Annotated in this window: 41 protein-coding genes and 1 pseudogene (1 of these 42 running past the window's edge); 27 read left to right on the forward strand and 15 right to left on the reverse strand. The window is 48.0% G+C overall.

Annotated elements, in window-relative coordinates:
- Positions 1-475 precede the first annotated feature (475 nt).
- From OXN25_00605 to groL, 8 genes and pseudogenes are all read left to right on the forward strand, one after another.
- Entirely contained in the window at positions 476-1,522 is a 1,047-nt protein-coding gene (locus OXN25_00605) for a WD40 repeat domain-containing protein (GenBank protein MDE0423346.1), read from the forward strand.
- A gap of 53 nt (positions 1,523-1,575) precedes the next feature.
- The gene (locus OXN25_00610; protein ID MDE0423347.1) at positions 1,576-2,307 is read left to right on the forward strand and encodes a hypothetical protein; all 732 of its coding nucleotides are present in this window, start codon (positions 1,576-1,578) and stop codon (positions 2,305-2,307) included.
- A 160-nt stretch (positions 2,308-2,467) separates the two neighbouring features.
- Complete coding sequence (locus tag OXN25_00615) at positions 2,468-2,713, forward strand: type II toxin-antitoxin system HicB family antitoxin (protein ID MDE0423348.1); 246 nt, start codon at positions 2,468-2,470, stop codon at positions 2,711-2,713.
- Between the two features lie 159 nt (positions 2,714-2,872).
- Positions 2,873-3,832 carry a type I restriction endonuclease gene (locus OXN25_00620; protein MDE0423349.1) on the forward strand — a complete coding sequence of 320 codons (960 nt, stop codon included), beginning with the start codon at positions 2,873-2,875 and terminating at the stop codon, positions 3,830-3,832.
- 139 nt (positions 3,833-3,971) lie between these two features.
- Positions 3,972-4,172 (forward strand): annotated as a pseudogene (locus OXN25_00625) (hypothetical protein).
- 118 nt (positions 4,173-4,290) lie between these two features.
- The gene (locus OXN25_00630) at positions 4,291-4,641 is read left to right on the forward strand and encodes a type II toxin-antitoxin system PemK/MazF family toxin (protein ID MDE0423350.1); all 351 of its coding nucleotides are present in this window, start codon (positions 4,291-4,293) and stop codon (positions 4,639-4,641) included.
- A 59-nt stretch (positions 4,642-4,700) separates the two neighbouring features.
- Positions 4,701-5,429, forward strand: a complete 729-nt coding sequence (locus OXN25_00635) for a hypothetical protein (GenBank protein MDE0423351.1) — start codon at positions 4,701-4,703, stop codon at positions 5,427-5,429.
- A 231-nt stretch (positions 5,430-5,660) separates the two neighbouring features.
- On the forward strand, positions 5,661-7,295 hold the full coding sequence (groL, locus tag OXN25_00640; GenBank protein ID MDE0423352.1) for a chaperonin GroEL: 1,635 nt from the start codon (positions 5,661-5,663) through the stop codon (positions 7,293-7,295).
- Positions 7,296-7,333: 38 nt separating this feature from the next.
- On the opposite strand, the gene OXN25_00645 is transcribed toward groL, so the two are convergent.
- Together OXN25_00645 and OXN25_00650 are read right to left on the reverse strand one after the other, a co-directional pair.
- Complete coding sequence (locus OXN25_00645; GenBank protein ID MDE0423353.1) at positions 7,334-7,861, reverse strand: hypothetical protein; 528 nt, start codon at positions 7,859-7,861, stop codon at positions 7,334-7,336.
- 26 nt (positions 7,862-7,887) lie between these two features.
- The gene (locus OXN25_00650) at positions 7,888-8,262 is read right to left on the reverse strand and encodes a hypothetical protein (protein MDE0423354.1); all 375 of its coding nucleotides are present in this window, start codon (positions 8,260-8,262) and stop codon (positions 7,888-7,890) included.
- Between the two features lie 236 nt (positions 8,263-8,498).
- Here OXN25_00650 and OXN25_00655 point away from each other — a divergent pair, with 236 nt between their 5' ends.
- The 4 genes from OXN25_00655 (at position 8,499) to OXN25_00670 (ending at position 16,583) form a co-directional block, all read left to right on the forward strand.
- Positions 8,499-10,886 carry a hypothetical protein gene (locus OXN25_00655; GenBank protein MDE0423355.1) on the forward strand — a complete coding sequence of 796 codons (2,388 nt, stop codon included), beginning with the start codon at positions 8,499-8,501 and terminating at the stop codon, positions 10,884-10,886.
- Between the two features lie 32 nt (positions 10,887-10,918).
- On the forward strand, positions 10,919-11,596 hold the full coding sequence (locus OXN25_00660; GenBank protein MDE0423356.1) for a DUF4159 domain-containing protein: 678 nt from the start codon (positions 10,919-10,921) through the stop codon (positions 11,594-11,596).
- A 143-nt stretch (positions 11,597-11,739) separates the two neighbouring features.
- Entirely contained in the window at positions 11,740-15,330 is a 3,591-nt protein-coding gene (locus OXN25_00665) for a hypothetical protein (GenBank protein MDE0423357.1), read from the forward strand.
- Positions 15,331-15,563: 233 nt separating this feature from the next.
- Positions 15,564-16,583, forward strand: coding sequence for a hypothetical protein (locus OXN25_00670; GenBank protein MDE0423358.1), 1,020 nt, complete (start codon positions 15,564-15,566; stop codon positions 16,581-16,583).
- Between the two features lie 5 nt (positions 16,584-16,588).
- Here OXN25_00670 and OXN25_00675 read toward each other — a convergent pair whose 3' ends face one another.
- On the reverse strand, positions 16,589-16,732 hold the full coding sequence (locus OXN25_00675; protein MDE0423359.1) for a hypothetical protein: 144 nt from the start codon (positions 16,730-16,732) through the stop codon (positions 16,589-16,591).
- 45 nt (positions 16,733-16,777) lie between these two features.
- Between OXN25_00675 and OXN25_00680 the strand changes: the two genes are divergently transcribed.
- Positions 16,778-17,548, forward strand: a complete 771-nt coding sequence (locus OXN25_00680) for a slipin family protein (GenBank protein ID MDE0423360.1) — start codon at positions 16,778-16,780, stop codon at positions 17,546-17,548.
- 63 nt (positions 17,549-17,611) lie between these two features.
- Here the strand turns inward: OXN25_00680 and OXN25_00685 are convergent, their stop codons facing one another.
- The 7 genes from OXN25_00685 to OXN25_00715 form a co-directional block, all read right to left on the reverse strand.
- Positions 17,612-18,175, reverse strand: coding sequence for a hypothetical protein (locus tag OXN25_00685; protein ID MDE0423361.1), 564 nt, complete (start codon positions 18,173-18,175; stop codon positions 17,612-17,614).
- A 79-nt stretch (positions 18,176-18,254) separates the two neighbouring features.
- Entirely contained in the window at positions 18,255-19,955 is a 1,701-nt protein-coding gene (locus OXN25_00690; GenBank protein MDE0423362.1) for a WD40 repeat domain-containing protein, read from the reverse strand.
- 158 nt (positions 19,956-20,113) lie between these two features.
- Positions 20,114-22,933, reverse strand: a complete 2,820-nt coding sequence (locus OXN25_00695) for a sigma-70 family RNA polymerase sigma factor (GenBank protein MDE0423363.1) — start codon at positions 22,931-22,933, stop codon at positions 20,114-20,116.
- Between the two features lie 189 nt (positions 22,934-23,122).
- Positions 23,123-27,100 carry a leucine-rich repeat domain-containing protein gene (locus tag OXN25_00700; protein ID MDE0423364.1) on the reverse strand — a complete coding sequence of 1,326 codons (3,978 nt, stop codon included), beginning with the start codon at positions 27,098-27,100 and terminating at the stop codon, positions 23,123-23,125.
- Positions 27,101-27,638: 538 nt separating this feature from the next.
- Positions 27,639-29,192, reverse strand: a complete 1,554-nt coding sequence (locus OXN25_00705) for an AAA family ATPase (protein MDE0423365.1) — start codon at positions 29,190-29,192, stop codon at positions 27,639-27,641.
- Between the two features lie 261 nt (positions 29,193-29,453).
- Positions 29,454-30,509 carry a KamA family radical SAM protein gene (locus OXN25_00710; GenBank protein MDE0423366.1) on the reverse strand — a complete coding sequence of 352 codons (1,056 nt, stop codon included), beginning with the start codon at positions 30,507-30,509 and terminating at the stop codon, positions 29,454-29,456.
- A 62-nt stretch (positions 30,510-30,571) separates the two neighbouring features.
- Positions 30,572-31,102 carry a peptidylprolyl isomerase gene (locus tag OXN25_00715; protein ID MDE0423367.1) on the reverse strand — a complete coding sequence of 177 codons (531 nt, stop codon included), beginning with the start codon at positions 31,100-31,102 and terminating at the stop codon, positions 30,572-30,574.
- Between the two features lie 308 nt (positions 31,103-31,410).
- Here OXN25_00715 and disA point away from each other — a divergent pair, with 308 nt between their 5' ends.
- The 11 genes from disA (at position 31,411) to OXN25_00770 (ending at position 47,415) form a co-directional block, all read left to right on the forward strand.
- Positions 31,411-32,502: a DNA integrity scanning diadenylate cyclase DisA gene (gene disA, locus OXN25_00720; GenBank protein ID MDE0423368.1), complete on the forward strand. Its 1,092-nt coding sequence runs from the start codon at positions 31,411-31,413 to the stop codon at positions 32,500-32,502.
- Between the two features lie 274 nt (positions 32,503-32,776).
- A complete protein-coding gene (locus tag OXN25_00725; protein ID MDE0423369.1) occupies positions 32,777-34,105 on the forward strand; it encodes a hypothetical protein in 1,329 nt (442 codons plus the stop codon).
- Positions 34,106-34,138: 33 nt separating this feature from the next.
- Positions 34,139-35,545, forward strand: coding sequence for a hypothetical protein (locus OXN25_00730; protein MDE0423370.1), 1,407 nt, complete (start codon positions 34,139-34,141; stop codon positions 35,543-35,545).
- Between the two features lie 123 nt (positions 35,546-35,668).
- Positions 35,669-36,082: a thioesterase family protein gene (locus OXN25_00735; GenBank protein MDE0423371.1), complete on the forward strand. Its 414-nt coding sequence runs from the start codon at positions 35,669-35,671 to the stop codon at positions 36,080-36,082.
- 140 nt (positions 36,083-36,222) lie between these two features.
- Complete coding sequence (locus OXN25_00740) at positions 36,223-36,912, forward strand: ABC transporter ATP-binding protein (GenBank protein ID MDE0423372.1); 690 nt, start codon at positions 36,223-36,225, stop codon at positions 36,910-36,912.
- An 11-nt stretch (positions 36,913-36,923) separates the two neighbouring features.
- Entirely contained in the window at positions 36,924-40,391 is a 3,468-nt protein-coding gene (locus OXN25_00745) for an FtsX-like permease family protein (protein MDE0423373.1), read from the forward strand.
- A 15-nt stretch (positions 40,392-40,406) separates the two neighbouring features.
- On the forward strand, positions 40,407-41,003 hold the full coding sequence (locus tag OXN25_00750; protein ID MDE0423374.1) for a hypothetical protein: 597 nt from the start codon (positions 40,407-40,409) through the stop codon (positions 41,001-41,003).
- Between the two features lie 494 nt (positions 41,004-41,497).
- Positions 41,498-42,391: a phosphoribosylaminoimidazolesuccinocarboxamide synthase gene (locus tag OXN25_00755; GenBank protein ID MDE0423375.1), complete on the forward strand. Its 894-nt coding sequence runs from the start codon at positions 41,498-41,500 to the stop codon at positions 42,389-42,391.
- 91 nt (positions 42,392-42,482) lie between these two features.
- Positions 42,483-43,670: a CaiB/BaiF CoA-transferase family protein gene (locus tag OXN25_00760; GenBank protein MDE0423376.1), complete on the forward strand. Its 1,188-nt coding sequence runs from the start codon at positions 42,483-42,485 to the stop codon at positions 43,668-43,670.
- A gap of 230 nt (positions 43,671-43,900) precedes the next feature.
- Positions 43,901-46,156, forward strand: coding sequence for a prolyl oligopeptidase family serine peptidase (locus tag OXN25_00765; GenBank protein ID MDE0423377.1), 2,256 nt, complete (start codon positions 43,901-43,903; stop codon positions 46,154-46,156).
- A 206-nt stretch (positions 46,157-46,362) separates the two neighbouring features.
- Positions 46,363-47,415, forward strand: a complete 1,053-nt coding sequence (locus OXN25_00770; GenBank protein MDE0423378.1) for a methyltransferase domain-containing protein — start codon at positions 46,363-46,365, stop codon at positions 47,413-47,415.
- Positions 47,416-47,486: 71 nt separating this feature from the next.
- On the opposite strand, the gene OXN25_00775 is transcribed toward OXN25_00770, so the two are convergent.
- The gene (locus OXN25_00775; GenBank protein MDE0423379.1) at positions 47,487-48,572 is read right to left on the reverse strand and encodes a Gfo/Idh/MocA family oxidoreductase; all 1,086 of its coding nucleotides are present in this window, start codon (positions 48,570-48,572) and stop codon (positions 47,487-47,489) included.
- Between the two features lie 96 nt (positions 48,573-48,668).
- Entirely contained in the window at positions 48,669-49,754 is a 1,086-nt protein-coding gene (locus OXN25_00780; protein ID MDE0423380.1) for a Gfo/Idh/MocA family oxidoreductase, read from the reverse strand.
- A gap of 423 nt (positions 49,755-50,177) precedes the next feature.
- Here OXN25_00780 and dndC point away from each other — a divergent pair, with 423 nt between their 5' ends.
- The 3 genes from dndC to OXN25_00795 all read left to right on the forward strand — a co-directional run bounded on the left by dndC (position 50,178) and on the right by OXN25_00795 (position 54,888).
- Entirely contained in the window at positions 50,178-51,584 is a 1,407-nt protein-coding gene (gene dndC, locus OXN25_00785; GenBank protein MDE0423381.1) for a DNA phosphorothioation system sulfurtransferase DndC, read from the forward strand.
- Positions 51,581-53,608: a DNA sulfur modification protein DndD gene (dndD, locus tag OXN25_00790; protein ID MDE0423382.1), complete on the forward strand. Its 2,028-nt coding sequence runs from the start codon at positions 51,581-51,583 to the stop codon at positions 53,606-53,608. Before dndC ends, dndD begins: the two co-directional genes overlap by 4 nt.
- Positions 53,609-53,901: 293 nt before the next feature.
- Positions 53,902-54,888: a DUF3644 domain-containing protein gene (locus OXN25_00795; GenBank protein MDE0423383.1), complete on the forward strand. Its 987-nt coding sequence runs from the start codon at positions 53,902-53,904 to the stop codon at positions 54,886-54,888.
- Positions 54,889-54,929: 41 nt separating this feature from the next.
- Here the strand turns inward: OXN25_00795 and OXN25_00800 are convergent, their stop codons facing one another.
- From OXN25_00800 to OXN25_00810, 3 genes are all read right to left on the reverse strand, one after another.
- The gene (locus OXN25_00800; GenBank protein MDE0423384.1) at positions 54,930-55,886 is read right to left on the reverse strand and encodes an HNH endonuclease; all 957 of its coding nucleotides are present in this window, start codon (positions 55,884-55,886) and stop codon (positions 54,930-54,932) included.
- 383 nt (positions 55,887-56,269) lie between these two features.
- Positions 56,270-57,529, reverse strand: coding sequence for a DGQHR domain-containing protein (locus OXN25_00805; GenBank protein ID MDE0423385.1), 1,260 nt, complete (start codon positions 57,527-57,529; stop codon positions 56,270-56,272).
- Positions 57,529-57,671: the 3' end of a hypothetical protein gene (locus OXN25_00810; GenBank protein ID MDE0423386.1), read on the reverse strand. Its footprint extends 358 nt past the window's final position; only the last 143 of its 501 coding nucleotides appear in the window; its start codon lies off the right edge, out of view; the stop codon is at positions 57,529-57,531. The genes OXN25_00805 and OXN25_00810 overlap by 1 nt, the downstream gene beginning before the upstream one ends.

Genomic DNA, 57,671 nt, shown 5'->3' on the forward strand with positions numbered 1-57,671 from the left:
ACTCTTTCAACCAATTTTTCAAATCCCAAAACTACTTATTGCGTTTATTTTTAGGTTTCACCATAGTTCTTCTGTAGAAGGAAATTCCAGTTCGCGACTTCCCAACCAAAATGGTTAAAAATCGTGAAAACTAAATGACCCTAACTGATGGAGTAGAAGACTTGCTTTTTCAGGAATTATGTTATGATTGAGTATAAAAATTATATCAGACTGTTGATTTTGATCTAAGAAATTGGTTTCTTTCACGGAATAGCCATTAATACCATGAGGGAAACTTATAACTCACAGAAAAACATCTCTTTGGAAACACTCATAATAGAACTCGTCAAACGCGGATACAACCTCGAGAGGCTGAGAAAAACAAGGCAACCGCAGTAATCGTCAAGATCAAATAATAACGTGCTGCGAGAATCGCCTCCGCGATGAGCAGTCAGAATGTAATTTTTTGTTGAACATAACATACAGGAGATAATCAATGCTGAAGAAGGTAGTAAATTTAATTACCATCCTTACCATCCTTGCCACCACTACCTGTACAAGCGAGGATACTTGGAATTGGGAAGATGATATCAATATAGATGATATCCAAAAAGACAGCTGGATTTTACCCCAAAATCCAGCTGTCAGGGGACATAGAGATTCAATAAGGGAAATTCGGTATTCCCCTGATGGAAATATGCTTGCTGTAGCAAGAGGCTATGGCATTACACTATACAGTATAGAGCCCAGAAAAGAGCTCTTTGTACTCTCTGATCACACAAATTGGGTTCAATCCATATCTTTCAGTTCAACTGGAGAAACACTCGCAAGTGCAAGCTGGGATAAGACAATCCGCCTTTGGGATACTCACACAGGTACTCTCAAATACACACTCGCCCAACCTAAAGATTGGACATGGAGCGTATCTTTCAGTCCAACTGGAGAAACACTAGCGAGCGGAAGCTGGGGCACCATCTACCTCTGGAATACCAATACAGGGAAGCTGAAAAAAACATTTACTAACCCAGATAAGTGGGGAGAGATAAAATCTATATCTTTCAGTCCAGATGGTAACACGCTTGCAACTTCAAGTGAAGACAAATACCTTGATCTCTGGAATGCTAACACAGGAAAACTCAAAAAAACATTACCATCTACTAACGAGTTCGGAGAAATAAATTGCATATCTTTCAGCCCAGATGGTCCCATACTTGTAAGTGCCAGTGAAAAAACAATCCAATTGTGGAATGTTAACACAGGAACACTCGACAAAATACTTATTGGACATAAGGGTTGGGTCGAATCCATATCTTTCAGTCCAGATGGTAACACCTTTGCCAGTGCCAGTAGAGATGGAGATGTCCGCCTTTGGGATACCCGCACAGGGACTCTCAAGTACACACTCACCGCATATCGTGAAAATCAGCATGGAAAGTTTCCGGACTCTAAATGGACCGTAGCCTTCAGTCCGGATGGAAAGACACTCGCGAGTGGAAGTGATTTTGGAACAATTTACTTCTGGAGACACAGCGGAAGGTTTTAATTGGCTTCATAATGGAATTATTAGGATAGGAGACTTGGAAAAGGGAAGACTTTATGACCTCACAATACAAAATGAAACTTCCATTTACTACCACAAAAGAAATCCTTGACTGGGAGGCTCTCTACCTTGCAGGTCTATCGGAAAAGTATCAACGCCTAGAGCCGGTCATTATAGATCTGAAAAAAAAAGTAAAGGAACGCCAGACCCGCCAGACCCCCGGTGGCTACCTACTGAAAGCCGAATTGCGGAGCATGGCAGAGTGGAAATTTCACTATCTTCCGAGTAAGATAGATAAGAACCTCCCGGCGTGTATTGAGGAGGTCACCACCGCGGCGTTCCGTCTTAATGACGATTGGGAGAAACTCAAAAAGTTAATAGGGTTATATGGTGTAGGACAGTCCGTCGCGTCTGTGATCCTACACTTCTATGACAAAAAGAAATACCCTATCCTCGACCATCACGCACTTCGCTCTGTTGGGATAAAGGAAGAATGCGTCTATGGTCCCGAGTATCCATTCTGGCAGGAATATGTAGACTTCTGCCGTGCGGAAGCCGAGTGCTATAACGTTTCGATGCGAACGCTCGATCGGGCGTTATGGAAATATTCAGCGAGTGGCGCAGCGGCAGCACTCAAAGTCATAGCAGACGAAACCCTGTTTTTAGAACTCGAACGCAGGGGGATAACCTCTCAAAAGTACCTAAGAATACCTAAAACATTGCGAAGGGCGACGAGTGCCGTCGTCATGACTTCGGCATCTGACATCTTCGTAAGTCGATGCTCTTGATGTCCCGTTGCTAATAAAAAGTCGTCACAAATCGTGTAAACTGCTACAATAGTTAGGTCCATGGGGTGCTCCTTTTATGTTTTCAGATAAAAACACTATAAAGGATATTCCATGGATTTACAACTAGCAACTTGGATTAATGTTATGAGGTGAGTAACTCATGGAATACGTCGTTATTTTTGAAAAGAGCGAGAACAGTTATGGTGCTTCTGTCCCCGATCTCCCCGGATGCATCGCTGTGGGTGGAATAATGAAAGAAGTTAAAGAATTAATCGCTGAGGCTATCGAATTTCATATTGAAGGGTTAAGGGAAAATGGAGAGAGAGTTCCACAGCCATCAGCAAAGTTACCACTTCTTCAGAGTGCTTTGGGTGTTTCTGCTGCGTTCATTGAAGCACGGGTTTAACACTTATGTCAAACAGGACAGACCCCAATTTGCTCAATGAATGTTGAAGTTTTATGAGAAATTGAGGTGCTGTTTTAAGTGATTTGATCGGAAGCAGAGAGATTTTGCATGAATGATTTGAGAAACACTATTGCGCATATTCTTGAACACGAGCAACGCTTGGCAGATGCTAATGAAGCGACCATGCAACAATACGTGGTCTTACCGATTTTAAGGGCTTTAGGGTGGGACGATGCCAATTTAGCGTCTATGGAGGTCCTGCCGGAATATAAAGTTGAAAACAAAAGAGCCGATTACACCTTACAGGTTAAACGCGAACAAAACCCAATTGTTGTCATCGAGTGCAAGCGATGGGGTCAGTCAATCGAAAAATACGAAGGACAAATTTGCTTTTACGCCTATAGCAAAGATATTCCGCTTGCGATAATTACAAACGGCAAAATCTGGCGGTTTTACCTTTCTGGATGGAAAGCTTCAAGTTTGAGTGACAGGATTTTTTGTGAGATTGATATTGAGAATCGGGAGACTGCTGTTACCGATTTGGAGAAATATCTCTTGAAGGCAAATGTAATATCAGATGAAGCAGAACTGAACGCTGAGATAGCATTGGAAGAAAAAGAGAAAACTGATTTTTCCAAGCCTGTCCCGATTCCTCCTAAACCTAACCCTGCTAATGACATAACTGATCCGAAACCGATAGAACGAGAGGCAACTGTTGCTGGAGAATGGACGATAGATCGGATTAAAAATTCTCTACCTGAAGAAGTAAAGCGATACTACGAAGCAAACTATTCTGAAGACAGGCGCAATATATTTTACGGAAGGGTTACAGAAACACAGAATTTAATTCAAGCAAAAGGATGGATATTGGATGTAAAATTCACGACAAGATATTGTGGTTTTATGAATAAAAAACGGGTGGTTTTTGGTGTCAGAATTACTTATTCCCCTCCCAGATTCTTTGCCAAAGTAACCAAAGAAGAGGCCGGCAGTTTTTCAAATCACTATGAATACAGATATGATTCCGGACAGAAAAGTGCCTTTTATACTATTCCTGAAAATGTATCCGAACTTCTCCCTGTGCTTGAATTTGCCTATAATAAACATCGCGGGAAGTAATTCCGATTAGTCCTATTGTAATTATGTGCCTATCCAACCCGCCACGGACATTCCATTTTCAATTATCATCAAATATATGTTATACTTATTAAGAATTACTATATTTTGGAGATTGTAAGGATACCAACAAGGAGTTAATATGCTAACCGAGATACAGACCGCTCAAGATATATGGCCACAACTGGCTCCTATCATTTTTGTCCCACGCACAGAAAGCGATTATCAGCGACTCTCTGGTTTACGTGATGACTTAATAAGCCTTATCGGTGAAAATGAAAATCACCCATTGGTTTCATTAATGGAAATCGTTGAGGCACTCATTGAGAAATATGAGTCGGAGCAAGAATCGTTGGAGCGTGAAGATTGGTATCGTCTCTCTATGCAGACCCTTACACGTGCGTATGGAGATGACGAACCTGAATACACGACAGACATGTTGAAATGGATAAACCCAGATTATGCGGGAAAGTAGTATCGTTCTTGTTCCGTTATTACAAGCTGACGAAGAATTAAAGTATAGGCCCGCAATTGTTCTACGAGAAATGCCACTGCCTTATCGAGATCTCTTTGTTTGTGGTGTAAGCACGAGGTTGAACCAGTACGTTCAAGGGCTTGATGATATTATCTCACCAACTGATGCTGATTTTATATCAAGTGGATTACATTCAGAATCTCTAATTCGACTTAGTTTTTTAGGTGTAATCCCGCGTCGATTGGTGCGTGGAATACTTGGTAACATTTCTGAGGAGCGGCACGAACGCCTGTTGCGAAGTTTGATTGATTATTTAGTGGGCAGCGAAAATTTATAGACATTGATCTATAACCCTGTTATACTATCTACCACAGATTAACATAGGAGGAATCGGTTATGAAACTGGTTAAGTTGTCAGTCCTGATTGCCTTGTTTTGTGCTATGAGTCTTTTTTCAGCAGAAGTCGCAACCGCATTAGACGAGTGGATATATGTTGACTTAGAAGAAAAGTCAAACACATTCCTGGTCGGGCACCAATGGTGGACCAAGACCCCTGGTGACAGCACACTCTCTCTGCTGCCTATTGATAAAGTGGGGACCTTTGAGGGACCCGATGGGAAAGTCAAATTCCAGATTATTGACGGTGCAATCGTCGTTTTCGGCACCAATGCAGTGCAATGGCCCAAGGCAGTCGAAGGCATTGTTGTTGAAGGTAAGGCGAACTTCATCTACTTCCTTCACGCAACCGGATGGGAACAGAACGGTGTTCCAAGTTACGTATTCGTCATGAACTACCGGGATGGAAAAGAGGAAGAACTTGAGATGATTTCAGGTTTTAACTCCGATGATTGGTGCCATGACGATGCCGCGCTCCAAGACGATAACTCCGTCTGGGGATGGGTCAAGAAGGCAGGTGGTCCTTGTGGACACGCCGGATTGATTACCACCAAATGGGAGAATCCGCGCCCAGATATCTGGATTGATACCATAGATATCGTCTCTCTGGAATTGGGGTCGGTGCCTGTGATTCCAGCGATTACGTTGGGTGAAGCGACACTTGATGTAGAGCCTGCGGGGAAGTTGTCAGTTACTTGGGGGAGTTTAAAGGATTCACGCGGACTTTAATAGCAGTTGGCTATTGGCTGTGAGTTTTAGTTTGTCGTCTGAATCCGGATAGATAGCATTTTGGGTAAAGTAGGCGAGGTGAGAAACCTCGCCTACTTTTATGTTTTCGGGGAGCGTCGATAAAAAATTGACTTTACACAGCGTGTATGCTATAATTATAGGAGCGATTTTTAAACGCAACACTTTGTATATTTAACATTGAAGTACTAAAACAGATACAGGAGGAATTTAATGCCAGCAAAGCAAATTATCTTCGATGAAGAAGCAAGGGTGGCGCTCAAGCGCGGGGCAGATACCCTCGCCGATGCCGTGAAGGTCACCCTTGGTCCTCGTGGTAGGAATGTCGTCATTCAAAAATCTTTCGGGGCACCGCTGGTAACCTGCGATGGTGTCACCGTCGCAAAAGAAATTGAACTCCCGGACCCGTACGAAAATATGGGTGCCCAACTGCTTGAGTCCATCGCAACGAAAACCAATGATGTCGCTGGAGATGGGACGACAACTGCTACGCTGTTGGGGCAGGAAATTCTTCATGAGGGGCTCAAGAACGTTACTGCCGGTGCCGACCCGATGCAACTGAAAATCGGTATAGACAAAGCGGTAGTCGCCGCAGTTGATGCAATCACCGCACAGAGCCGCGCCGTTAGCACGCATGAGGAAATTCTACAGGTCGCCTCAATCGCTGCAAACGACCCAGCAAACGATAGCAATATCGGAACGATCGTCGCTGAAGCGATTGGGAAGGTTGGAGAAGACGGAGCAATCACTATTGAGGAAGGTAGAACCTCAGAAACCACGGTTGATATTGTGGAGGGAATGCAGTTTGATCGCGGGTTCTTATCACCGAACTTTGTGACGGATGTCCAGGAACAGGTTGTCGAATTTGAGAACCCGTATATTCTCATCAACACCGAGAAAATTAGTTCAGTTGCAACCCTTGTGCCGATTATGGAAAAGGCGATGCAGCTCGGGAGACCGCTCTTCATTATTGCCGAGGATGTTGAAGGAGAAGCACTCTCTGCCTTGGTTGTCAATAAACTCCGTGGAACGCTTCAGGTTGCCGCTGTGAAAGCTCCGGGCTTTGGAGATCGGCGGAAAGAGATGTTGGAAGACATCGCAATCCTCACGGGAGGTCAGGTCATCTCGGAAGAGACCGGTATCCGGTTAGAGAACATCGTCGTCGGTATGCTCGGCACAGCACGCCGCGTCGTCGTTGACAAAGATAACACAACGATTGTTGGCGGTAGTGGCGCGAGAAAGGCAGTTGAGGGACGAGTTGCGCAGATCCGTACGCAAATAGAGGAGACGACTTCCGAATACGACCGCGAGAAGTTAGAGGAACGCCTCGCTAAACTTGCAGGGGGCGTTGCTGTTGTTAACGTCGGTGCTGCTACGGAAATGGAGATGAAAGAGAAGAAGGCTCGATTTGAAGATGCACTCGCTGCAACGCGCGCTGCCGTTGAGGAAGGCATCGTTCCGGGTGGCGGAACCGCACTCTTACGCGCATCAGCATCTCTCAGCGAACTGGAATTGGATGGCGACCAAAATACAGGACTCGATATTGTTCGGCGTAGTTTACTTTCGCCTGTGCGTGCGATCGCAGAGAATGCTGGGTTGGAAGGTTCAATTGTGCTGGCGAAAGTGCAGGAGGGTGAAGGCAATTACGGTTTCAACGCGGCGACGGATGAGTACGGCGACATGCTCGAAGCAGGAATCGTCGATCCGACAAAAGTTGTCCGTTCAGCACTTCAGAACGCCTCCAGCATTGCTGGCTTGCTCTTAACGACAGAGACACTCGTTACAGAGATTGAAGAGCCACCGGATGCTGCCGCCGCTGCCGACCCGCATGCTGGACATTTCCATTAGAGGTATTTATTGATAGGTGTGTTTCCCAAGCGCACCTATCACCTTTGGGTGTGATAGCGGGGTTCCAGCCCGCTGTCCCAGTCACAATCAAGACAGAACATCACTTTTGGTCCCAAGTACTGGATGTTCTCACTCCCGCATTCTGGACATACCTTTATAGGCTTTTCGATTTCGACCCCTTCTCCTTGAAAGATACTCAGATAGTATACCTTCAATTCGCCTTGGTAACGATGCCCCATTGGGCAGCGTACCGAATGTGTGTCGTCATTTTCAAAGCGTTCAATCGTCTCCCGAAGGAACGTCAAACGATGGTGGCAAATTGGACACGGGTTCGGGATTAATTCCTTGAGGATAACCAAATCCGTATTGTCCTGTTCAATAGAGAGCGGCAAGGCGAGGTGATGTGCTACCTGCAAGTGAGATAGCCCTTGTGTGCCGAGTTTTTCCGAAAGTTCCGTAACAATTTGCGAATAACTTCCCGCACTCAGCACGATCTCTGTCGGGACCATCGTTCCACCCTTTAAACTGGAAAGAAGCCGATAAATGCGTTCTAAAATGGGTGCCATCCCCTACACCTTTCTACGAAAAAGAGTTAGACTGTCTTACCTTCAGTGGGTTCGGAGGCGAGTGTCTGACTGCTGCTTCGTGCCAGTGGCGATACACTCCGCTGCGAGCGATAGGCATCGGTCGGTTGGTTGCGAAGCAAAATTAGGTCGTCTCCGTCCCGCTCAATAATGTCGTTTTCCATCAGTGTTGTTTCAATTTTCCGCATACTCGTCATGAAACTGATAGTGACACGCGCTGTTGCTGCTAATTTGATTTGCCAACCGGTTGCTGTTTTCATCCGAGTGAACCCTTCGCTAATATCAAGTGACTGCATCTGTGCGGCGTTGATGATAACACCGCTCTTTGCTTGTATTGCGTCTTGGGTTTCAACCGCGCTCTCGTGATTATTTTGCTCTGCCATAGTATGCTCCATGTTGATAATGGAATTTGAATTGAACATATTCTATCATAGTAGATTACGGATTGTCAACATAGTTTTTGGGGCTTAGGACTATTCAGTTCCGGTCAGGAGTCTTCCAAGGCGTTTGAATTGTTACCAGAACCCTCCTATCTTAACTAACAACTAATAACTAACAACCACTTGACATCTATCTCCCAATTAGACTATAATATGTGGAGAAAGGAATTAGAAGAGGTATGCGATTCACCTATTTTTGGCCCGGATGGGCAATAGTACTCGGTATCGGCATTGCCATCGGCATAACTGTGTTCGTCTACTTTCGGGTAGCGCGTCCGATGCGTCCGAGGTATCGAGTTTTGCTCGTTGTCCTGCGAATCTGCGCGGCATCAATCTTGCTCGCTTGTCTTTTAGCTCCGGTCGTTATTGAGAAAAAGGACATTACACCACCGACCCACCTCTCCATTCTGGTAGATACATCGCAAAGTATGGAACTCGTGGATGAACCCACTGATGAAGTCCCAAAGTCGAGACTGCATCAGGTGAATCAACTCTTGTTTGATATTCCGAGAGGCTTCCTTCAGGCATTGCAAGCTCGATTTGAGGTACATCTCTACCCTTTTGATACCGGACTCCATCAAAGTGTTCCGCTTGCACAAAGTCTTGATGCTGAAATGCCTCAGTTTGAACCTGACGGGGCACTTACTGATATGAGTGGCGCGATACAGGAAGCAGCAGCGACATGGAAGGGGCAGCAGGCTGCAGGTATTGTGCTAATTACGGATGGTGGACACAATTCCGGGAAATTTCCTTTAGCAGCTATTGCCGGATTAGAGATGCCGGTTTATGCAGTAGGAGTCGGTGCGGTGGAACCCCCCAAGGATGTTCAAATTCAGCACATTGATTATGCACCGATTGCCTACACCGGTCATGAAAGCACGATCCGTGTGAATGTAACGCAAACCGGCTATACGGGTAAGACAACCCGACTGTCCCTCCGTGAAACGAACGGAAATGCGCTTATAGATGCTGAAACGTTGACCTTTGGACCTGACTCGCAGACTTCGACCAAATCCGAAACGGAGGAGGTTGGGACAGGTACCACTACTAAACAGGTAATTGAACTGAAGTTGACACCGCAGACCGAAGGCAATTTCCAGTATACTGTGACACTTCCGGCACTTGATGGTGAACTGACGGAAGCGAACAATCAAAAGACGTTTTCGGTGAAGGTGGTGAAGGCGAAACTCAACGTTTTCTATCTTGAAGGTAGACCCCGATGGGATTACACCTTCTTGAAACGGGTGTTAGCGCGTGATCCAGATGTTGAGGCAACCTATGCAATCTTGTCACGCGGCGGGTCAAGACGGATAGCTACTGATGCTGCGATTGAACGTTTAGATGGCTATTATCCGCAATCTACACCGGCATCCGAAACACTGAGATTCCCTGAGACCCGCGCTGAACTCTCTAAATACGATGTGCTGATTTTAGGAGATTTAGGGGACGCACATCTTACTGAGGCACAGCGACTCGCAATCGTTGACTTTGTTGAAATCCAAGGCAAACCTGTTATTTTTCTGCCATCTCGGAATATGATCGGCGTGAATGGACTGAGAAACACGGAATTGGCGCACTTATTACCGATTGATATACCCGCAAACGGATGCCGTGTACACGACGCAGAATTCACTGTACAGCTGACGCAATCTGGGCTGTTTCATCCGATGCTCCAAATGGGTGACGGCGGAAGCACACTGGAAAATAACACTGCTATATGGCAAAACATCCCTGTTTCCTTATCGCGGTTTTTTAGCGGATTTCAGCTCAGAGGTGGTGCGACTGTCCTTATGGAGAACGGAGAAGGGACACCCGTTTTGGTGCTTCAGAGAGCGGGTTTGGGTAAAAGTCTGCTTATCGCGGCGGAAGGACTCTGGAATTGGGATTTCGGCGTTAAGGCTTTTAAAGACAATCGCTATCGGACAATCTATTCACGTTTCTGGGCACAGGTTATCCGATGGATGGCGACGCATACTGATGACGAAAAACTCTATCTTGCCACGGATGCCGCAACCTATACGATAGGGGATGTGGCTAAAGTTACGGCGTATCTGTATTCTGAGACCTATCAGCGACAAACGGACGCAACGGTTCAGATTGAGGTCGTCCCACCTGACGGAACGCCGTTTCAACTCCGAATTCACAGCGCGACGGAAAACGCAAACGGATCGGCATCGCAACAGCGCATAACGTCTGACATTGGAAACCTCTATACTGCCCAATTCCAGCTGCTACAGAAGGGAACTTACCGGATTCGAGCAGTCAGCAGAAGTCGGGACTTAACGTTGGGTGAAGATCAGATTGATATTTATGCCCATCCGCAGCTTGCAGAATTGGAAGCACCCCAACTCAATGAGGTTTTGCTGAAAGAACTCGCTGAACAGACGGGTGGTGCTTATTTCACGATAGCGAACGCGGCATCGCTTCCCGAAAACATTGCCAATGTCCAAAACCCTGTGTTCGTTGATGCTGAACGTGAACTCTGGTCACATCCGCTGGTTCTCCTTGCTGTCGTCGGATTATTAGGGACTGAATGGTTCTTACGTAAGCGGATTGGGTTAGTTTGAAGTGTTCGTTGGACAGGAAAACAAGACATTTTATGATGCGATTGATGAAGTGGAGATACTTCTTTTTTTTATGTTGTCTCCTATTTTACATAGCAGTTGGCACACCAGAAGCCGGTGAGAAGCTTACTATCGCCCAGGTCCACTACGGCGGTGGCGGCGATTGGTATGGCGACGCGACGACAATTAAGAATTGGCTTCACCTCCTTCGCACGCGAACGGATATTGAAACCGCCGAGGATAGAGTGATTCTTAAGTTGACAGATCACACGCTTTACCAATACCCGATGCTCTACCTTGTCGGACACGGAAATATCCGGTTAACTGAAAGTGAGGTTGAGATTTTGCGGGACTACCTCATGAACGGTGGGTTTCTATTTGCCAATGATGATTATGGGCTTGACGAAAGTTTTCGCCGTGAAATGCGACGGGTGTTTCCCAATCAGGAATTACAGCCGATACCGAACACGCATCTGATTTACCGATGCTTCTATGAACTCGATGGGTTGCCCAAGATTCATGAACACGACGGCGAACCCGCACAAGGGTTTGGACTTTTTCACGATGGAAGAATGGTTGTTTATTACGTTTACAGTGCTGACATCGGTGATGGGCTTGAGGATGCCGATGTACATCCAGAGGATACGCCGCAGGTTCGCGAACTCGCAGCGAAAATGGCAGTGAATATTGCTGTCTATGTCCTGACGCACTAATAGAGGGTTATTAGTTATTGGTTGTTAGTTATAAGTTAAGAGAACTCTGGTAACAACCCTCGCTATCTTGTAGTCTTTAGGAATGGAAGATTGTTACTAAAAACTTCGTAACTTATAACTTATAACTTATAACCATATACACTATGAACACACAAAATGTAAATCGAGCTTATGAAAATCTGATTGTGCAGCTGCGTGCGATTCGGCGGCAATGGCGATGGCTCATTTTCTCAGAAGGGCTGCTGAAATGTCTCGGTATTCTTGCCCTTATTGGGACAGGGGTCCTCGTCGTTTTTGCGTTTAGTTTACCGATGTGGCAACTCCCATTTTCGCACTGGATACGTATGGGTGTTCTGTTGGTGTCCATAGGTGTTGCTGTCTACGCCGTAGTCCGCGCACTTGTTCTACCGCTCCGTCGCAGACTGACAGATGCAGCCGTCGCAGCCCGCCTTGAATCGACACAAGCAGAAAGTGGGTTTGCATCCGAAAATCGGATTCTGAGTGCCGTCCAACTCTGGCGGACGTTAACGGATAACCGACTCGGATATGCTCCGGAATTCATCGAGCACCTGATTCTTCAAACCAGCAGAGATATGGAACAGGTACAGCCCAAACAGGTGTTTCAGTCCGAGTTTCGGAAAATCAGGCGGAATGCGGGTGTCGCTGTTGGGGGTATCGGGCTTCTCCTGATCACATCCTTTTTCTTACCGACTGCTTTCATGGACTTTGCACACTCGTTTCGGGCACTGCCTACGACGCTCCAGACGGACGCCGAAGGTCTAAAAAATCTCATTCAGATTACAGAAATTCAGCCGGGTAACGCCCAAGTCGAGCGAGGTAGTGACGTTGACATCACTGCGCAAGTAAACGGACACTTCGGCGCGCCTGTTGAACTCTATTACCGCGTCGGAGAAGCCGATGAAGCCGCATCAACAAAATGGGAAGCCGTGCTGATGCAGAGAACCTCCGACTCTGTAGATGATCGTAACGAGCAGGTTCCCGCCCTTTCCTTGTCATACCGTGTGACGCTTGAAAAGGTGAGTCGTCCGCTTCAATACTACGTTTCTGTCGAATCGGTAGGGTCTGAGCAGTATCAACTCACGATCAGCGATGAACCAGTTGTCACACAATTTCAGTATCGCCTCAACTACCCTACTTACACCCAACTGCAATCTCAGACGTTACCGGCAAACACTGGTGATATTCAGACGCTTTTCGGAACAGAGGTCGTATTCGCAGGCGAGAGCAACAAACCGCTTGAGAAAGCCTCTCTTGTGTTTGAGGTATCTGACGAAGTGCCATTAGAGACTAAAGAGCAGTCCACAATTTACGGTTCATGGGTCGTGATTAGCCGTCAGTCGTCAGCGGTTCGCGGTTCGCGGTTCGCGGTTGGCGAGAAATACCATATCCGTATTACTGACGGTGAAGGTTTCATGAATCGGGACCCAATTAACTATACACTCACTGTTTTTGAAGATGCCGTCCCGGATGTCTCTATCGTTGCCCCGGCGCGGGATACTGTCTTAGATAACAGTATGTTGGTGGAACTGAAAGTAGAGGCAACGGATGATTACGGGATACAGGAACTCCAACTTGTCTATCGTGTTGAGGTCGAGGGTGCTGAAGAAGTGAATGTGCCGTTAAAACGTTGGGGGATTGAAGGGGCTGATGTTCGTAGAGCTGTCTTTCTGAATTATACTTGGGATGTCGATCGGATTGGTATCTTTCCGGGTGAAGTGCTTGCCTATTACGTTCAAGCCTTGGACAACGATGATGTTTCTGGACCGAATATTGGCAAGTCGCCTACCTATACGCTTCGTTTTCCATCGCTCTCAGAAATGTACGATTCGGTTGCTGCCGATCAGGAAGCGGAGCAGCGTGGACTCGATGAACTCTTTGACGAACAGGCAGATGCTACAGGGTTGGTCGATAACCTCCTTGATACTATGAAGCGGATGGGCAGAAGCAATCAGGAACTTACGCGCAACGATGAAAATCTCATGCAACAGGTGCTTGAAAACCAGAAACAGATTGAGGAGACAGCGAAGCAATTAATCGAAGATATGAAGCAGACGGCGGAGGAGATGGAGCAGAATCAACTCTTTGACACTGAGACGATTCAGAAATATCAGGAGCTCCAAAACCTCATGGAAAAAGCACTCTCTGAAGAGCACAAAGAGATTTTGCAGAAATTATCTGAGGCGTTAGAGAACCAGCAGCTGACTGAACGACAAGGTGCAATGCAGGAAGCGAATCTCAGTCAGGAACAGTTTTTACAACAATTGGAACGCGCGAAATCCCTCTACGAACAGATGCTTCTTGAGCAGGAATTAGAAGCCGCTGCGAAACAGGCAGCTGCACTCGCTGAACAACAGAAAGAATTGATGGATACATTGGAGGCGACAGCTGAGTCCGCACCTTTGAATGATCTCGCACAAAAAGAGGATCGCGTGGGTGAGGAGTTCGGACGGCTCAGTGAGAAATTAGAGAAACTCGGCACTGATATGAAGGAACTCGCGAAAGATAACGAAAACGCCCCACCGCAAATAGAACGGCTCGGAGATGAAATCCTCCGCCTCAATCAGTTTGTGCATGAATATCAGCTGCCTGAAATGCTCGATACTACCAGTGCAAACCTCCGAAGTGGACAGGACAGCGAGGCACTCGAATCGGGACGCGGCGCGCAACAGACCTTGATGGAACTCGCACAAGGCTTGGATAACGCTTTGGCATTCATGGAAGGAGCAAACGCAAACGAGTCTCTAACTGTGATGCGTGAAGCCGTTGAAAGTGGACTCTATCTCTCTCATCTCCATGAAAAGGTTATTAACCAAACGAACGACCTTCTCATCGCTGGACAAGCGAATGCCTATATCCAGAGTGAAATCTTGAAATTGCAAGAACTCGCAGCGGATGAGATTACCACAGCAGAAGGGATTACGCAACTTTCAAGTAAACTCTGGGAATTAGGAGGACGACAAATACAGGTACCGCCTGAAGTCGTCTTACATCTCAATGCTTCAAACGATGCGCTCTCTCGTGCTGCACGCGCCTTAGAGGATAGGCAACCGAGCCTCGCGCTCCCGATTCAGAGAGCCGCACTTGCGGATCTGAATCAAGCCATCTTTGAACTCCTTGAGGCGATGGCACAGATGAACCAGCAGATGGGTGCTGGTGGGTTTGAAGATATGATGCAGCAGCTCGAACAACTCGCCGAAGGTCAGGAGCAGTTAAACCAGATGGCAGAGCGTCTAAATCAACAGATGCGTGAGCAGGGGCAAACTCCTGGGCTACAACAGATGATGCAGCAACTCGCTGCCCAACAGCAGCTGATCCGAGAGGCAACGCAACGTCTCGCAGAGCGCGCTGAGGAAATGGCGCAAATGCTGGGGAGCCTTGAAGAGGTCGCTCAGGAGATGAATGCGGTCGAGAAATCTCTCCAACAAGGAAGACTTGATGATGAAGTGCTTGATAGACAGGCGCGGATTTTGACTCGGATGCTTGATAGTTTAAAATCGTTGCAGAAACGGGATGTCGGCAAGCAGCGGAAGGCGGAAGTGGCAAAAACCTCTGCTACCCCCGCACAGGAAGTTCCGCCTTTGCATCCTGAATTACTGGAAATCGTTCGGAAGTTAGAAGCTGCGCCGAATGCCAAGGAATTTGAGAATATTCCGTTTCAGTACCGTGAGCAATTAAGGCGATACTTTAAAGCACTCTCACAAAAGACTCGGTAACCCCTCTCGTTGACAAGGTTTTATGGCGCACTGGATGCGTGTTTGTGAGGAATCGGTGTATGCCTAATATGGACGGAAAACAACGAATAAATATCTCGCGACGGCGTTTCTTGAAGACGGCAACGACTGCCGCTCTTACCGCGACTGTTGCGCCAGAGGTTTTAAATGCCTTTGGTGCGCAAACGAACAATGCTACTCGCAAAAATGTTCAAATCAATACGAAGGAGAAGAAAATGAAAACAGCAGTTAGCCTCGTTGAAGATGCGTTCTACATTAATGGTGAAATTACCTATCCAGGACGTTTCTACCAAGATAATAAAATCGAAGGATTGCTCATTAACACCCGCATGGTGCAGGGTATCTTCGATGATAGGAATCCAGAGACGATTCACTTGTGGGAATATCCAGATACAGGTGAGTGGGACCCTGAGCGCAATACGCGTGAATTTTTAGCAGCGATGCCGACATGGCGCGCCCACGGCGTGCTGGCGTTCACGATCAATCTCCAAGGTGGGAGTCCGGAAGGTTATTCTAAGGCGCAGCCGTGGCACAACTCCGGCATAGAAGCTGATGGGAGTCTCAACCCGAATTACCTGTCACGACTCGAACGCATTATCGACTTTGCTGATGATCTGGGTATGGTTGTCATTCTCGGTTATTTTTATTTTGGACAGGACCATCGGCTCACCGACGAGAACGCCGTTATACAGGCGGTGGACAACGCAACCGGGTGGCTCTTTGACAAGGGATATACCAATGTGATTGTTGAAGTCAACAACGAATGTAATGTTCGATATACACATGAGATTCTACAACCGCAACGGGTACATGAATTGATTGAACGCGTGAAAGCAACGACACGCAATGGCGATAGATTCCTCACTGGGACGAGTTACGGCGGGGGTCGGGTACCACTTGAGAATGTTGTCCGTTCTTCTGACTTTCTGCTTGTTCATGGGAACGGTGTGAAGGATCCGAACCGTATTATCTCTATGGTCCAGGAAACGCGCCAGGTGCCGGGCTACCGTCCGATGCCGATTCTGTTTAATGAAGATGACCACTTTGATTTCGATAAACCGCTGAACAACTTCGTTGCTGCTGTGAGTCAATACGCCTCATGGGGCTACTTCGATCCGGGTGAAAACAACTATCATGACGGTTACCAATCCGTGCCGGTGCAATGGCAAATCAACACGCCGCGGAAACGTGCCTTTTTTCAGAAGGCTCGCGACATCACTGGCTACGATGCTTGATAGCCTCAGAAGCCAACAGCCATCATCAGAATCAACGGTATGAATGCCTTAATGGCATTCCCCGCACTCTCAGCGGTCTGAAAAGAAAAGAGGGGTTCGGTAACGCTTGCGTCTTTGCTACGCAAGTCGCGTGTGGACTTGCGGGACAATGCTGACTGCTGACTGCTGACTGCTAAAAAAGGAAAATTAAAAATATGCCACAAATTGATCCAATCTATTTTGCTATTGTTGTTGCTGTCGTCATTATGCTTGGCACGAGCGTCCGGATTCTCAAGGAATATGAGCGCGCTGTTATCTTCCGCCTCGGACGTCTAACGGGGACCCGTGGTCCAGGACTCGTGTTTATGATACCGTTCTGGATTGAACGAATGCAACGTATCAGCCTACGGGTGATCGTCAATGATGTTACCCCACAAGATGTTATTACGAAGGATAACGTTTCTGTGAGTGTCAACGCTGTGTTAACTTTCAGGGTGACTGAACCGGATAGGGCGGTCATTGAGGTCGAGGATTTCGGCTTCGCTATCGGTCAGACAGCACAGACGACGCTGCGAAGCGTACTTGGACGTGCAGAGTTGGATGATCTCCTCTCGGAACGTGAAAAGTTAAATCAAGACTTGGAAGAAATCATTAAAAGGCATTGCGAACCGTGGGGGGTTGAGGTGTTGGCGATGGAGATTAAACACGTCGATCTCCCTGTTGAGATGCAGCGGGCAATGGCGAAACAGGCAGAAGCCGAGCGGGAACGTCGCGCGAAAGTTACACACGCCGAGGGTGAATTTGAATCTGCCGAGGTCTTAACGAATGCCGCAGAAATCCTCAGTCGGATACCTACAGCCGTGCAGCTCCGATTCCTTCAAGCGTTGGTGGAGGTCAGTGCCGAGAAGAACTCGACGATGGTCTTCCCAATTCCGATAGACTTGCTGAGTCCGTTCATTGATAAGCTGAAGGTGGACGAGAAATAAAAGCGCGTCCTTATTGCGCGCGCCTGCGACCAAGGCAAGATCTCGGATAGGGAATCTGTATTTTTATTTTTTTTCTACGATTGCGTTAATTTCCGCTTCAATCTTTCGGGCAGTGTCCCGGGCGAATTGGAGTCGATTTGACGGGTGCCCCTTTGTCCTAACGCTAACGAGTAAATTGTATTTCACGAACCAGATGTCAGTCGGACCGTTTTCCCATTCCTTTCGACTCCTGTGAATACGGTGCCATGTCGCATCTCCAATGACATCTTCGGGATTGAGCTGGGGGTGAAAGTTCGCTGGCGCGGCAAAGAACCATATCCACTGACCCTCCGCCGCTTTTTTTGCAGCGGACGCGGAGGCAAATAACCAATATTGAACAGTCAGTTGAGTGCCACGCTGCTCGTATGCACTGATAATATGTAATTCCTTTAAGTGCTCTATAGGTACGCCGATGCGTTTATCCGTCCTTACTCCCATCGTGCGGAGATCATCCAGTGTAAGGAGAACAGCGTCGATTTCAAGGGCGCGATTGATAGTATTACACCCAAGGAGAGTTGTTGTCAGGAGCAGAAAAAAGCTGATGATGCTTACCGGGGTATGCTTCCTTAAAAGAATCTGTGTTTTCATTTTTTCTCCAATACTGTCTCAATTTCGGCTTCAGTGTTTCAGGCAACGGTTCTTATCTAAGGGTAGGTGTGAGGTGCTCTCATTTAAACACGGACGTGTTCCATAGGAGAATCGTTCCGTCCAGCCCGCCACTGACAAGTATCTTGCCATTCGCAGAGAAACTCACGCACAAAACCTCATCCGTATGCCCTGTGAGGGGTTTCAAAGGGTTGCCCGTCTCGGCATCCCATAACCCAACCAAGCCGTCCGTACCCCCACTGGCGATGGTCTTGCCATCGGGTGAAAAACTGATGCTTTTCACCTCACCCGTGTGCGCTATGATAGATTTCAAGCGGTTGCCCGTTCCAACATCCCATAACCGCACAGCACCGTCCACACTGCCACTGGCGATGGTCTTGCCATCGGGTGAAAGACTCACACTCTCGACAGTACCCGTATGTCCTGTAAAGGGTTTCAAGAGGTTGCCCGTCCCGACATCCCATAACCGCACGGCACCGTCCGTACCCCCACTGGCGAGCCTCTCGCTATCAGCGGAGAGACTCACACTTCTAACGCTACCCGTATGTCCCTCGAAGGTTTTTAAGTGTTTGCCCGTTTCAGCATCCCATAACCAAACCGAACCGTCCCTACTCGCACTGACGAGTGTCTTGCCGTCAGGTGAAAAACTTACACCGTCAACATTATCTTTATGCCCAGTGAGGGATTTCAAAAGCGTACCTGTCTCGGTGTCCCATAAACGAACCGTAGGGGCATCATTCGTACTGACAAGCATTTTGTTATCAGGTGAAAAACGCACATGCTCAACCCGCCCTGTATGTCCCTTAAGGGATTTCAAGAGGGTGCCCGTCTGAGTATCCCATAACCGAACCGAACCGTCCATACTCCCACTGGCAAGTATCTTGCCATTAGGGGAGAAACTCGCACGCAAAACCCACCGTGTATGTCCTCTAAGGGATTTCAAGAGGGTGCCCGTCTCAACATTCCAAAGTTGACCCCTATGGTCCTCACTCGCACTGACGAGCACCTTGCCGTCAGGTGAAAAATCCGTAGCCGTCTTCAGGAGTCGGTCGCCGTATCCAGGATGAAAATTGAAACCCAGAACATCACGGCTCTTCACCGTAACGGCCTTCAAGAGGGTGCCAGTGCCGACATCCCAGAGCCGAATGGTATTGTCCCTATCCACACTGATGAGTGTCTTGCCATCGGGTGAAAAACTTACACGCAAAATCCACCCTGTATGCCCTTTGAGGGATTTCAATAGAGTGCCGGTGTTGATATCCCAGAGCCGAATCGTCTTATCCGAAGCCACACCGACGATCATCTTGCCATCAGGAGAGAAGCGGGTACTCATAAGATTGTAAGGCCAACCGCCCTGGTGATTATATCTATGCCCTTCGAGGGATTTCAAGAAAGTGCCTGTTTCAACATCCCATAGCCAAACCGAACCGCCCCAACTCGCACTGCCGCTGACAATCATCTTGCCATCGGGCGAAAAACTCACACTCAAAACCTCATTCGTATGCCTTTTGAGGGATTGCAAGAGGGTGCCCGTCTCAATATCCCATAACTGAACTGTAGGGTCATCACTCGTACTGACGATCATCTTGCCGTCGGGTGAAAAACTCATATTCCTCATACTACCGGTGTGCGCCGCAAATACGTCAATTTCTTTCCCCGTCTGGACATCATAGAGCCAAATACCGATAGATGTTGTTACGGCAAGCCGAGTACCATCTGGTGAAAATTGGAGTTCCTTTATACTGCCTTTTCCAAGACGCATTATGGCACCTTCAGGGAGACCCACTGGGTGTAGTTTTGGGCAAATACGTTTGGGATAGAGAAAATTAAAACCAGGATCAATGGCAAAAAAATGGGAAATCGTCTCATAGACATCTGTAACTCCTTGTTATCTTTTCCATCGTATCGGGTCTATAGGATTCAATCCAACTCTGTAAGATTCAATCCGACGAGCGGTGTCCGATCAGTTATCGGATTCCCTTGGGTTAACAGCGTCCGCAATGCAACTAACCCTGTAAGGGGTGTGATGTCTCTAATAGCATTGTCTCTAATATTCAAGGTCCGCAGTCTCTTCAACTCAGCGAGCGGACGGATATCTGCTATCTTACTATCCTCCAGCGAGAGCTGCTCCAAGTTAATGAGATTCACCAGTGGGCGTAGGTCTGTTATCGGATTTCGACTCAGGTTAAGTTCTCTGAGGTTCGTGGCAAACTCTAAGCCACTAATGTTATCGATGCCTTTATCGGAGACCTTTAACTCCTGTAATCGTAGCATTTTTTCTTTCGTAAGCGGTACGTCTGGTAGCAGTCCCATCTCACCGCGCACTGCAATGCGCAACGCAGCGTCTGGCATCCACGCTTCGGCGGGATCGGTTTGTTGGGTCGTCTGTTCGATAACATCGTATTTGAAGTCTGTGAGCTTCAGTTTGGAGAGCGGCGTGAAGTCTGTTATCGGATTTCCCTGTACCCACAAAGTTTCTAAGGCAGTTAACCCCGAAAGTGGATGTACGGCTTCGATGGCGTTATGTCTAATATCCAAGACGCGCAGTTTCGTCAACCCCGCGAGGGGAAGGATATCCGAAATCCCGCTGTTTTCCAGACAGAGATACTCTAAGGCAGTGAGACGCGCTAACTGACGCACGTCTATGAGCGGACTGTTACTCACGTCGAGTTCTCTAAGATTCAATCTGTAGAGTGGACTTAAGTCTATTATCGGATTCCCTTCAATGGATAATATCCGCAGTTTTGTCAATCTCGAAAGCGGTGCTATATCCAAAATGCCGTTTCTTCGTAGAGAGAGAGTCTCTAAGTTTATTAAATTCGTCAACAGATGGAGATCAAGGTTTACCATGGGTGGGGAGACATCTCCGATATGTAAGACTTTAAGTTTCGTTAAGTTTGCGAGCGGTCGTAAGTCTGTTATTGGATTCTCACTCAGGTACAGTTCTCTGAGATTCGTGGCAAATTCTAAACCTGTGATGTCAAGGATACCTGTGCCTCCCGCATCAAGGTACACCAATCTTAACATCTTCTCTTTTGTCAATGGAACATCTGGTAGGAGTCCGACCTCACCGCGAACGACGGCGCGCAACGCTGGATCTGGCATCCATGCCTCAGAAGGTTGTGTTTGGACTGCGGGATCCGCGACGGCATCGTATTTTAGATCTATGAGATTCAGTTTGGAGAGGGGATGCAAGTCTTGTATCGGATTCATCTTGATCCACAATGCTTGCAGATTCATCAAGCCTGTGAGTGGGCTGAAGTCTTTAATATGATTGTCTGTCAGGATGAGATGCTTCAGGCTTTTCAAATTTGCGAGCGGCGCAACGTTTTGAACGTGGTTGTCAAAAAGGTCTAATTTTTCTAAGTTTATCAGATTTGCAAGCGGACGGAGATCGTCCACATAATTGTCAGCCAAATTCAGGTAGGTAAGGGCAGTCAGGGAACGCAGTGGAGATATATCAGTTACTTGGTTATTCCAGAGGCTGAGTCCAGTTAGATGGGTCAAGTTCGTGAGGGGTCTCACGTCTGAGACTTGATTACCACCGACATTGAGATTGATTAGGTCAGTGAGGGCAGCGAGCGGTCTTAAGTCAGTGACATAATTACCCGCATCGCCTAAATGTAAATCCACTAAATTTTGGGCAAATTCCAAGCCCTTTAAATCCGTAATACCTTTTCCACTCGCATGTAGGCGATGGAGCTCCAGCATTATCTCCTGCGTTAAAGGGGCGCCTGCCGGAAGTGCCAATTCCTCCCGAACAGCGGCACGCAAGGCGGGATCGGGCATCCAAGGGACGGTATCCGCTGAGTCCACCGATGCCCCTGGTGTTGCGGCTGTTTCGGACCCTTGTAATCCGGGACTATTGGTTTCATCGGTCATGAGGGTACGTCCGAATTGATTTTGAAGTGCCGGTTTGGCGTCGGTGTCAAGGACAATGAGTGTCTCAATAATTTCGATGGTCGGTTCCGATGCTGCCTCGAAACTGTAGGGTCTCTGAAACCGGGCAAGGTATTTGTTGCTGAGTCCGAGCATCAGCAGCACCAAAATCGCAGCTGCACCGGCTGCGATCCATGGAATGACGGGTTTCGTAGTTGGAGACGGGGTTGACTTCATATTGACGGTTTTCTGGGTGATGTTTTCTACGAGGTCAGCAGAAAGTTGGACCCCTCCGAGCGTCTCTTGTATCAAGAGTGTTTCATTTTCTTGTAAACGGCGGCGTGCGCGCTGCAGACGACTGGTAATCGTATTCACAGAGACCCCAAGGAATCTGCTAATCTCGCGAGTCGTCATTTCACCGAGATAATAGAGCGTCATAACAGTCCGTTCGCTCTCTGGGAGTTTATCGAGGAGTTTCTTGACGAGGGCCTGACGATGTTCAGCAGATTCAGCTTCGCGTTGCTCTGATACATAACGGGTGTATGTGGATTTATCAATTGCTTCCATAGCTGTCTCCAACAACTGGAGTTCGGATTTATGCTTTCGCCGCCAATTGCTGCAGCGTCGACTTGTCATGACATAAAGCCATCCAGCAAACTGACGGGGGTCCTTGAGGGTTGAAAGTTTATTGTAGACTTGGAGGAAGGTGTCTTGGGTAATCTCTTCGGCATGGTGAAAGTCGCCGATCTTCCGCCACGCCAGGGCGTGCACGCTTTTCTGATATTTTCGGACTAAAGCCGTGAAGGCTGCGTCATCGCCCGACAAAATCCTGTGGATCAGTTGAACATCTTCTTCTATCATTGTACGCCTCCATGATGAATGGATGGGGTTCGCCTCGTTTCTCGCTGAAGCGAAGTATACTCAGATTCGCAGCAGCCTTGGGTTAATATACAACGCTTTAACGCGAAAGTCAATTTACGGCAGTGCTGGTGCGATTTTCCAACCGCACCAGCTGGTTAGATATACGCTATGACGCGACGTAGTATACGCCTACTTCAAAATAAGCATCTTTCGCAGGAGCGAGACGTTATCTGCCTGAAATTGGTAGAAATAGATACCGCTTGCGACGCGTTCACCGACTTCGTTACGACCATTCCAATACGCTGCACGACTCCGCTCTGTGTAATAACCGGCATGCTGATGTCCGAGATTGAGTTGACGGACACGCGTGCCATGCACATTGTAGATACTGATTGTCACCTCACTCGCATTCGCCAAGTGATACGGTATCCATGTCTCTGGGTTGAACGGATTCGGATAGTTCGGAAGTAAGGTCGTCTCTTCAGGTACAAGCAGTGCCAAGAGGCTTTCGAGATAAGCGATCCCTTCTCGGAAGGCAACAGAACCGTCATCTTCAAGTTGTGCCTGGTCTATCCACGCCTGTACCATCGCAGAATCGAGGTTCTCAATATTGTCCATCACAAGCATGGCAGGGGACGCTGCGCCTGTCGACTCACCAAGATGTTGGGCGACGAGGATGAGATCCAAAATGGTAATAGTACCGTCGTTTACGTCTGCTTCAGCGTTCGCAGCTGCAGTTTCACCAAACCGCTGCGCGACCCGAATCAGATCCAGAATGCTGACGCGTCCGTCCTGATTCACATCCCATGCCGGATATTCTCCCACAGTTATAGTGAGGTGAGGCGCGTCCGTAGGTATAACCGTTCCTGTTGCAGAACCAAACTCAAAATCACTGAGTGTCACTTCGGTTTTCCCACTCGCCTTTGCTGCGAATGTTATTGACAATAACGGACCTGATCCTTTAACCCCGTCTTCAGAGATGTGAGCAGCACTGAGTCCGGTAATCTTCCCCAATCTGTTATTGATAGTTCCTTTTTGAAAGAAAGTCGTTCCACCACCGGTCTTCAGGAAGTCGCCTTCGTTGACTTCAACTGCCTCAAGGGTCGTTGGATCGAATGCGACATCAACCTGCCATCCGGCTAAATCGGCGACGTGTTCTGCATTGAGATCAACCGTAAACCTATCGCCAATGAGAACATTTGTTGTGGTTGAAGAGAAGGCAAAATTGCCACCCGGCGGTATCACTGTGTATGCAGTGCCGTCTTCAAATCCGAACAAGCCCGTCCAACGGTTTTCTTCTGTCTCACTGCTCCCCCTCTCAAAAACAGCAACTAACATAAGGTTTGCGCCCTCTCTGAGCATGACAGGGAAGAATTCTGTGTAATACGCGTTTCCTCTTGATGTCGGATAGTTGTGAACCAACGCGCCGTTGAGCCAAACTTTAACAGCGTCGCCACTTCCAACAAGCATATTTACCTTCTGATTTTTCGGAGAACCTATGGTAATCAAACCGTAAGCAACATGACGGGCTGTATCGTCTGTAACTAAGTCTGTAGTTTTCACCACCTCATTTATGTTTCCGCGTGATGGTGAGATTTTGCCGATTGTCCAGACGTTGTTTCCAAGAGAGGCTCCCTCTTTCACGCCGTTTGTTGCGATGTCCAGTTCTGTTACGGTACCCTTACTCATCCGTGCCAGAAAATCTATGCCGGATTTAGCAGCATCTATGCTCCACATGCCGGGCGTTGGCGCGATCATCCATAACCACGGCCCCTCTATTTTCGGGCCCTCTGTTGGGAACCCGGGGTTACCGGCTGTGAATATAGGAATCTTCCCGAATAAGTCTGCTATAGGTGAGAAATCCGATACATTATTGCCTTCAAGACTTAAGTGTTCCAAGTGACTTAACGACGTGAGGGGCGATACGTCTGATATGCGATTATGCTGAAGCGACAGATCTCTCAAATTTGTTAGGTTTACGAGCGGTGAAAGGTCTGATAGGTCTCCCATACTATAAAGTACCAACCTTTTCAAATTTGTTAGATTTGCGAGTGGTGAAAGGTCTGATACCACCCCTGAGTTGTGGCCCATGTCAAGCCATCTCAAGTTTGTGAGGGCACTCAGCGGGGATATATCATCTATAGCGAGCTCCCAAATTGAAATGCCTTCGAGATGGGCGAGTTCTGCAAGCGGTGAAAAATCGGATATCATCTTTCCGCTTATCCAAATTTCTTTCAGTGTCTTTAATCTGCCTATGGATCGGGCTAAATCGGATAAATCGGTTATGAGTTCGCTGCGGAGTTTCAATTGTTCGAGATTTGTCGCCGCCTCCAGTCCTGCGAAATCACGGATGTCATAGTCTCGTGCGCTAAGCGTCCTTAACGTTGCCATCTCCTCGGCTGTAATTACGGCATTCGGACTCTTGCCAAGTGCTTTCGCAACTGCGGCGCGCAAGTTTGGATCGGAAATATAAACAGATGCGCCGGGGATGATGTCGGTTTGCGGCGTAACTGGCGTAACGACATTGCTATCAGGAAAACTCAGCGCAGCAACAACGTCACTAAAGTTCGATGTCCATGTATCCCGCTTCACCGTACCGGTCTCCAAGACCAGCAACCCTAAACTTTGTAAACTCGCATTCTCACGGATCTTCTGAAGAAATGTCTCCGTTTCTAAACCCACACCTGCCGCAGCGTGTGCAGCATCAAGCGGTGCCTGAAATGCCTCGTAGAATCGCTGCGCGGGTTCAATGCCGCCAAATATATCGCCTGCCGCCTCAAGTGCCTGACGATACCGTTGGGTATCCTCGGATACAAGGCTGTTCATGACAGATTTCGGCACGTAGAGCCGTAAGGCTTGGGCTTTGTTATAGGGTGGGTTGGCGTTCTGCTGAATAACAGGACGTATCTGGTCTTCAAAGGTTTTCATGCCTTCGGTGTGGCAGCCGATGCACGACAGTCCATTCCGAACGGTCGGATCGCTCGCAGCCGGATTGGAAACAATACTGATCGGTGCGGCATCCAGTCGGTTCCCACCCCCGTCTGTGAGATAGTATGCTTGTAAACCGTTGGGTAAGTTGAAGACAACCTCGCCACCATCATAAGTAAAAGATAGCGGATGTGTGAAGATATGCTGCGTTCCGGCACTTCCCGCAAAGTCGTAACTTTTCCAATACGCACCATACCGAGATGTGTGACGTTCCACAACCCGATTATGATTTGAGACCCCCGAATTGTTGAAACCTGCGTGCCAGACGCGTTTTCCCGCAGCGTTCTGGAGATTTTCGACGACATTCACCTCAAGCCGCGTTTCCAGCTCCTGAACGGTCGAAGGCAGCCCCAGAATGTCGTGATAGAGGGGTGGCAGTGAAGCAGACGCAAGGAACCAATCGACATGAACAAATGGCACGTCGCAGTTCATTTTTTGACGTAAAGCCGTCAATTTTTCACGGAGTGTCGTCTCCGTGGGCGCGTTGAACTCAATACTATACGGATACTCCGCTTCAATCAATGTCCATCGGTTGGCTCCGATCTCCCATTCGTAGTCTCGTAGGTCGATGTAGAAGATTGTCTCTTCTCGGTCAATGGGTTGTGGTCTGATAACCTCACGTCCCCAAGAAAGGCTGTTCACAAGTTTCGAGAGTGCGCGTTGATAGGCATGCAGTGCCTCGGTCGTTTCACCCGCGTTATAAAGATGCGTCATTGTAAAGTAGCGTGCGAAGGTTCGGTCAAACGGTGCGAGTGTGTTGACGTGTCTCTCAATGGTATTCAGCATCTTTTGCGGTGTAATGAAGGGTCCGCCTGCTTCGGTGGTGCTTCCCCAATCCGGCGCGCCTGCCAGAATCCAACGACGAATGGTATCGGTTGCAGCGGGTGTAAGCGGGGGTTGTCCAAGCGGCATTCGTTTTTCGGGTCGATTTTCAATGAGACGTTTATAGAGTTCGGAGACGTTCGGTCTTCTCGGAACAACTGCCCCGGTTTCAATGAGTGTGGTATGCTCAATAATGAGACTCTCGGTGAAGGCACCGTGTTCTCCGTGGCAATTAAGACAGTTCTGTTCAAAAATAGCAGACACTTGTTGGGCGAGGTTTTCTTGTGCATAAGCACTTCCGAGTCCAAAGGCGATGAGCGTTAGTGTGATTAGAAGAAAAGTTCTTGCTGTTTTCATGGTGTGCGTCCTCCAGTTTGTGGATAGTATTTTTTGTTTTCCAAAGGTTGCGTGCTACCCCACTCACTGGCGAGGTTTCCTTGAGGAAACACCCAAGCAAAAACACCTCGCCAATTGCGGATTTTGCTATAACTTCGTATTAAGACACAATTTTGGGGTAGAAAACGTGCATAAAATGAAAAAAAATGGATTTTTTTTCAAAATGTTCTGTGGTGAACATGTTTTAGGCGGTTGCCCGCGGCACACGTTTCTGAATGATATGGGGAAGGCATTACGCCTGTTAAGTGGGTTGGAAATTGATCGTGGGGTTGATTAGAAATACGTGGGTTTTGACAATGGGACTGTGGCGGACGGCAACCCCCCCTACAGTTTCTTCCGCAAAGGATGGCACAGATTACACGGATTTTGGAGAGGTGGGAATCAGAGTTTTCTCCTACTGTCGATTCTACAAAGAGATTTTCAGTCGCACGGCTAAGCCTCTAAGAAGTTCTGGTTGCATTTTATACTGCATTCCCTGATTTCAGAACTGGATGCGGTACTACTCCCGCCACTGCCTTAAAATTCCCTGCAGCTCATCCGCAAGGGGCCGAATGTCACTCTCTCTTTGACCTGCCTCTAAGCGTGCAACGATCCGGCAGATCTCCGATGCCTCTCTACGTAAACTTTCGGAGAGGCTCTGAAATTTGTTTTTGGCAATCTCTGAAGGCGAATCGGATGCTGAACTGTATATCGCATCCAATTGGTTCATTAGGTTAGACAAACCTGACCGCGTGTTTCCGAGTCGTCCGATCTCTGCATCTGGGATGTACTTTAACCGATCCCACACCCAACTTTCGGGGGCTCCACTACTGGGGAGAAAGAGTATGGACACAGTACTTTTTGCAGCGTCTTGTATTTTAAACGCGATTTCACCATTTCTCTGGTCCCCATCAAGAACGAAAACAGTATTTTGAATCTGACCGAATTTTCTTAACGTCTCAGCGGGCATTGGAAACTGACTTGCCCCAGTATCTCGTCCAATGCGGATTGCTTCCCTATTCATTCCTTCTTTTGCGAGTAAAAAGTCAAATATACCTTCTAAGATACCTTCAGCGATGTCGTCTTCACAGAGCAGTTTGAGCATCTCGCTGGAACGTCCGTAGAGTGCATTCTGAATTAAGTCCCGATATGCTGGGCGCACAACAACCTCGACTGACGCGTCGTCTCGGTCAAGAAAAATCCTGCCGTTGAGAGGGACTGAATCAAGAACAACTGGACTGTGAGATGTTACAATAATCTGGAGATCGTTGCGGAGTGCAAGTTGTTGTAGATGCAACATAAGTAGTTGTTGCACCCAAGGATGCAGTCCGGCTTCTACTTCGTCAATCAAAACGAGTGCCCCATCGAGTTGCGTAATCTCTTTCGACAACCGCAGGATCGCACGTTCCCCAGCCGCCATGTGTAGTTCTGAATAAGCCGCACCGCCTTCTTGGGCAGCAAAAAGCAAGTTTTTGTTGCCACTGACCAGACTCACCACCTCCGAATATCTGAAAGGAAGCATCTGATGGGCAAATTCAATCTGTGATGCAGTTAGAGGTGTTTCTTCCGGCGGTTCGGATTTCAGACGCGACATGCTGAGAACACCGCGTACCTCAGATGGATTCCTCAGATTGCTCAGAGTTCTGAGATAGACCTGTCGCTCCGGTTGACTGGCGTTTTGACGACCGAAGAAACTCCGATTCCAACCCTTGGTACGTCGCCATCGCATGGAGGTCTCGCCTTCAGGAGTCTGGTAATAGAACTCCATCGTGACCGTTTGCTGCATATCTTGATGTCTGCCAAGTTTAGGGCGATAATCGGGAAAGAGTGTGGATGGAACGAATTCCCTAACCCCCGCACCCGGCACCTTATAAGCGCATGCTGTGGCAAAAAGTACCGTTGACTTACCAGTCGTATTTCCACCAGCAATTACACTTACCGGGTAATCAAATGGAACTCTTAAGTTATTGAATCCACGGATACCATCCAAGCGGATTGCCGACAAAAAATGCGGTAGATGCGGTTTCTTGCCTTGCAAATTTCTCCCGAGTTCTTCTAAGCGTCTCTCAAGCACGAATTACAACCTCCCTATCTCCTTGCTGTCGCGGTGTACCGATCAAATTAAAGTTTCTATGATGTGACTCCAGCTGCAACTCTGGTTGTCTATAGGTTACAAGATCAATTGTAATTCCTCAGCAGTAAAGTAACCGCCATTTTTGGCGGGTGGAGTGCCCTACTCAAAACGGTTATAAATATCGTTATCTGGGTTAAGACCGTTAGGCCAGGCTTTGTCGGAGAAAGGGAGATTGACGACAGCGAATCCGAATAATTTTCGCTACCAATCCTCATCGAAGAACGGCGTACTCGGATAACTATAGACGTTACCTTCATAGTTTTGGAGTTGGATTTCATCGTCATCGAAAGTGACAACAGGGTCTGGCATCAGTGCGATTTTTCCGCCACCACCGGGAGCGTCAATCACGTAATGCGGTACACCGAGTCCCGAAATATGGCCACGCAACGCCGAAACAATGTCTAAACCGGTTTGGACGGCTGTTCGGAAGTGATCGGTTCCGACGACAAGATCGGCTTGATAGATATAGTAAGGTTTAACTCGGATACGCAACAGTCCTTTCATGAGTTCGACCATCACGGCGGGATCGTCGTTCACGCCTTTGAGGAGGACTGCTTGGTTACCGAGCGGTATACCGGCATCGGCTAACATACCACACGCCTTTTCCGTCTCAGGTGTAATCTCGCGTGGGTGATTGAAGTGCGTGTTAATGTAAAAAGGGTGGGACTGTTTCAAAATCGCACACAACTCAGGCGTAATCCGCTGGGGTAAAGTCACGGGGACGCGTGAGCCAATCCGAATGATTTCCAAGTGTTCAATTGCCCGCAAGCCGCCGACGATATAGTCGATTTTCTTGTCCGTCAACATGAGCGGATCGCCACCGGAGATGATGACATCACGGATCTCTGGGTGTGCCTGAATATAAGCAAGTCCTCTCTCAACGTTATCTTCAGAGATTGAGTACGGGTCGCCGACTTTCCGTTTACGGGTACAGAAACGGCAGTAAATCGGACACATGTAGTTCACATAAAAAAGTGCCCGGTCGGGGTAGCGATGAGTGACGTTCGGAACTTCGCTGTCGTCTTCTTCGTGGAGTGGGTCCTCTACGCCTGTGCTAATCAGTTCCTTTGGATCAGGCACAACCTGTTTCCAGATAGGGTCGCCCGGCTCTTCTATAAGACTGAGATAGTACGGATTAATACGGATCGGAAATTCTTTGTGAATCCGCCGCATCTCCTCTATGTCAACGTCGAATACGGCGGCGAGTTTTTCGGGGGTGTTAACTGTATCTCTAACGAGACGTTTCCATTCTTCCATTTTTATTCATGTCCGTCCTTTCTAAATTTGCGTTAACTGATTGCTGATGGATGACACCTATGCTATTCTTCTTGATAGTTCTCAATTGACACGCTCTCCATAACATCGCCTTCGCGGAGTACGTCTACGACATCCATGCCCTCAATAACCTTCCCAAATGTAGTGTAACTGCCGTTTAGGTGCGCGTAGCGGGTCGGGTCTGAACTGAGACAGATATAAAACTGACTTCCGGCTGAATCGGGATTCTGCGTCCGGGCCATCGCGACGACCCCTTTTTCATGGAGTGGCATCTTCTCGCGAAGATCGGAGTCTTGGAATTCGCCACGGATGCTCCATCCGGGGCCGCCTCTGCCTGTCCCTTGTGGATCGCCGCCTTGTATCACGAAACCTGGCACAAACCGGTGAAAGACCACACCGTTGTAGAAACCGGATTCGATGAGTTTCGCAAAATTTGCGACCGTGGCGGGCGCGGCTTCTGGGTAAAGTTGAATAATAATGTTGCCTTTTTCGGTTTCAATCGTTACATAGGGTAATTGTTCACCGTTACATGAGATGACTGTCGCTAAGAACGCACTGAATAAGCTAAATCGCATAATCTGAGTGTGAAAATTTGGGGGTTTCCACAAAATCCTTTTCTTTTTTTATTACGCTAATTGACACTCTTCGGGAGGTTGTCAGCGTAAATGTTATTTGGGTTTAATAAAAAATCTCCAACAGTTTCCACGGATGAGAACGTCAGGGTTACTCTCGGAGAAATAAAAGATTCGTATACATTATATCTTCATTTGCACGCCGTGTCAAACAAAATTTTAAAACGCTTGGAAAGGAAGAGATCGACTTGCCCTTTGTGCGTTGGACATGGTATTCTATATAATATAGGTGGTGATTGCAAGTGCGGAGCATGTTGATAGAAAATCAAAAGACGCGTGATCTCGTCGCGATTTTGAAATTACTGTCGCCTGGAACGTCTCTGAGAGAAGGCATTGATTATATTATCCAAGGCGAAATGGGCGGACTTATTGTCGTTGGCGATACGCCGGAAATCTTAGATTTAACGGAGGGCGGTTTCCGAATTAATTGCCAATACACACCGACGCGCCTGTTTGAATTGTCAAAGATGGATGGTGCCATTATTCTCTCTGAAGATACACAAAGGATAGTGCGTGCCAATGTGACGCTAAGAATCAATCCTGCTATAGCTTCTCGCGAAACCGGGCTCCGTCACCGCTCAGCCGATAAATTTGCGAAGCAGACGGATCATATCGTCTTGGCTGTGTCGCAGGCAAGGAGCACGCTTACCTTATATCTCAAGGAGCAACGCTATATTTTCCGAGAGCGTCCGATACTGCTTTCGGGTGCGAACCAGACGATGCTGGCACTCACACAGTACGTCAAAGCCAGGCAGGATGCTGTCGCTGTTCTGAATTGGGCGGAATTAAGCGGGAGTGTTACATTGGCAAATGTCGTCACGGCGATTCAATTGTCTGAACGCGTCCGGCGCGCCGATCAGGAACTCAATCGCTACAGAATTGAGTTAGGCACTGAAGCAGAATCCTTGCAATACACGCCGGAACTCACATCTGAAATTGAGAGAGGGCTTCTGATTATAAAGGACTATTATCATGAGAGCCTGCGTGACGGATCTCAAGCCTTCGAGAAAATTCTAAGATTTGATGCGAATAGCCTCGCCAGTCGAAGCAATATCAGTGAGGCTTTAGGCTATCCGCGCGACATTCATAACACGTTCGATATGCTCGAACCACGCGGCTATCGTATGCTGAGCCAAGTGCCTCGAATCCCGTTCGGTGTTATTGAAAACATCGTTCGCCAGTTCAAGAATTTGAATAACATTTACACCGCCGCTATTGATGAACTCCAAGCGGTTGACGGTGTTGGTGAAACGAGGGCATCAACCATTAAGGATGCCCTCGCGCAGATGAAAACCACTACTGTCCAACCGCATGCCCTTGCGGCACCTACGTTTGAATGGTGAAGAGAGTTAATCTCAAAAGATGCGTTTATCAAAACGATGCTATGTGGACAAAAACTAACAATTAAACCCATTTAGGACTTACGCACTCCCCTGGTAGGTGCGGTTTCCAACCGCACCGAACCCTGATAGAAAGTGCCTGCACCATTGGTAGGTGCGGTTTCCAACCGCACCGAGCCCTGATAGAAAGTGCCTGCACCATATCAAAATAGGCGTTCTGACCCCAATTTTGCGTAAGTCCTACTATTGAATAAAAACATTTAAAAGGAGTCCCAAAATGAAACAATTCATCGCTTTATCGCCGAGGGGGAACTCGGTATTGCGCAGAAATTTGCTCATCGGCTTGCTCCTCGTTTCGTTCGGTTTAGCAGGATGTGGTGGAAAACTTGGGGAAATTGAACCCGCAGCAGTTGATACAGCAATAGCGGACGCAGCGGCAGCCGTTGCTGCAGCACGAGAGGCCGACGCGCCATCGCTTGCAGCTGATGCCTTTGCAATCGCCGTGTCTAATCTTGAAGCCGCGAAAACAGCACTCGCCGAGAAAAAGGGCGACGAAGCACTCCGTCTCGCATACCAAGCGATTAGTGACGCGAGAATCGCACGGAGGGATGCGCTTAACATTGCCAAAAATGCTGAACTCAATGCAGCGTTACTTCAAAAAGCGACAGGCGCAGACGAACTCCGACAGACACTCAGTGCGAAAGAAAAAAAACTCGCCGAACTCCGAACAGAGGTTCAGGACCTGCAGCGCAAGCAGGAGAAGCGAAACCAGACGCTTAGCGAACTTGAAGAAAAGAATCGTGAATTAAGAGATAAACGGGCAACCTATAGCGCACAAGTCGCCGAGCTCTCCAAAACGTTAGAGGCTATTCAGAAACGCGCCACGCGCGCAGAGACTGAACTCCGTAACTACGGCAGAGATGTCTTGAACCTTCGTCAGAAACTCGAAGTCGCTGAAAGGATGGCTAAAGAGGAAGGGCATCAGAAGCGAGCCGTTGTCGCTGAGATAAATTCACTGAGAAGGGAATTCCGCGAGCAGGCTGCGATCTATACGGAGAAACTCGCAGAGGCAAGTCAGGTGCAGACTGACAAACAGCACGAAGAATATCTAAAACAGAAAGCACAAGAGGCGCGCGCCTACGTTGATAGCCAACCTGTCCTTCATCCGCCCAAAACAGGACAGACATCTCTCTCCACAGCACAGATTGCCGCCGGGAAGGCTGCACTTCGCAATTGGGAAAATACTTGGTATAGCAGAAACTTGGACGCGCATCTATCGTACTATACACCTGGTGTTGTTACCGACAAAGTGGTCATTCACGAGAGTCAAGAACATCGAAACAAAATCGACTTGCAGCAACTCCAATCTGACCTTCGTGAGATGAACACCTATGGGTGGAGCAAAGTCAAAATGGACACTCAGGTTGAAGGCGAGAGCATTATCGGTATCAATCGACTGACCCGATTGGTCACACCCGCAGCAGACGAAAACGCTGCTGCCCTCTACAATATCTGGATTCGCGAAGTCTGGATGCATGAGGTTGGGAACGCTTGGAAAATCCATCACGAAGTCTGGCAAATCTATGAGAACGTGCCAAACTTCTAAGCACGTCTCCCAATTAAACACGGAGGGTCAATTGTGAAAGACGTACAGAACCAGCAAAACCAGGCGAAGAAACCTAATATACCGCGAAGCCTAATATGGGGTGGGAGTATTAGCGGCATTGTTATCGCTTTCGTTGTGCTCTTAGTGGTATTGATGAGTTCCAGTGAAACCCCTACTGCCTTTTTGGCAAAATGGAAGAACGCACTTGAGTCCGGCAGTGTTAAAAAGTATGACGCGCTCTGGGTGAAGAATTCACGCCAACGTCCTGATACCGGCTATCAGGAGACAGTCGGCCTTCTCAGGGGCGGCGCGCGGCTGGAGGTTAACCTTGGCGGTGCCACACAAACGTTCCGAGTGCCGCGATATCCCAACCGCTACCGAATTGAGGGAATTCCAGTAACAGCGCACCTTTCAGGAGAACCCCAGCAGCAGTTGCGAAATCTTTTTATCGAAAAACAGGGATTTGTTCAACAGCGCTGGAAAATTATTCAAGACGAGATCGTTGGAAGTGACTTCGTCGCGACACTTCCAGACACGGATCCACCGCAGCAGAATGGAGCACAGCCTAAAAGTCCTGTCTTACCAGTCGTCCTGAGTTGGAAAAGTGCTTTGGAATCTCAAGATGTGAGGACCTATACCGATCTATGGGACAAGTCTGCTCGCAAAACAAGGGCATCGAGTTTTCGGCGTGCCACTGAACTTCTGTCGCAGACCCATGTTGTTAATCTCGCAGAAGCGACCTATACGCCTGTCCCGCGTCAGAAAGACCGGCATGTCGTTGACAACATCAGCGTAACTTTACAGGGCGGTGAGAGTATCATTGAGACGCATGTCCGTACACTTACTATTCAGAAAAAAGGGTTTTTCAGACGTAAATGGAGAATCATTAACGATCAGATCGGTCAGATGTCCGACGCTATTGCACTCGCGCCAAACGTGCCGTCGCCCGGGGCGGATACTGTCTCCGGTGAAGCATCTGGGAACCCCTTTGATGGGAACGCACCTATTGATACGCAGCTCAAGGTGCGGCAGGTTTTGGGGAAGTGGCAGAAGGCTTGGGAAGAGAAGGACCTTAACACCTATATGTCCATCTATTCAGAGAGGTCCCGGATTACGCGTGTCACTGTCCGCGGTGGAAAAGAAACCTCCGTCCACCTCTCAAAGGGACAGCTCCGAGAGAAGATGAAGCGGTTGAACAGCATATATGCTGAAATCCAGGTCTCTATCTCTAATTTACAAGTTAACGGAGACCGGGCAGTAGCGGATGTCCAGTTCTTGCAAAAGTTCACCGGTACCCGTGCAAGTGGCAGCCGACCGGCTTACTCCGATTACGGCACGAAAAAATTGAATCTCATGGTAGATCCGACGGATGGACACTGGCGCATCTACTCAGAGACCTGGAGCCGGTATGAGGATGTTCCAGATTTTCCGAAGATGTAGCGGGATAGCGGTCAGCAGTTAGCCGTTGGCAGTCAGTTAAGAGGTGTCTGGTTTATCCCAACCCTCTTCAACTGACAACTATTCCTCTGACAACCAACAACCCATAACCCATAACCCTGAAAAATGCCCACTGAGTACCGAACCAAGCGAAAAATTGAGTTCGCTGACACCGATATGGCAGGGATTGTCCATTTTACACGATTTTTCGTCTTCATGGAGTCCGCTGAACACGAGTTCCTACGCAGCTTAGGGACAAGTGTCGCAACCGAATGGAATGGAGACAAAATCGGATGGCCTCGACTCGCCGCTTCGTGTGAGTATCTAAGTCCACTCCGGTTTGAAGATGAGGTTGACATCCGCCTCCGGATCTCCAAAAAAGGGACGAAATCGCTCACCTATCAATTTCACTTTACACATCAAGGAAAAGACATCGCACGTGGGGAGATTACCACTGTCTGTTGTGTAACGAACCCTGGTGAAAAACTACGGGCAATCCCTATCCCCGATTTCATTGCCAATCAGATTTTCTGTTCATGAAAAAATAATAGAACTTACGCATGCTGCTCTTTTGTAGCACAAACTTCCCAGTTTGTGGCACGAGAACACTGTGTTTTCCGAAAATTCTCATTAAACAGAACGGGCTGCAGTCAAAATTGCGTAAGTCCTGAATAAAAAACATGAAACAATCGCGTCCTACTACTCCGTTGCTTAAAGTTTCCAATGTCTCCAAAGACTTCGGATCCGTTCAAGTCTTGCGAAATATTTCATTTACGCTCACTGACGGGACTTCGGTGGCGATTACCGGCCCATCTGGCTCTGGCAAAAGCACACTGCTACACATTGTCGGAACGTTAGAGGCACCGAGTAGCGGACGGCTTGAGATTAACAACACGGACCCGTTTCGGCTTTCTGAACCCGAACTCGCCCGCTATCGGAACGCTGTCATCGGATTTGTATTTCAGGATCATCATCTGCTCCCGCAGTATTCCGTGCTTGAGAACGTCCTTATTCCGACACTCGTCTCCAAGCGGGCACCTGACCCAACACAACGCGCACACGAACTCCTCAGACGGATAGGCCTCGCGCACCGCGTGTCGCATCGACCCGCTGAACTTTCCGGGGGTGAACGACAACGCGTCGCTATTGCCCGTGCTCTCATTAATCAACCCGATATCCTCCTCTGCGATGAACCGACGGGAAACCTCGATACAACAACTTCCGATACCATCGCCGACTTGCTCTTTGAGCTCCACCGTGTAGAGCAGAAGATATTGATTGTTGTCACCCACAACCTTGAATTCGCGTCCCGTTTTCAGCAGCACCTGCAACTTGTCGATGGCATTTGCAGCGTCACGCAAAGTGCCTAACCCAACAGACGATGCACAGATTTTCTTGGAACGCCCTTAAACACTTCTGGCAGATACACCTCACCGTCGCCCTCTGTACAGCTGTCGCCACCGGTGTGCTTGCGGGGGCTTTGCTCGTCGGAGATTCTGTCCGTGGAAGTCTCCGCAGCCTCACGACAGAACGGCTCGGTACAATTCAACATGCCCTCCTCGCCGATCACTTTTTTCAGCCAAATATCTTAGATCGGCAAAACACTGTACCAACGATTTTGTTGAATGGCACGGTTGTTGCGCCACAGGCACAGACCCGTGCATCAAAGGTTAACGTCATCGGCGTAACAGAAGACTTCTTCACCTTTTGGGTAGGCGATCCCGTGCCGAACCTGAACAAACCCCCTAATCAGCCTTTCAACACGATTGTCATCAACGAGGCACTCCAAAGTGAGTTGAAGGTCCAAATCGGCGATATGCTCTTGGTGAACGTCGCGCAAGTTGCTGACATCCATCCCGAATTCTTGCTCGGTGAACGCGACGCTGCGGAGGCTATCCAGAGCCTCCGATTGGTCATCAGCGATATTGTTCCGACGAAGAACGCCGGTAGGTTCAACCTACGCGCACATCAAAACCTCCCTTTCAACGCTTTCATCGCGCTTCCAACTTTACAAAAAGCACTCGGACAGGTAGACCAAGTAAATGCCCTCTTCACGGCAGAAACAACCCCTATTTCATCTGACCAACTCACGTTGACGCTTGAGGCTCTTGACTTGAACATTCAAATGCATAGAGACCACTTGGATCTCCAAAGTCGGCAGTACCTCCTCAAACCTGTGTTATCGGAGAGTGCCTTGACGGTTGCAACGGAAAACAGTATCTCGACCCTCCCGACGCTGACCTATCTCGCAAATACAATATCTGCCAACGATAGGACGGTTCCATATTCCACAATTGTTGCATTCCCAACGGATGAAGGAGAGTTTTCAGATGACTATCGCGCCAAACCAAATGAAATCGTTCTCAATACGTGGACAGCGGATGATCTCGGCGTGAAAGTCGGCGATGAAATTAGCATTACATATTATAGTGTCGGGGCGGATGAGACCTATAACACCGAAACAGCATCCTTTCTTCTGAAGGGGATCGTGCCAATCGAGGGCATCGCTGCCGATAGAGGCATCATTCCTGAGTTCCCGGGTATCCACGACACCGCTGATATGTCTGAATGGGAATCCCCTTTTCCGATTGATTATACCCTCATCCGCAGCCAAGATGAGACGTATTGGGATGAATACGGACCCACACCGAAAGCGTTTATCTCGCTGGAGACGGGCAAGCGACTCTGGCAGAATCGGTTTGGCGATCTTACGACTATTCGCATGAAGGTGCCACAAGGTTCAGACGTGCAGGCAACACGCACGCTTTTTGAAACCCAGTTCCTCAAAAGGATTCAACCCGAGCAGATCGGATTTCAATTCTTGGCGCTCCAAACAGAAGGACTGCAAGCCGCTACAGGTGCCACGGATTTCGGGATGCTGTTTAGCAGCCTCAGTATCCTTATTATTCTCGCTGTCGCCTGGCTTGTCGAGCTGTTCTTTCGTATCGGTGTTGAACAACGTTCTCACGAGATTGGTATACTACAAGCCGTTGGCTATCCACTCGCTAAAATCCGCCGTCGTTTCTTTTTGGAGGGTGGGAGTGTCGCCGGTATCGGCACGCTTTTGGGATGCTTACTCGCCATTGGGTACGCCCAACTGATGCTATTCGGGTTAAAGACGTGGTGGTTGCCTGCTATCGGCACCCCCTTCATCGCATTTCACGCGAGTTTATGGAGCCTACTTATCGGGGTATGCGTGACAATGGTCGTCATGCTGAATGCCATCCGTGTTGCCGTCGCGAGGATAGGACGGACTTCGACGGCTACGCTCCTCGCCGGTGGAGCGGATTTTGATGACGCCGGTGTAAAACCAAAATCTCAAGAAACGAAGACAGCAGGCGGTTTAATATCAAAAATTACCTTTCTGGGGCTCGGTATCTGGTTCGGTATCATAGCCGGATCCCATCTCTTTGACGATGGATGGTTCGGATTGATTCCTTTGGTTTTGATACTTGCTATTATTTTATTTTCTATCCGCTATGGACTCCATAAAGCCGAGGGAATCTACGCGCATCTGACCCGTCAGCACATTAATTCAATGTTTTTGTTTTGCTGCATTGGGGTTGTTATCGGTGTTATCATTGGCTATTTCCCTTTAGTCCAGTGGATTCGAGAGACGGTTTTTTCGTGGTTTGAACATCCGGTTGTTCAATTTCTATTCTCCACACTCTCTATTCTCGGTGTGGGATGGCTGGCTTTTAGTAGATGGCTCGCCTCCGAGAACGTACCGAAACGGTTCAGCCGGATGCGATTTGCTATCAAAAATGCTGCGCGGCAGCCCCAACGGAGCAAAGTCTCTGTTACAACCGTCAGCTTGGCGTGCTGTATTATCGTGGCAGTCGGTGCGAATCGGCACGACGCACCCCCAAAAACAGAATACGCCTTTGTTGCGGAGTCGGCACTCCCTTTACACCATAGCCTGAATACACCCGACGGGCGGTTTGAACTCGGTTTCTCTGACGCTGCTTCTGAACTGCTCAGCGCGTCGGAAATCATTCCATTTCGCGTGCTTCCGGGTGAGGACGTGAGTTGTTTAAATCTCTATCAACCTCAGAAACCGCAAATTTTGGGTGCTTCGGGGGCTATGTTGGTAAAACCGCCGTGGCAGCGATTAGAACTCAGCGATCTCGGAGAAGGGAGAGCACCCGCGATGGGTGACGACAATTCGCTGCGTTGGATCTTACACCACAATCCTGATGACGATTTTCTTGTCCAAGATGAATTTGGAAAACCGCTGCTTTTGGATATTGAAACGCTTCAGGGGAGTCTCTTTCAGAGCCAACTCATTATCTCAGAAGCGAATTTTACAAAGTACTTCCCAAGCCAAAGCGGTTATCAGTTTTTCCTTATCAAAACGCCACCCGAATTGCGAGAAGAGACGGCACAAGTCTTAGAGAAAACACTCGGTGACTACGGGTTTGACCTGACATCCGCATCGGCGCGATTGGCGAGCTATCGATCGGTTGAGAATACCTATATCTCCACTTTCCAGAGCCTCGGGGGTTTGGGTGTGTTACTCGGTACGTTCGGACTGGCACTGGTGCTGTTTAGAAATATTATCGAACGCCGTGGTGAACTCGCAACGCTCCGCGCGTTCGGATTCAGCCGACGCCTCCTCTCACGGATGTTATTCCTTGAAAGCTGCTTTCTGCTCACTGTCGGTATGTTCATCGGGATTGTCGCAGGACTTGTGGCGATCCTGGCGACGCATGGACACTTTCCCGCTTTCCCGTGGATTTCCCTCACAATTACCTTGCTTTTTATCTTCGGTTTTGGTATAATTGCAAATGCCGTTGCAGTTACTATAGCACTCCGAAGTCCACTCTTGGCTACCCTTAAATCTGAATAATCACGAAAACACAGTATGTTTGCGTTGAGAACGACACTTCATGTAGGATATGTGGTGCTGATTGCCTGCTCTCTCCTGATGCAAAGCGGGTGCTCCAGTGATTCTGAGACAGACACGCCGAGTGCGGTGAATCACACGGAATCGGCGTGGCGTTCTTATGCATCTGGGGACTATGCACAGGCACTGCTCAGTTTTGAGCGCGCCCTGAGTTTCGATGAAACGCTTGCGGATGCGCATAACGGCATTGGGTGGAGCCATCTCAGTCTATCGCTAAATCCGGTGCTTGCACAGCAGGCGTTCCAAAACGCTGTCCAATTGGACGCTTCAAATGCTGATGCTTGGGTCGGACTCGCGAACGTGCTCTATCTGCGGAATAAAGATGCCTCTGATTTCAGGGCTGCTATCCGTGCGACTGATAACGCACTGCAAGGTGATGCCAAATACCTTTTTCGGCACGATTACCGTTCTAAAGCCGATCTCTATGCGCTGCGGGCATCGTGTTATTACTACCTCAACGAGATTCAATCTGCAAAGCAGGAAATTAGCAAGGTGCTACAAATTGATGCAACAAATAGGACTGCCATTGTCCTACAGAATTTAATAAAAGAATAGCGAACCGCGAATCGCGAACCGTTTACCGCGAATCGCAAGACACAAACTATGGTAAACCTGAAAAATAAAAAGACACTTTACCCCGCCCCTGGTAGGTGCGGTTTCCAAGACAGTGCTGAATGTCTGATTAATTCTAAGGTTTAGCATAAATGAACATTAAGAATTTAAATCGGTAATTCCAATTTTCCCCAAACTCAGTAGTAGTCTGTCAACCTTCAAATGATGGGGAAACCCCGGTTCGTAGTAGTGCGATTTATCGCACGTCAGGAACGGGCAATGAATTGCCCTACTACAAACTGCCTCTTAGTTTAGATGTGACAGAACAGTAGGTGCGGTTTGTAACCGCACCGGATATTACCGAAATATTTTCTTAAACTTCATACAGCATACCGCGAACCGTTTACCGCGAACCGTAAGACACAAACTAACAGTTTGTGGTACAAAAGACGCGAATAGCGAACCGCGATAAGCGAATAGCGAATAAGGAGAAAAATATGTCTCAAGACGTTATCACTTCTACACAGTTAACCAACTTATCACCTGCTCACAGTGGCAAGGTCCGAGACCTCTACGATCTCGGAGATGAACTCCTGATTGTATCCACCGATCGGATTTCGGCGTTCGATGTCGTTTTACCGAACGGTATTCCTGACAAAGGGAAAGTCTTGACCGGTTTATCCACGTTCTGGTTCAACTACACCGAATCTGTCGCCGACAATCATCTCATTACAACGGAAGTCGAGGATTATCCCGATGTCTTACAGTCGGATGCAGATCTTTTAAAAGGACGTTCTATGCTCGTCCGCAAAGCAGAACGCGTTGATGTTGAGTGCGTTGTGCGTGGCTATCTTGCAGGCTCTGGCTGGTCGTCGTATCAGAAAACCGGCGAAATCTGTGGGCAGAAACTGCCCCCAGGATTACAAGAGTCAGACCGGCTCCCAGAACTCCTTTTCACACCGACAACCAAAGCGGAACAGGGAGAACACGACGAACCAATCTCCATTGAAGAGATGCGAAATGAGGTCGGCAGCGACTTGACGGATCGCTTGATTGATGCGAGTTTTGAACTCTTCAGAGCCGCCAGCCAACACGCTGAAAGTGCCGGAATTATCCTCTGTGACACCAAGTTTGAGTTTGGGCAGCGCGACGGTAAACTGATTGTTATCGACGAAATTTTCACACCCGACTCCTCCCGTTTCTGGCCCGCCGAGCTCTACGAACCTGGTAGACCGCAGCAGAGTTTCGATAAACAGTTCGTCAGAGATTACCTTTCCGAGATCGGTTGGAACAAAGAACCGCCTGCCCCAGAATTACCGGAGACTGTTATCTCTAAAACAAGCGAAAAATACCGCGAAGCGTATCGTCTCATTGTTGGTGAAGAATTGTAGGACTTACGCACGCAGCTCTGCTGTAGCACAAACTTTTAGTTTGTGTATTCTGTAGCACAAACTTTTAGTTTGTGTCCTGGAGTAACCCGAAATGGCAAGTCCCCTGAACGGTATAAAAGTCTTGGACCTGACACGAGTGCTCGCCGGTCCTTATGCCACAATGCTTCTCGGCGATCTCGGTGCGGAGGTCATCAAGATTGAACAACCCGGTACAGGGGACGAATCTCGCAATTTCGGTCCCTTCAAAAACGGGTTTAGTCTCTACTTCATGAGCGTCAATCGTGGGAAACGGAGCGTGACGCTCAACCTCAAGACCGAACGGGGACGCGCGATATTCAAACGGTTGTTGAATCAGACCGATATTCTGGTGGAGAATTTCCGTCCCGGAACGATGGAAAAATTGGGTTTGAGTTATGACACGCTCAAATCTGAGTATCCGTCGCTTATTTATGCAGCGTGTTCCGGTTTTGGGCAGACGGGTCCCTACGCGCAGCAGGGCGCGTATGATATGATTATCCAAGGGATGGGCGGTATTATCAGTATCACTGGTGAACCCGATAGACCCCCTGTGCGTGTCGGTACCTCTATCAGCGACATTACCGCTGCGCTCTTCACGACAATCGGTATCCTTTCTGCACTGCACCATCGCAACCAAACGGGTAAGGGACAGTTTGTTGATGTGGCAATGTTAGATAGTCTTGTTGCTGTTTTGGAAAATGCTGTTGTCCGCTATTTCGCAACGGGTGAGGCACCAAAACCGCTCGGGGCCAGACATCCAGCGATCACACCCTTCGAGGCGTTCGCATCTGCTGACGGACACGTTATTATTGCCCTTGGAAACGATACCCTTTGGTCAAAGTTCTGTGAGCACGTCGGTAGGCAGGAACTCATCTCGGATAAACGGTTTCGGACGAATGCAGACCGAACAGAAAACCACGATCAACTCTTCCCGATCCTTTCGGAGATTATGTCGCAACGCGCAACAGACGATTGGATTGACGCACTCGGCACGATTGGTGTCCCCTGCGGTCCCATCAATGCGATGGACAAGGTTGTTACCCACCCACAAGTCCAAGCACGGGAGATGATTACACGCGTCGCACACAAAATCACGGGTGAAGTTGAAGTGCCGGGCGTACCTATTAAACTATCAGAAACCCCCGGCAGCGTGGACGCACCGGCACCGAGTCTCGGCGAACACACGGTTGAGGTCTTGACGGGTTTGTTGAAAATAGATACGGATGAAATCGAGCAGTTAAGGCAAGATGGGATCATTTAGAACAAACCTTACCGCAAAATAGCGGTCAGCAGTCAGGTCGCTGCGCTCTCAGCAATCAGTGGATCGTGTGGCAATTTCGTTCGTTATCTTTGCCACAAGCTGCTCTTACTGACGGAAACTGAAACCGACAGTTGATGGGTATTCCTCTGACTGCTAAGAGTGGAGTGGAGCGTTAGCGGAACGGAACGCCCTGACACCTGACCGCTGACAACTACTTGAAAGGAGTCCACATGTCGGACGAAACCTTGCAAACACTACACGGAACAACCCTTTTGACGCTGGAGGGAGATCTTGCTGCACGGATGGTCGAGACTCTTGACGGGTACGTTACCGACGCGGTAGCGAGTTCTCCTGAAAAACGCGGGGCTTTATGGAACCGAGATTACAGCTCTCACGATGCATACCTTAAATCCGTTGAACCCAATCGGGAACGGTTTAGAAAACAGATTGGCTGCCTCGATGAACGGTTGCCAATTGAGGAACTCAGCTATGTAGCCACTACACGTACATCGGCGCGGATTCTCGAAAGCGAGAAGTACATTGTATCTCGCGTCCGGTGGCAGGTTTTTGATGCGGTTGACGGAGAAGGGTTGTTGTTAGAACCGACGCAAAATGTCCCGATTACTGGACAGGTTATCGCCCTACCGGATGCCGACTGGACACCTGAAATGATCGCTGGAGTGACAGCGGATTTACCACCGAATGCCCAGTTCGCAAGGCGTTTGGCACAAGCGGGGTGTCGCGTCGTCGTTCCGCTCCTTATTAACCGCGAAGATACCTATTCGGGTAATCCAACCCTCGGTGCAATGACGAATCAACCCCACCGCGAATTCATCTACCGGATGGCGTATCAACTCGGTCGGCATATCATCGGGTATGAAGTGCAGAAGGTGTTGTCGTTGGTGGACTGGATGTCGCATGCCGATGTACCGATTGGTGTTATCGGTTACGGTGAAGGTGGTCTGATTGCACTCTACAGTGCCGCTGTGGATACACGGATTCAAGCGACGGCTGTCAGCGGCTATTTTCAATCGCGGCAAGCGGTCTGGCGAGAACCGATCTACAGGAATGTATGGGGATTGTTACACGAGTTTGGTGACGCTGAAATCGCTAGTCTCGTCGCGCCGCGTCCGCTAATTATTGAAGCGAGCCGTGGACCTGAAATTGCTGGTCCACCACCGCCGCGCTCGGGACGTGGAGGGGGTGCACCCGGACAATTGGTGTCACCGCCGCTCGATGCTGTAAAGTCGGAATTTGACCGCGCACGCGACTGTTATCAGCAACTCGGTGCTGAAAGTGCGGTCCATCTCATCTCTCCTGAAGACAGATTGCCAGGAGCTCAAGACACCTTGCGGACGTTCCTCACTGAACTGGGTGCGGAAGGTGTGTCTATTGACAGCTCCCCGCTACTCGCACCATCAGACGTTGACGACTTCGATTATGCGGCACAGCAGCAGCGGCAGTTTATGCAATTGGTGAATCTGACGCAACGCTTTCTCCGAGAAGCCGCATCGCGACGGCAACAGTTCTTCTGGGAAAAGACGGATACCTCGTCGCTTGAAAGTTGGGGAGAGACCTGCCGGGATCCGAAAGTCTATTTCTGGGACGAAGTTATCGGTAGATGTCCGGCTCCCGACGTGCCTGCCAATCCGAGGACACGACTCATCTATGATGAACCGAACTGGAAAGGGTATGAAGTTGTGCTTGATGTCTGGAAGGACGTTTTTGCCTACGGCATCTTGCTGCTCCCGAACGACCTGCAACCCGAAGAACAGCGTCCCGTCGTTGTCTGTCAACACGGTTTGGAAGGAAGACCACAGGATACTGCCGATCCGAAAATAGAGTCCGTTTATTACGCTTACGCCGCAAGTTTGGCAGACAGAGGGTTTATCGCTTATGCCCCGCAGAACCCATACATCGGTCAGGATGCCTTCCGGGTCATCCAACGCAAAGGGAATCCAATAAAATGGTCGCTCTTTTCACTCATCATTCGCCAACATGAACGGACGCTTGACTGGCTCGCGGCGCAGCCCTTCGTTGATGCCGATCGGATTGGGTTTTACGGATTATCCTACGGTGGGAAGACGGCGATGCGGGTGCCGGCTGTGCTTGACCGTTACGCCTGCTCCATCTGTTCTGCGGATTTCAACGAATGGATCGTGAAAAATGCCACTTTTGACGCTCGTTATAGTTATATGTTCGGCGGCGAGTATGAGATGCCGGAGTTCGATCTGGGAAACACGTTCAACTACGGCGAGATGGCGGGATTGATTGCGCCGCGTCCGTTCATGGTGGAACGCGGACACGAAGACGGTGTCGCACCTGACGAATGGGTCGCCCACGAATTCGCTGTTGTTCGACGACTTTATGTCCAACTCGGTATTGCCGATAGAACGGAGATTGAGTTCTTTGACGGCGGGCATCAGATTAACGCTGAAGCCACATTCCGTTTCCTCCATCGCCACCTAAATTGGCCCGAACCGTAGTTCTATTGTTTACAGTGCCTCCGCCTCTTCTTGTAGGAGCGAGCTGTGCTCGCGACTTGTATGCTGCTTCGTTTGCTTTCAAATTACGGTTTGTAGTAGGGAAACCATTCATTGCCCGTTGTTGAACTTCGGACGTGCGATGAATCGCACTACTACGAACCTATCCTAACATTCAGAATGGATGAAACACTACGTATTGCAAAATCATGCTTTATTCTATCATTGTAAGCGCGGGACTGGAAACAATCGCACGCGAGGAATTAACCGAACGCTTTGGCGACACCGGACACCTGAAAATCCTTGAACGCAGACCCCAACGACTCCTTTTTCAGTATAGGGGCAACCCGCGCGATTTGTTGTCCCTACGAACAGCAGAGCATCTTTTTTTCGTCCTGAAGCGGACACCGAAAATGACGCGCTCACGGAGTTCTCTGGCGGCATTGAGCGGTTCGCTCACACGCTTCAATTTCAAAGAGATGTCCGAGTGTTGTCGGCAAGTCGGTATCAATGTCCGAAAGCGCACACCGTTTCGGGTGACAAGTCGGTTGTCTGGGAAGCGCAACTTTCGGAGACTTGACCTTCAGCGCGTCGTGGAACGTGCCTTATTGGATCGCGGATGGTATCTGGCGAAGGGTGGCGCGTCACTGGATATATGGGCAGAGGTACACGGAGACGACGGTTATATTAGCGTCAAACTCTCATCGAACGAGATGGCACAGCGTCCCTATAAACACGCACATATACCGGCATCGCTCAAACCGACGGTAGCATACAGCATGGTGCGGCTTTCACGTCCACATCCGACCGATGTCTTTTTGGACGCTATGTGTGGTGCAGGGACCATTCTATTGGAACGTGCGTTCATCGGTCGCTACGGTTACCTCATCGGCGGTGATATTTCTACAGAGGCGTTGGATGCCACTGTGGTGAATTTCGGTAGACAACATCAACCGCGTCAGTTCTTCCGTTGGGATGCGCACACCTTACCCCTACAGCCGAACACGGTCGATAAGATTGTCTGTAACCTTCCATTCGGCGAGACAATCGGGAATATCTCACAACTCACAAACCTATACCGCCAGTGTCTTGGAGAGTATGCGCGCGTTCTGAGACCGAGAGGCAGGATGGTGCTGCTCACCTCGCAACGCGAATTGCTTCAGAGAGCACTCAAACAACAACGTTCCCTCAGGGTTACCCAACAATTAACGGTCGATGTCCGCGGCATGCGCGCATGGATTTATGTTATTCGCTTCACATAGCGTTGACACGCCACCTTGTATTGTACCACAAACTGTTAGTTTGTGTCTTCTCGCTGTTCATCAGAAAGCACCTAAATCTCAGGCACTCGGACCGCAACCTCTTTCCCTGCTGCGTGTGAGCGGAAGATACCGTCCATAATCACATTCGTGAGTAGGACACCCTCTGGGGGTATCGGAGACGGTGCGTCCGCTTTAACGGCTTCACGGAACGCCGTCATCTGTGCCTCCCAAACATCGACCTCTGGGAATCCTGAGAGTTGGATCGTGGTCATCCCCTCTGGTGGGTTCGGCGCTGCTGTCAAACCTTCCGATTCAACTAACTTCTTAAGTTCACCGCCGTATTCATCGGCATAGATAGTGGGTCCACCCAAAGAGATACCCATTTCCTTACCGAGACAGAAACTCGGACCGAGTGAATCCTGATGAATTGCCCAAGAGATCTTGAACACCATCACGCTGCCGTCTTCAAACCGGACCCACGCCACACCGAACTCTTCGACATCCATAATACCGCGGAACCTCGGATCTTGCTGCGAAATATAGTCTTCGGTGATAGCCGAGACGCGCACGGGTTTCGGATACCCCATCGCATACAACGAGTTGTGCATGTTATAGACCCCGATGTCAACGATTGCACCGGCACCCGCAGTCTTTTTATAGATGAACGTACGCCCTGGATTCCCACGCCGTCTGCCTCCTGAGGATTCGGAATAGTAGATGTCGCCGAGAAAACCTTCATCGATGACCTTCTTGGCGAACTGGAGTCTCGGATTGAACGTGCTGTGGAGACCGATTTGCAGGATTTTACCGGATGCCTTTGCTGCGCGTGCCATAGCCGTTGCATCGGGGAGTTTGGCTGCCATCGGTTTTTCACAGAAGACGTGTTTACCGGCATTCAGTGCCGCGACAGTGGGTCGGCGGTGACCTTGGTTGTAAGTACAGACGCTAACTGTATCGATCTCGTCCATCTCAAGCATTTTGTTGTAGCTTGTGAAGACGTGTTTTTTCGGGACACCCCACTGTTCGGCGGCTTCGTTTGCCTTGCTTTTGATGATGTCGCAGACGGCAACGATCTCAAAACCCCCGACTTTCATGTAGGTTCTCTGGTGTGCGCGGGAAATACCACCTGTGCCCACAATACCGACTCGAATCGTCATACTATTCTCCCCTCGTAAGTAGAATTAAATGAGGATGGTTCATTATTCACAGAATTTTCGTACCGCAAACTGTTAGTTTGCAGGCTGCCAAAAACCCTAAATCTCAGGCACTCGGACCGCTACCTCTTTCTGTGCTTTATGCGATCGGAAGATACCATCCATAATCACATTTGTGAGCAGGACCCCTTCTGGTGGTATTGGCGACGGTGCGTCTGCTTTGACGGCTTCACGGAACGCGATCATCTGTGCCGCCCAGTTATCTTCCTCTGGGAATCCTGAGAACCGAATCGTCGTCATTCCTTCCGGCGGGTTCGGTTCCGCTGTCAACCCTTCCGATTCAACAAACTTCTTGAGATCCCCGCTGTATGCATCGGCGTAGACAACCGGTCCATCCAACGAGATCCCCGCTTTTTGACCAAGATGGAAGTTGCCGCCGAGAGAATCCTGATGCACCGCCCAGGAGATTTTGAACACCAGCACGCCACCATTTTCAAACCGGACCCACGCCACACCGAACTCTTCGACATCCATGATACCGCGGAATCTCGGATCTTGCTGCGAAATGTAATCCTCGGTGATAGCAGAGACGCGCACGGGTTTCGGATACCCCATCGCATACAGCGATCTGTGCATGTTATAGACACCGATATCAACGGTTGCCCCCGCGCCTGCTGTCTTTTTGTAGATGAACGTATGTCCCGGATTCCCACGTCGTCTGCACCCGGCAGATTCGGAGTAGTAGATGTCGCCGAGCAAGCCTTCATCGATCATCTTCCTTGCGAATTGGAGTCTCGGACTAAACGTCGGGTTGAGACCGATTTGCAGGATTTTGCCGGATGCCTTTGCTGCGCGGGCCATAGCAGTCGCATCGGGTAGCGTCGCTGCCATCGGTTTTTCACAGAGGACGTGTTTACCGGCGTTCAGTGCAGCGACGGTGGGTCGACGGTGTCCTTGATTATACGTGCAGACGCTAACTGCATCCAGTGCGTCCATTTCGAGCATTTTATTATAGCTGGAGAAGGCGTGCTTTCTGGGGACACCCCACTCGTCAGCGGCTTGATTCGCCTTACTTTTGATGATGTCGCAGACAGCAACAATCTCGAAACCCCCGACTTTCGTATAATACTGCTGGTGCGCACGCGAAATGCCACCCGTACCAATGATACCGACTCGGACTGTCATATTATATCACCCCATGAGCAGAATTGAATTGACATAAGAGTGTAGACGAAACCGGTTTGCAATGCAAGCGAAAAATAATCCATCATTTGTATACTTTGCAGACGCGCCACTTTCACTTCTAACATGCCGGCTCTTTCTTCCTGTAGGAGCGAGCTGTGCTCGCGACTTTTTTATCTCCCGATTTAAAAACTAATCTTCACCAAAATTAGTAGGCGAGGTTTCTAACCTCGCCGGTTCTCAGTCCACGATATAAACATTTCCCATTCATGCTTGCTCATAGTGCCTTGATAATTCTAAAATCTACTGCAACGACCTTCGGAAATTTGACACTTATTTGCATATTGTGATATACTTTGTATACCAACAGCCAAAATCAAACGTTGTATTTTCTATACATATACTTTGCTGGAAGGGACAAAATTTATGACAGAGGCACCGTACAGCATCTTTGATTCACGCACTCCTGACGATATCCACCATGAGATTCAAAAGGTTTATCTTGAAAACGCCCGACCATGGGTCATCGGATACAGCGGCGGAAAAGACTCGACGACTGCACTTCAACTGATTTGGTATGCCCTTGCTGAATTGCCGCCAGAACAAAGGAAATATCCGGTCTACGTGATTTCATCTGATACATTGGTTGAGACACCGGTGATTGTGAGCTACATCACTGGCACCTTAGACCGTATCGAGACGACTGCCCGCGAACAAAAGATGCCGTTTCAGACGGCCCTCGTCCGTCCAAAGACGGAAGATACCTTCTGGGTGAATCTCATCGGCAAAGGTTACCCTGCCCCGTATACACGCTTCCGGTGGTGTACGGACCGAATGAAAATCCAGCCAGCGAATCGGTTCATATTGGAAAAAGTTGCTGAACACGGTGAAGTTATAATGGTTCTCGGGGTTCGCAAAGGTGAAAGTGCAACGCGCGATCAAGTCTTAAGTTTGCACCGTATGAAAGATTCGCTCCTTTCACGACACACGACGTTACCCAATGCTTTTGTTTATACGCCTGTGGTCGATTTTACCATGGAAGACGTGTGGATGTATCTGTTATCCAATCCCTCCCCGTGGGGCGGTGATAATCGACAGTTGGTGACACTCTATCGCAACACGAGCGCGGAAGGTGAGTGTCCTTTGGTGGTTGACGAGACAACGCCATCTTGTGGAAACAGCCGCTTTGGATGCTGGACCTGCACTGTTGTAACAAAGGATAAAGCGATGGAAGGCCTAATTGATAGCGGGGAAGATTGGATGCTACCCCTGCTTGAATTCCGTGACTTTCTTGCTGAGACCCAAGATCCTGTAAGGAAACCTGAAGTCCGCGAGCATCGTCGACGGAATGGACAAGTTATGATCCTCAATAACAAACTTGTCCACGGTCCCTATACGTTGGACTTTTGCAAGGAACTCTTAACAAGACTTCTCACAACCCAGCAACAGGTTCGTAGAGACGGACCTGACCCAGATATCAAACTCATCACGGACGACGAGCTCGAAGAGATACGCAGGATCTGGCGAACCGAACGCCAAGATTGGGAAGACGCTGTCCCACAAATCTACACTGAGATTGTTGGAGACCGCGATTGGATCGTTGATAATACCCTCTCCTTTACTGAAAAGGATAAAGATATTTTGGAGGCGATCTGCAATGAAAACGGAATCCCTGTTACCCTTGTTGCAAAATTATTGGACACAGAGCGACAGATGGATGGAATGAGTCGACGTGCTGGAATACAATCCCGAATTGACGAGATATTCCATGAGGATTGGCGTTCAGAAGAAGAAGTCCGGGCCGGTTTAGATAACGGTGATTTCCAACAATGATTATCCACAAGCTCACTCTTAACAATATTGGTCTGTTCCGCGGGACACAAACTATTAATCTTACACCGAACGGCAAGGGCCCCATAATCCTTATTGGCGGGATGAACGGGGCTGGTAAAACGACGCTCTTAGACGCAATTCGTCTTTGTTTGTACGGCAGGCGGTCCCTTGGGAACCGCGTCAGCCACAATGAATATTATGACTATCTCTCTTCATTGATTCATCGCGGTTCTGATTCAACAATACCTTTGAATCACGCTGCTGTATCACTTGAGTTTGAATATGCACACAGTGGAGAAACGAAACAATACCGTATTGAACGCACATGGCAACGGTCTGGCTCAAAACACCATAGCGTTAGCGAAGGTTTGACAATCTCCGAAAATAACTGGTTGAATACCGAATTTGACGCGGAACATTGGCAGGATCGTATTTATGAGTTTATCCCTATTGGGGTCTCCCAATTCTTTTTTTTCGACGGTGAGGACATCCAAAAATTGGCAGACGACTCCAAGCACGACCTATATCTCGCTGAGTCAACCAAAGCGTTGCTTGGGATAAACTTGGTGGAGCGATTACAATCGGATTTGCGTATCTACGCGAATCGTCTCGTGAAGCGTGATAGCCCTGAACCGGTCCAGAAAGAAATTGTGGAAGTAGAAGCAGAAATTGCTACGCTTGAGTCTGCACTCAGAGATACATACGTACGTGCAGAAGCTTTGGACATTCAAAGTGAGAAACTGGAAAACCAGATTGAGAGACAAGAATTGATCATTGCAGCCGAAGGTGGAGGTTATGCAGCGAAGCGAGAAAGCCTGAAAGTACAACAGGGACAGCTTCTTGCTGATATTGAGGCGTTGGAGACTGATATCCGAGACCTATGCGGTGAACTGTTTCCGTTTGCCTTAGTCCCTGATCTGCTCAAGAAACTGGAAGATCGGCTCCTTAAAGAGATTGAATTAGACGAATGGGAAGCAAAGAATCTCGCCTTAGAATCTGTCAACACTGAAGTACTTAAGACCTTGGCATCTGCCGCATTTTGGGATAGTGTCTCTTTACCTGAACCACAAATTGAAGCAGTTCGTTCCAAAATCACGCCATTCCTGAAAACCCAACTTGAAAAAACAAAACGTGAACAACCAGAGACACTTCGCGGCTTCAAGAAGATCCGGGACCGCTCTCCTTCGGAGTACGGTCACCTATTGGAGTGGATTGATGCCTGCCTTAATGAAGTGCCTCAAGAATTTCGTGAGTTGAATGATACATTAGCAAAAGCACAATTAGAACTGCAAAAGGTGGATCAGGACCTTCAGAAAGTCCCAGCCGAAGAGGTCTTGAAACCACTGATCGAAAAATTGTCCCTGTCAAATCAAGAACTTGGACAACTCCATAAAGAGGAACAAGAGGCAGAACAATCTATCAAATCTTTAGAGTATCAACTTGAAGTGGCAGAGCGAAAATTGGATAAACTGCGTCACACACAACAATTAGGAGAAGCACACGTCCAACGTCAACAACGCGTAGAAAACGTGCAATCGGTGCTTTCTGCTTACACAACACGGTTGACCCAAGCTAAAATCGCTACATTGAGTGAGGCCATTGTACAAGGTTTTAATCAACTTTCACATAAACCCGATCGGATTAGACGCGTTGAAATTGACCCCCTGACCTTTGCTGTGACGCTCTATGATACCCAGAATCGCGCACTACGAAAAGAGAAGTTATCCGCGGGTGAGAAACAAATTTACACAACTGCCCTTTTATGGGCATTAGCGAAAACATCAGGTAAGGCATTACCGATGATTCTTGACACCCCGCTTGGACGTTTGGACAGTAGTCACAGACGACTTCTTATTGAACGTTATTTTCCGTATGCGAGTCATCAAGTTGTTCTGTTGTCAACCGACACCGAGGTCCAGGGATACTTGCGTTCGCTATTGGATCCCTACATTTCGCGTACTTTCCACTTGGTGTATCAACAAGTTGAAGGGTATACGACAATAAAGGAAGGCTATTTTGGGTAATACTAAAATTTGGACAGTTCGTTTTGTTTCAAGTTGTGTTTTCCAATACCTCGGTGTTTTTCAGCAAGTTTTCCTAAAGGTGTAGTTCGCCAAAAAACAGGATTTCGGGTGAGAATATAAGCAACCCTTGCAGAATGCCACACGCGCATTCTGCATTGATTCCGGGGTGACATGTGTCATAAAATCTGAAGTAGGTGTCAAAAAATTTGTGTTCAATTCAACTGCCTCACGGGAATTCTTAAAATTGTCCAAAGTTTAGTAAATCTATACACAAGTAGGGAAACAACATATTAATGAAAAAGATACGTAAAAGGACAATAGGATCTGTTAAGTCAGAACTTCTTGCTAAGGCACGAGAGGCAGCTTTATGTGCTATCCAAATTTTCAATTCCCCTCAAATTTTCTTCAAATCAGAGACTTTTATAGTCCTTATGGTAATAGCATGGACCTATATGCTTCATGCTTACTACAGATCTAAAGGTATCGAATACCGGTATTATAAACAGAGAGGTAAGAGAAAATCCTTTGAGCGAACTAAACATAAATCTTATAGATATTGGGAACTTGAAACCTGTTTAAGGCGTGATGAGTGCCCAATTGACATTAACACAACTAATAATCTTCTATTTCTGATAGGGCTCCGTCACGAAATTGAACATCAAATGACTCGTTCACTTGATAACTATCTGAGTGGCCACTATCAAGCATGTGCTCTGAACTTCAATCACTACATGAAGGAACTCTTTGGAGACAGATATGGCATCGATGATCATTTGGCATTCAGCATCCAGTTTATGAAACATTCGGAGGAACAAATTCTTGGTTCCAAGCCTGAGCCAAATATTCCAGAGCATCTACAAACTTATATTACTGAATTTAATGCTAGCCTAACCGAGGATCAGCGTAACAGTGAAAATTATGTAATCCGGCTAGTGTTCCGACCAAAGTTAGTTAATCGCCCGGGGCAAGCAGACAAGGTTATTGACTTTGTTAAGCCTGACTCAGCAGCTCCTTTTGAAGATAACGGGACATTGTACGTAACAACAAAGGAGATCGAACGTCCTAAACTCCTCCCTTCCGCTGTGGCGGCAAAGGTGCAAGAAGCAGGTTTTAAAAAGTTCAGGACTCAACCAGAGCATGTCAGGATGTGGAAAGCAGAAGATGCAAAGAATCCCAGCAAAGGATATGGCGTTGAAGTGCAAGGTCAATGGTATTGGTATGAATCTTGGGTTAAACGCTGTCTTGAATTGTGTAAAGCAGCTGGCGATCTTTACCGTTGAGAGACCAATCGAGTGTTAAATAATCCTTAAGCCATTCGTAGTTACTTTCTAAAAGCTTCCTCACGATGCCACGCCAAAGCATCTTGAGCCGGGTAAAGTGCGTCGTGTTCAGGCAACAATATAGTCTTCTCGCTCAGTTGAGTTAGCATCCACTCCGTTGGTCTTCTTTCTGACATGAGTACAGAGACAATAACTTGATAGGTCTCGTTCAAAGAAATTAAGCCTTTGTCAAAAGCCCAATGGTGCAATTTGCAAAGCGAGATTCCATTCCGCACATCGTCATTTCTTGAAATACGAAATGGAATGATGTGCGCGGCATCAGTCGCACTTTCCCCATCCATTGTGACAATGCGTAACCGACAAACAGCACAAGTATAATCGTACATTCTCATAATTGCTTGACGAAAGCCCGCAGTACGAATTGGATTCTCTCTTTCAATTGGTGCTATCGGTTGCTGGGATGAAAATGTCTGTTCGACCTGTCGGATCAGCAACTGTCTGTACTCTCCAATTTGTTGTTCTTCTGTAATGAGGCTTTTGATCGCTTGCTCGAATTTAGAGAAATAGGTGTGAATAAGCGTTTGACGGAGAACCTCTCGATCTCGCGGGGTAGTGAGCAAAACAAAAAGCTCATCATCTAAACTTGCGTATGCAACAACTTCCCGAAGGCGGGATATTGATGTAATTCTACTCCTAACACTCAGGGCTTTTTCGTAACCAGCGTTTGGATGAAGGTGCCAGAAACCTCTGCCCGTTAGATGAAAAAATGGCAGAGCAATATTAGGTTTTCGATCTGTTACTACCTTCGTCCAATATTTCAGGAAAGTTTCTGCCAAATCTGGAGACAATAGTACTTTATTTTCCTGAATTTGTCCTTGCTCAATCAGTGCGATAATGACTAACAGAAGAAGCGGTTGGTGGGGTGCCGCACCATGTGCTCGGTCTATCCGCAAGCTTTTGAATTTTTGGACGTATTTTTGTAGGATAGTATTAGCCATCTTTTTACTGATACTGTGTTAAGTAAGACTGGCAATTTTCTGGTGTCGGGTGTGAGACCGCAACCTATTTTTCACTAATACTGTGTAGCTTAAACACGGGGTATAAAAGTCTTTGACAAGATCTGCTCCATCGGAACGATATTCGTATTTTAACGAGATTTCTTTGAGTGATATAAAAGTTTTTCCAAAAAGTTAACTGTTTTCTAACACCACAATTTTAACATATTTTGTAAAAAAATTCAAAATTTTCCTGACCGCTATCAAAGTCTACTAATCCTGAAAATCCTGATTCAGATGATTAACGCCTCCCATTGTAAATGCAGAGTAGCAATTCTGTTGGCTACACGCCTCTATCATGAAATTAGAATCAATAAAGCCGTAACTTACAAGACTCTTTTCGGTAATTGAACCTGGTTCGTCTCTTGTTCTAATGCCTTAGCATAATCCTCGCGTAATTTATTTACATCCCCCGAAAATTGATTCAGCATATAGAATAACAAATTTTTAGCGAGCGTCTTACCTTTTATGATCATCTTTTTTTTTGTAGGGTGCCAGATGATACCATTATAGGGGACTTGGGTCAGGTCTGTAGGTAATTTTGAAAGCATCTTGAAACATTCAGGGAGTGGATACTTCTCTGCAAGTACCGCGATGACTTCTGTTAATATCTTGAGACCTATAGGACGAAAAAGGACGCTGCCTCCGTCTGAATGTCTATATTTCTTAACAACTGTTGAATTGTCAGATGTATTAGCAAATTCCTGCAAGGGTAAAAAACTATTTGTAAGGCGTTTAAAGTAATCACAAGCATTGTCGTAATGCTGATTGAGAATCTCATCTGATTGGCGTATTTTCGTGAGTTCATCTTTTTTCTCTTTAAGTGTCTTTCTTTTTGAGAGGACGTATACTTTGGTAAAGAGTATGTCTAACAGATCGTAAAGATTCCCAATCGTCGTGAGACAGGTCTGATTACTTTTTGGGATACTATCGGGCACATTGTTTAAAATTCGTGGGTCCATAAACATCGGATTTCCCGCAACCAACCGTCGGACAATAATAGCTATCGTATCGTTCTCATCAAGAGCGATAATTTCTCCTTTTGAAACCCGGACAGCATTTTTATTTAAAGTCGTGAAAAGCCTCCGGCTCCTTTCCACTCCTTCTATATCCGTTCTGTGCGCGATGAAAATAATAGACAATTCCTCTTCGCCCAATTGTGGGTTCTCTGTTACAGCTGCTTTAATTCCTATGAGGCGGTGTTGCCCATCTAATGTGAATAGTTTTTCTTCTCCGTTCAGACTTAGAATTCCGATCCCCGCGACTACATCTTCTGGAATCTCTTCAGGATCCAATTGGTTGTTGCTCTTGATATGGGTAATATCATACCAGCTGGGGTCGCCTTCATAGGCTGCGACAATCAGCGAATTAAAAAAACGTTGTTCCTGTTTTAAGAGATAATCTCTTATCTCGTTCCCTCGTTTTCTTTTTATCTCTCGTTGTACCATCTCGCTCAAGGTTTTGCTTTGGTAAATTTCCTCAGCAATTTTAACCCTTTCAGCGATGTCTTTAAGTTTCATGAGGGTAGGGTAATAGACCCAATCACCCACTATGCCTCTTAGCGACGGAAGATATAATTTTTCCATCATTTTAGTCCTTTGATTATGTCTCGTACTTCCGCTGAATATCCTCGTTCAACGAAAGGTGGTGTGAAGGTATCTAATAGCATGCGCTCTAGCTGTTTTAAATCCATCTCGGTTGGATCTACTTCGACGTAATAAAAATACA

This window comes from Candidatus Poribacteria bacterium (genome assembly GCA_028820845.1).
GTDB lineage: Bacteria > Poribacteria > WGA-4E > WGA-4E > WGA-3G > WGA-3G.

Excerpts from the sequence above, each read along its gene's own strand:
- OXN25_00780 (MDE0423380.1), bottom strand. The coding sequence starts at position 49,754 with ATGACAGTCCGAGTCGGTATCATTGGTACGGGTGGCATTTCGCGTGCG.
- OXN25_00775 (MDE0423379.1), bottom strand. The coding sequence starts at position 48,572 with ATGACGATTCGAGTCGGTATTGTGGGCACAGGTGGTATTTCCCGCGCA.
- OXN25_00755 (MDE0423375.1), top strand. The coding sequence starts at position 41,498 with ATGTCTCAAGACGTTATCACTTCTACACAGTTAACCAACTTATCACCT.
- OXN25_00660 (MDE0423356.1), top strand. The coding sequence starts at position 10,919 with ATGATGCGATTGATGAAGTGGAGATACTTCTTTTTTTTATGTTGTCTC.
- dndC (MDE0423381.1), top strand. The coding sequence starts at position 50,178 with ATGACAGAGGCACCGTACAGCATCTTTGATTCACGCACTCCTGACGAT.
- OXN25_00765 (MDE0423377.1), top strand. The coding sequence starts at position 43,901 with ATGTCGGACGAAACCTTGCAAACACTACACGGAACAACCCTTTTGACG.
- dndD (MDE0423382.1), top strand. The coding sequence starts at position 51,581 with ATGATTATCCACAAGCTCACTCTTAACAATATTGGTCTGTTCCGCGGG.
- OXN25_00735 (MDE0423371.1), top strand. The coding sequence starts at position 35,669 with ATGCCCACTGAGTACCGAACCAAGCGAAAAATTGAGTTCGCTGACACC.
- OXN25_00700 (MDE0423364.1), bottom strand. The coding sequence starts at position 27,100 with ATGAAAACAGCAAGAACTTTTCTTCTAATCACACTAACGCTCATCGCC.
- OXN25_00630 (MDE0423350.1), top strand. The coding sequence starts at position 4,291 with ATGCGGGAAAGTAGTATCGTTCTTGTTCCGTTATTACAAGCTGACGAA.
- OXN25_00715 (MDE0423367.1), bottom strand. The coding sequence starts at position 31,102 with ATGCGATTTAGCTTATTCAGTGCGTTCTTAGCGACAGTCATCTCATGT.
- OXN25_00680 (MDE0423360.1), top strand. The coding sequence starts at position 16,778 with ATGCCACAAATTGATCCAATCTATTTTGCTATTGTTGTTGCTGTCGTC.
- OXN25_00745 (MDE0423373.1), top strand. The coding sequence starts at position 36,924 with ATGCACAGATTTTCTTGGAACGCCCTTAAACACTTCTGGCAGATACAC.
- OXN25_00650 (MDE0423354.1), bottom strand. The coding sequence starts at position 8,262 with ATGGCAGAGCAAAATAATCACGAGAGCGCGGTTGAAACCCAAGACGCA.
- OXN25_00670 (MDE0423358.1), top strand. The coding sequence starts at position 15,564 with ATGAAAACAGCAGTTAGCCTCGTTGAAGATGCGTTCTACATTAATGGT.
- OXN25_00760 (MDE0423376.1), top strand. The coding sequence starts at position 42,483 with ATGGCAAGTCCCCTGAACGGTATAAAAGTCTTGGACCTGACACGAGTG.
- OXN25_00800 (MDE0423384.1), bottom strand. The coding sequence starts at position 55,886 with ATGGCTAATACTATCCTACAAAAATACGTCCAAAAATTCAAAAGCTTG.
- groL (MDE0423352.1), top strand. The coding sequence starts at position 5,661 with ATGCCAGCAAAGCAAATTATCTTCGATGAAGAAGCAAGGGTGGCGCTC.
- OXN25_00610 (MDE0423347.1), top strand. The coding sequence starts at position 1,576 with ATGACCTCACAATACAAAATGAAACTTCCATTTACTACCACAAAAGAA.
- OXN25_00665 (MDE0423357.1), top strand. The coding sequence starts at position 11,740 with ATGAACACACAAAATGTAAATCGAGCTTATGAAAATCTGATTGTGCAG.
- OXN25_00740 (MDE0423372.1), top strand. The coding sequence starts at position 36,223 with ATGAAACAATCGCGTCCTACTACTCCGTTGCTTAAAGTTTCCAATGTC.
- OXN25_00770 (MDE0423378.1), top strand. The coding sequence starts at position 46,363 with ATGCTTTATTCTATCATTGTAAGCGCGGGACTGGAAACAATCGCACGC.
- OXN25_00695 (MDE0423363.1), bottom strand. The coding sequence starts at position 22,933 with ATGATAGAAGAAGATGTTCAACTGATCCACAGGATTTTGTCGGGCGAT.
- OXN25_00645 (MDE0423353.1), bottom strand. The coding sequence starts at position 7,861 with ATGGCACCCATTTTAGAACGCATTTATCGGCTTCTTTCCAGTTTAAAG.
- OXN25_00710 (MDE0423366.1), bottom strand. The coding sequence starts at position 30,509 with ATGGAAGAATGGAAACGTCTCGTTAGAGATACAGTTAACACCCCCGAA.
- OXN25_00750 (MDE0423374.1), top strand. The coding sequence starts at position 40,407 with ATGTTTGCGTTGAGAACGACACTTCATGTAGGATATGTGGTGCTGATT.
- OXN25_00685 (MDE0423361.1), bottom strand. The coding sequence starts at position 18,175 with ATGAAAACACAGATTCTTTTAAGGAAGCATACCCCGGTAAGCATCATC.
- disA (MDE0423368.1), top strand. The coding sequence starts at position 31,411 with ATGTTGATAGAAAATCAAAAGACGCGTGATCTCGTCGCGATTTTGAAA.
- OXN25_00615 (MDE0423348.1), top strand. The coding sequence starts at position 2,468 with ATGGAATACGTCGTTATTTTTGAAAAGAGCGAGAACAGTTATGGTGCT.
- OXN25_00690 (MDE0423362.1), bottom strand. The coding sequence starts at position 19,955 with ATGCGTCTTGGAAAAGGCAGTATAAAGGAACTCCAATTTTCACCAGAT.
- OXN25_00795 (MDE0423383.1), top strand. The coding sequence starts at position 53,902 with ATGAAAAAGATACGTAAAAGGACAATAGGATCTGTTAAGTCAGAACTT.
- OXN25_00725 (MDE0423369.1), top strand. The coding sequence starts at position 32,777 with ATGAAACAATTCATCGCTTTATCGCCGAGGGGGAACTCGGTATTGCGC.
- OXN25_00605 (MDE0423346.1), top strand. The coding sequence starts at position 476 with ATGCTGAAGAAGGTAGTAAATTTAATTACCATCCTTACCATCCTTGCC.
- OXN25_00805 (MDE0423385.1), bottom strand. The coding sequence starts at position 57,529 with ATGGAAAAATTATATCTTCCGTCGCTAAGAGGCATAGTGGGTGATTGG.
- OXN25_00635 (MDE0423351.1), top strand. The coding sequence starts at position 4,701 with ATGAAACTGGTTAAGTTGTCAGTCCTGATTGCCTTGTTTTGTGCTATG.
- OXN25_00655 (MDE0423355.1), top strand. The coding sequence starts at position 8,499 with ATGCGATTCACCTATTTTTGGCCCGGATGGGCAATAGTACTCGGTATC.